The 57,671-nt window shown below is 44.9% G+C and carries 55 protein-coding genes, 1 tRNA gene, 1 pseudogene and 1 other annotated feature (1 of these 58 running past the window's edge); of the genes and pseudogenes, 27 read left to right on the top strand and 30 right to left on the bottom strand.

All coding sequences use genetic code 11. From position 1 onward, the window contains the following. From L4B77_RS03655 to L4B77_RS03630, 6 genes and pseudogenes are all read right to left on the bottom strand, one after another. On the bottom strand, window positions 1-240 hold the beginning of the coding sequence (locus tag L4B77_RS03655; protein ID WP_261837579.1) for an alpha-L-glutamate ligase-like protein. Its footprint begins 741 nt before the window's first position; the window shows 240 of its 981 coding nt (coding positions 1-240); it begins with the start codon at window positions 238-240; the stop codon falls past the left edge of the window. A 3-nt stretch (window positions 241-243) separates the two neighbouring features. Further along, entirely contained in the window at window positions 244-1,749 is a 1,506-nt protein-coding gene (locus L4B77_RS03650; RefSeq protein WP_372040084.1) for an inactive transglutaminase family protein, read from the bottom strand. 17 nt (window positions 1,750-1,766) lie between these two features. Next, window positions 1,767-2,507, bottom strand: a complete 741-nt coding sequence (locus tag L4B77_RS03645) for a putative ATP-dependent zinc protease (RefSeq protein WP_429748550.1) — start codon at window positions 2,505-2,507, stop codon at window positions 1,767-1,769. A 237-nt stretch (window positions 2,508-2,744) separates the two neighbouring features. Further along, a complete protein-coding gene (gene cmoB / locus L4B77_RS03640) occupies window positions 2,745-3,716 on the bottom strand; it encodes a tRNA 5-methoxyuridine(34)/uridine 5-oxyacetic acid(34) synthase CmoB (protein WP_429748548.1) in 972 nt (323 codons plus the stop codon). Between the two features lie 186 nt (window positions 3,717-3,902). Further along, window positions 3,903-4,631, bottom strand: coding sequence for a carboxy-S-adenosyl-L-methionine synthase CmoA (cmoA, locus tag L4B77_RS03635; protein ID WP_261837575.1), 729 nt, complete (start codon window positions 4,629-4,631; stop codon window positions 3,903-3,905). 143 nt (window positions 4,632-4,774) lie between these two features. After that, window positions 4,775-4,864 (bottom strand): annotated as a pseudogene (locus tag L4B77_RS03630) (DUF72 domain-containing protein); the annotation flags it as partial. Between the two features lie 340 nt (window positions 4,865-5,204). Between L4B77_RS03630 and aspS the strand changes: the two are divergent. The 17 genes from aspS to L4B77_RS03545 all read left to right on the top strand — a co-directional run bounded on the left by aspS (window position 5,205) and on the right by L4B77_RS03545 (window position 21,380). Next, window positions 5,205-6,983, top strand: a complete 1,779-nt coding sequence (aspS, locus tag L4B77_RS03625; RefSeq protein WP_017062081.1) for an aspartate--tRNA ligase — start codon at window positions 5,205-5,207, stop codon at window positions 6,981-6,983. Between the two features lie 171 nt (window positions 6,984-7,154). Beyond that, the gene (gene ruvC, locus L4B77_RS03620; RefSeq protein WP_008219936.1) at window positions 7,155-7,676 is read left to right on the top strand and encodes a crossover junction endodeoxyribonuclease RuvC; all 522 of its coding nucleotides are present in this window, start codon (window positions 7,155-7,157) and stop codon (window positions 7,674-7,676) included. 174 nt (window positions 7,677-7,850) lie between these two features. Further along, window positions 7,851-8,462 carry a Holliday junction branch migration protein RuvA gene (ruvA, locus tag L4B77_RS03615; protein WP_017062079.1) on the top strand — a complete coding sequence of 204 codons (612 nt, stop codon included), beginning with the start codon at window positions 7,851-7,853 and terminating at the stop codon, window positions 8,460-8,462. A 103-nt stretch (window positions 8,463-8,565) separates the two neighbouring features. Next, the gene (gene ruvB / locus L4B77_RS03610) at window positions 8,566-9,582 is read left to right on the top strand and encodes a Holliday junction branch migration DNA helicase RuvB (RefSeq protein WP_261837572.1); all 1,017 of its coding nucleotides are present in this window, start codon (window positions 8,566-8,568) and stop codon (window positions 9,580-9,582) included. A 548-nt stretch (window positions 9,583-10,130) separates the two neighbouring features. Further along, window positions 10,131-11,717 carry a cytochrome ubiquinol oxidase subunit I gene (gene cydA, locus L4B77_RS03605; RefSeq protein ID WP_429748540.1) on the top strand — a complete coding sequence of 529 codons (1,587 nt, stop codon included), beginning with the start codon at window positions 10,131-10,133 and terminating at the stop codon, window positions 11,715-11,717. A gap of 13 nt (window positions 11,718-11,730) precedes the next feature. After that, window positions 11,731-12,867: a cytochrome d ubiquinol oxidase subunit II gene (cydB, locus tag L4B77_RS03600; RefSeq protein ID WP_429748538.1), complete on the top strand. Its 1,137-nt coding sequence runs from the start codon at window positions 11,731-11,733 to the stop codon at window positions 12,865-12,867. A 31-nt stretch (window positions 12,868-12,898) separates the two neighbouring features. Then, window positions 12,899-13,006 (top strand): cytochrome bd-I oxidase subunit CydX, encoded by a 108-nt coding sequence (gene cydX / locus L4B77_RS03595; protein WP_000270284.1) that lies wholly within the window; start codon window positions 12,899-12,901, stop codon window positions 13,004-13,006. After that, window positions 12,999-13,301, top strand: coding sequence for a cyd operon protein YbgE (ybgE, locus tag L4B77_RS03590; RefSeq protein ID WP_372040075.1), 303 nt, complete (start codon window positions 12,999-13,001; stop codon window positions 13,299-13,301). Before cydX ends, ybgE begins: the two co-directional genes overlap by 8 nt. Window positions 13,302-13,471: 170 nt before the next feature. Then, the gene (ybgC, locus tag L4B77_RS03585; RefSeq protein WP_372040073.1) at window positions 13,472-13,909 is read left to right on the top strand and encodes a tol-pal system-associated acyl-CoA thioesterase; all 438 of its coding nucleotides are present in this window, start codon (window positions 13,472-13,474) and stop codon (window positions 13,907-13,909) included. Continuing rightward, a complete protein-coding gene (gene tolQ, locus L4B77_RS03580) occupies window positions 13,899-14,582 on the top strand; it encodes a protein TolQ (protein ID WP_429748535.1) in 684 nt (227 codons plus the stop codon). Before ybgC ends, tolQ begins: the two co-directional genes overlap by 11 nt. Window positions 14,583-14,585: 3 nt before the next feature. Then, window positions 14,586-15,029 carry a protein TolR gene (gene tolR / locus L4B77_RS03575; protein ID WP_261837566.1) on the top strand — a complete coding sequence of 148 codons (444 nt, stop codon included), beginning with the start codon at window positions 14,586-14,588 and terminating at the stop codon, window positions 15,027-15,029. Between the two features lie 13 nt (window positions 15,030-15,042). Next, window positions 15,043-16,113 (top strand): cell envelope integrity protein TolA, encoded by a 1,071-nt coding sequence (gene tolA / locus L4B77_RS03570; protein WP_429748533.1) that lies wholly within the window; start codon window positions 15,043-15,045, stop codon window positions 16,111-16,113. A gap of 12 nt (window positions 16,114-16,125) precedes the next feature. Further along, entirely contained in the window at window positions 16,126-17,478 is a 1,353-nt protein-coding gene (tolB, locus tag L4B77_RS03565; RefSeq protein ID WP_261837564.1) for a Tol-Pal system beta propeller repeat protein TolB, read from the top strand. A gap of 112 nt (window positions 17,479-17,590) precedes the next feature. After that, entirely contained in the window at window positions 17,591-18,133 is a 543-nt protein-coding gene (gene pal / locus L4B77_RS03560; RefSeq protein ID WP_429748530.1) for a peptidoglycan-associated lipoprotein Pal, read from the top strand. 33 nt (window positions 18,134-18,166) lie between these two features. Then, window positions 18,167-18,949 (top strand): tol-pal system protein YbgF, encoded by a 783-nt coding sequence (ybgF, locus tag L4B77_RS03555; protein WP_429748528.1) that lies wholly within the window; start codon window positions 18,167-18,169, stop codon window positions 18,947-18,949. A 143-nt stretch (window positions 18,950-19,092) separates the two neighbouring features. Further along, window positions 19,093-20,154 carry a quinolinate synthase NadA gene (nadA, locus tag L4B77_RS03550; RefSeq protein ID WP_261837561.1) on the top strand — a complete coding sequence of 354 codons (1,062 nt, stop codon included), beginning with the start codon at window positions 19,093-19,095 and terminating at the stop codon, window positions 20,152-20,154. A gap of 194 nt (window positions 20,155-20,348) precedes the next feature. Beyond that, on the top strand, window positions 20,349-21,380 hold the full coding sequence (locus L4B77_RS03545) for a potassium channel family protein (RefSeq protein WP_261837560.1): 1,032 nt from the start codon (window positions 20,349-20,351) through the stop codon (window positions 21,378-21,380). 72 nt (window positions 21,381-21,452) lie between these two features. On the opposite strand, the gene L4B77_RS03540 is transcribed toward L4B77_RS03545, so the two are convergent. Beyond that, window positions 21,453-22,022, bottom strand: coding sequence for a UPF0149 family protein (locus L4B77_RS03540; RefSeq protein ID WP_261837559.1), 570 nt, complete (start codon window positions 22,020-22,022; stop codon window positions 21,453-21,455). 136 nt (window positions 22,023-22,158) lie between these two features. Here L4B77_RS03540 and L4B77_RS03535 point away from each other — a divergent pair, with 136 nt between their 5' ends. The 3 genes from L4B77_RS03535 to L4B77_RS03525 all read left to right on the top strand — a co-directional run bounded on the left by L4B77_RS03535 (window position 22,159) and on the right by L4B77_RS03525 (window position 25,315). After that, window positions 22,159-24,363 (top strand): hybrid sensor histidine kinase/response regulator, encoded by a 2,205-nt coding sequence (locus L4B77_RS03535; protein ID WP_489686494.1) that lies wholly within the window; start codon window positions 22,159-22,161, stop codon window positions 24,361-24,363. A gap of 249 nt (window positions 24,364-24,612) precedes the next feature. Next, window positions 24,613-25,062 carry an L-alanine exporter AlaE gene (locus tag L4B77_RS03530; protein WP_429748525.1) on the top strand — a complete coding sequence of 150 codons (450 nt, stop codon included), beginning with the start codon at window positions 24,613-24,615 and terminating at the stop codon, window positions 25,060-25,062. Window positions 25,063-25,224: 162 nt separating this feature from the next. Further along, a tRNA-Ser gene (locus L4B77_RS03525) sits at window positions 25,225-25,315 on the top strand. A gap of 154 nt (window positions 25,316-25,469) precedes the next feature. On the opposite strand, the gene L4B77_RS03520 is transcribed toward L4B77_RS03525, so the two are convergent. From L4B77_RS03520 to L4B77_RS03510, 3 genes are all read right to left on the bottom strand, one after another. Then, window positions 25,470-26,207, bottom strand: coding sequence for a dienelactone hydrolase family protein (locus tag L4B77_RS03520; RefSeq protein WP_429748523.1), 738 nt, complete (start codon window positions 26,205-26,207; stop codon window positions 25,470-25,472). Window positions 26,208-26,425: 218 nt separating this feature from the next. Then, the gene (locus L4B77_RS03515; protein WP_429748521.1) at window positions 26,426-27,370 is read right to left on the bottom strand and encodes a 1-aminocyclopropane-1-carboxylate deaminase/D-cysteine desulfhydrase; all 945 of its coding nucleotides are present in this window, start codon (window positions 27,368-27,370) and stop codon (window positions 26,426-26,428) included. Between the two features lie 228 nt (window positions 27,371-27,598). Further along, complete coding sequence (locus L4B77_RS03510; protein ID WP_429748519.1) at window positions 27,599-29,995, bottom strand: YgiQ family radical SAM protein; 2,397 nt, start codon at window positions 29,993-29,995, stop codon at window positions 27,599-27,601. A gap of 237 nt (window positions 29,996-30,232) precedes the next feature. On the opposite strand from L4B77_RS03510, the gene L4B77_RS03505 reads away from it, so the two are divergent. Further along, a complete protein-coding gene (locus L4B77_RS03505; RefSeq protein ID WP_429748517.1) occupies window positions 30,233-30,913 on the top strand; it encodes a hypothetical protein in 681 nt (226 codons plus the stop codon). 98 nt (window positions 30,914-31,011) lie between these two features. Continuing rightward, window positions 31,012-31,212, top strand: coding sequence for a DUF4250 domain-containing protein (locus L4B77_RS03500; RefSeq protein WP_004736508.1), 201 nt, complete (start codon window positions 31,012-31,014; stop codon window positions 31,210-31,212). Between the two features lie 153 nt (window positions 31,213-31,365). Here L4B77_RS03500 and L4B77_RS03495 read toward each other — a convergent pair whose 3' ends face one another. Then, window positions 31,366-32,277, bottom strand: a complete 912-nt coding sequence (locus tag L4B77_RS03495) for a LysR substrate-binding domain-containing protein (RefSeq protein WP_261837553.1) — start codon at window positions 32,275-32,277, stop codon at window positions 31,366-31,368. Between the two features lie 279 nt (window positions 32,278-32,556). Here L4B77_RS03495 and metE point away from each other — a divergent pair, with 279 nt between their 5' ends. Beyond that, the gene (gene metE, locus L4B77_RS03490; RefSeq protein WP_429748514.1) at window positions 32,557-34,902 is read left to right on the top strand and encodes a 5-methyltetrahydropteroyltriglutamate--homocysteine S-methyltransferase; all 2,346 of its coding nucleotides are present in this window, start codon (window positions 32,557-32,559) and stop codon (window positions 34,900-34,902) included. A gap of 133 nt (window positions 34,903-35,035) precedes the next feature. Here metE and L4B77_RS03485 read toward each other — a convergent pair whose 3' ends face one another. The 13 genes from L4B77_RS03485 to trpL2 form a co-directional block, all read right to left on the bottom strand. After that, window positions 35,036-35,428 (bottom strand): GspS/AspS pilotin family protein, encoded by a 393-nt coding sequence (locus L4B77_RS03485; protein WP_429748512.1) that lies wholly within the window; start codon window positions 35,426-35,428, stop codon window positions 35,036-35,038. Between the two features lies 1 nt (window position 35,429). Beyond that, window positions 35,430-35,726 (bottom strand): YciI family protein, encoded by a 297-nt coding sequence (locus L4B77_RS03480; RefSeq protein WP_429748510.1) that lies wholly within the window; start codon window positions 35,724-35,726, stop codon window positions 35,430-35,432. A gap of 195 nt (window positions 35,727-35,921) precedes the next feature. Continuing rightward, window positions 35,922-36,320: an acyl-CoA thioester hydrolase YciA gene (gene yciA / locus L4B77_RS03475; protein ID WP_261837549.1), complete on the bottom strand. Its 399-nt coding sequence runs from the start codon at window positions 36,318-36,320 to the stop codon at window positions 35,922-35,924. A 167-nt stretch (window positions 36,321-36,487) separates the two neighbouring features. Beyond that, a complete protein-coding gene (locus L4B77_RS03470; protein WP_429748508.1) occupies window positions 36,488-37,090 on the bottom strand; it encodes a septation protein A in 603 nt (200 codons plus the stop codon). Window positions 37,091-37,215: 125 nt separating this feature from the next. Continuing rightward, complete coding sequence (locus tag L4B77_RS03465) at window positions 37,216-37,464, bottom strand: hypothetical protein (protein WP_429748506.1); 249 nt, start codon at window positions 37,462-37,464, stop codon at window positions 37,216-37,218. 439 nt (window positions 37,465-37,903) lie between these two features. Then, a complete protein-coding gene (locus L4B77_RS03460; protein ID WP_261837547.1) occupies window positions 37,904-39,163 on the bottom strand; it encodes a dicarboxylate/amino acid:cation symporter in 1,260 nt (419 codons plus the stop codon). Window positions 39,164-39,538: 375 nt separating this feature from the next. After that, window positions 39,539-40,345 carry a tryptophan synthase subunit alpha gene (trpA, locus tag L4B77_RS03455; RefSeq protein ID WP_429748504.1) on the bottom strand — a complete coding sequence of 269 codons (807 nt, stop codon included), beginning with the start codon at window positions 40,343-40,345 and terminating at the stop codon, window positions 39,539-39,541. Continuing rightward, entirely contained in the window at window positions 40,345-41,535 is a 1,191-nt protein-coding gene (trpB, locus tag L4B77_RS03450) for a tryptophan synthase subunit beta (protein WP_372040058.1), read from the bottom strand. Before trpB ends, trpA begins: the two co-directional genes overlap by 1 nt. Window positions 41,536-41,658: 123 nt before the next feature. Continuing rightward, complete coding sequence (trpCF, locus tag L4B77_RS03445; protein ID WP_372040057.1) at window positions 41,659-43,098, bottom strand: bifunctional indole-3-glycerol-phosphate synthase TrpC/phosphoribosylanthranilate isomerase TrpF; 1,440 nt, start codon at window positions 43,096-43,098, stop codon at window positions 41,659-41,661. A 20-nt stretch (window positions 43,099-43,118) separates the two neighbouring features. Continuing rightward, a complete protein-coding gene (gene trpD / locus L4B77_RS03440; RefSeq protein ID WP_261837543.1) occupies window positions 43,119-44,114 on the bottom strand; it encodes an anthranilate phosphoribosyltransferase in 996 nt (331 codons plus the stop codon). Window positions 44,115-44,123: 9 nt separating this feature from the next. Continuing rightward, on the bottom strand, window positions 44,124-44,714 hold the full coding sequence (locus L4B77_RS03435) for an aminodeoxychorismate/anthranilate synthase component II (RefSeq protein WP_429748500.1): 591 nt from the start codon (window positions 44,712-44,714) through the stop codon (window positions 44,124-44,126). A gap of 2 nt (window positions 44,715-44,716) precedes the next feature. After that, the gene (locus L4B77_RS03430; RefSeq protein WP_429748498.1) at window positions 44,717-46,324 is read right to left on the bottom strand and encodes an anthranilate synthase component 1; all 1,608 of its coding nucleotides are present in this window, start codon (window positions 46,322-46,324) and stop codon (window positions 44,717-44,719) included. A 126-nt stretch (window positions 46,325-46,450) separates the two neighbouring features. Continuing rightward, window positions 46,451-46,565: a sequence feature (Trp leader region), on the bottom strand. Then, a complete protein-coding gene (gene trpL2, locus L4B77_RS03425) occupies window positions 46,512-46,637 on the bottom strand; it encodes a tryptophan operon leader peptide (protein ID WP_009848753.1) in 126 nt (41 codons plus the stop codon). Its footprint overlaps the feature before it by 54 nt. 120 nt (window positions 46,638-46,757) lie before the next feature. Between trpL2 and rnm the strand changes: the two genes are divergently transcribed. From rnm to rluB, 3 genes are all read left to right on the top strand, one after another. Further along, window positions 46,758-47,627: an RNase RNM gene (gene rnm / locus L4B77_RS03420; RefSeq protein WP_429748493.1), complete on the top strand. Its 870-nt coding sequence runs from the start codon at window positions 46,758-46,760 to the stop codon at window positions 47,625-47,627. Window positions 47,628-47,682: 55 nt separating this feature from the next. After that, a complete protein-coding gene (locus L4B77_RS03415; RefSeq protein WP_429748491.1) occupies window positions 47,683-48,303 on the top strand; it encodes an L-threonylcarbamoyladenylate synthase in 621 nt (206 codons plus the stop codon). Window positions 48,304-48,462: 159 nt separating this feature from the next. Further along, a complete protein-coding gene (rluB, locus tag L4B77_RS03410; protein WP_017055112.1) occupies window positions 48,463-49,497 on the top strand; it encodes a 23S rRNA pseudouridine(2605) synthase RluB in 1,035 nt (344 codons plus the stop codon). A 145-nt stretch (window positions 49,498-49,642) separates the two neighbouring features. On the opposite strand, the gene L4B77_RS03405 is transcribed toward rluB, so the two are convergent. From L4B77_RS03405 to efpL, 3 genes are all read right to left on the bottom strand, one after another. After that, the gene (locus tag L4B77_RS03405) at window positions 49,643-50,134 is read right to left on the bottom strand and encodes an RNA methyltransferase (protein WP_261837538.1); all 492 of its coding nucleotides are present in this window, start codon (window positions 50,132-50,134) and stop codon (window positions 49,643-49,645) included. An 89-nt stretch (window positions 50,135-50,223) separates the two neighbouring features. Continuing rightward, window positions 50,224-50,553 carry an HI1450 family dsDNA-mimic protein gene (locus L4B77_RS03400; RefSeq protein ID WP_261837537.1) on the bottom strand — a complete coding sequence of 110 codons (330 nt, stop codon included), beginning with the start codon at window positions 50,551-50,553 and terminating at the stop codon, window positions 50,224-50,226. 10 nt (window positions 50,554-50,563) lie between these two features. Next, window positions 50,564-51,133 (bottom strand): elongation factor P-like protein EfpL, encoded by a 570-nt coding sequence (gene efpL / locus L4B77_RS03395; RefSeq protein ID WP_429748484.1) that lies wholly within the window; start codon window positions 51,131-51,133, stop codon window positions 50,564-50,566. 137 nt (window positions 51,134-51,270) lie between these two features. Here efpL and L4B77_RS03390 point away from each other — a divergent pair, with 137 nt between their 5' ends. Then, complete coding sequence (locus tag L4B77_RS03390) at window positions 51,271-52,038, top strand: nucleotidyltransferase domain-containing protein (RefSeq protein WP_261837535.1); 768 nt, start codon at window positions 51,271-51,273, stop codon at window positions 52,036-52,038. 92 nt (window positions 52,039-52,130) lie between these two features. On the opposite strand, the gene L4B77_RS03385 is transcribed toward L4B77_RS03390, so the two are convergent. From L4B77_RS03385 to L4B77_RS03375, 3 genes are all read right to left on the bottom strand, one after another. Continuing rightward, a complete protein-coding gene (locus tag L4B77_RS03385; RefSeq protein ID WP_429748481.1) occupies window positions 52,131-54,494 on the bottom strand; it encodes a DNA polymerase II in 2,364 nt (787 codons plus the stop codon). A 135-nt stretch (window positions 54,495-54,629) separates the two neighbouring features. Further along, window positions 54,630-55,622 (bottom strand): cytochrome d ubiquinol oxidase subunit II, encoded by a 993-nt coding sequence (locus L4B77_RS03380; RefSeq protein WP_429748479.1) that lies wholly within the window; start codon window positions 55,620-55,622, stop codon window positions 54,630-54,632. 2 nt (window positions 55,623-55,624) lie between these two features. Beyond that, window positions 55,625-56,956: a cytochrome ubiquinol oxidase subunit I gene (locus L4B77_RS03375; RefSeq protein WP_429748477.1), complete on the bottom strand. Its 1,332-nt coding sequence runs from the start codon at window positions 56,954-56,956 to the stop codon at window positions 55,625-55,627. Between the last annotated feature and the right edge of the window lie 715 nt (window positions 56,957-57,671).

The raw sequence follows: 57,671 nt of genomic DNA, 5'->3' as shown, positions 1-57,671 counted from the left end.
AGGCCACTCTCTAACCATCTTATGTATTGTTTTTACTTCAGCTTGGTGACTAATAACACCAATCAGTTTTGGAACCGTCGCGCCAGCCTGTTCAGCGATGATTTTAGTCTTAAGCTTGTCATCAACGAGTGGATATTTAGAACGATCATTATAGCGACCAATATAACTATGGTTACGCTTGTTCATTCCCATTATGCCTTTGTCTTTCAACTTAAACGGTGAAGTAAATTGCTCAAACATAATTTAGTCCTCCGTTAGCGGCTTAAATCGACGAAGCTCGGTCAGACGGTAGCCCGTGTAGTTACCCAGTAACAGTATGGTTGCTAAAATAACCAGTTGTAAACCAATGAAGTTAAACGTTAAATGTTGAATGAAGGGGTTCGTCATACCTAAGTAAACAAGCACTGCGGTAAATAGAGACCCGCCACCTTGCAGCACAACTTCTTTCGCTCCTTCCTCTTCCCAAAGGATAGACATACGTTCGATAGTCCAAGATAAAATAATCATTGGGAAGAACGTAATGGACAGACCCTCTGTTAGGCCAATCTTAAACGCCACCACCGTAAACACAGAAATAATCAATATCACCGTAATGATCACCGCCGATATTCGGGCAACCAGTAAGAGATTGAGCTTGGACAAGTAACTTCGTATGACAAGGCCGGTCCCCACGATCAATAGGAAGCCGACAATACCCGTTACCAATTGTGTTTGTACAAAGGCGACCGCAATCAAAACCGGCATGAATGTACCGGACGTTTTCAAACCAATGATGACACGCAAGAATACAACAATCAGTGCTCCGATGGGGATCAGCATGATGGTTTTAAACATCGCTTGTTCTTCTAGCGGTAAACTGTGGATGGATAAGTTCAATAGCTGGTCTGAAGAAATTTTGCTGTTGGTTGCTTCCGTTGGTGAAACTTCTTGAGCAATCATCGAAAAATGCACTTTACTGTTTTGACCACCCACCACATCCAATAAAGAGACGTTTGATTCATCCCAGATAAGTAGATTTGGTTGAATTTGTTGTTGGCTTGATTCAGGAGAAAATAGAATCCATTGTTCATTGTCCCAAATCTGGATCATGTTTTGAATTGATTGACGACGACGTCCATCCTCGAGTTCGATAACACCAACCACTTTGTTGTGGATTTTTGCGGCTGAAAGTAGCTTGTGTGTGGCTTCTACTTTGGTCATGTGGTTCAGAATGAGTGCTGAATTTTGGCTATCGGGATCGTTAAGCGTTTTGATTAGCTCACGAGTAAATGTGAGGTTATCTGCTGAGCGTTTGGTTGCTCGATCAATCAACGCAAGAGCCGCAGCTTCTTCTGGGCCGTCAAAGCTTGGCTGTACAATTTCACCTTTTGGAGGGATATTCTCCACTTTGGCTTGGTTGTCGACTAAAAATTGTGTTTTGTAGTAGATGGTTTGCGGGCCGTCGGCATAGCGAATCGACCATTCTGCACGGCGACCAGACTCCGTATTTAAATAAGAAATACCGTAACCCGGTGAGGAAGCTGACTCGCCAATAAGTGTGTAGTTAGATTGAGTGTGAGGAGCCGCTAACGAAACTTTTGCTTCTTTGCCTACAGCATTGAACTCGACTCGAGCTTCAACGTCCCAGATTTGTCTGGTTTCTCCTGGGGTCCACGGTACCCCGTAGGTCATATGTCTAAATATACTGAGTGTTATACCAGCTACAATGAGTAGCAAAATAGAGATATAAAATGGAATTCTGGATGTCATAGCTTACCCTACTATTGTTATTTAGCTTCCGTTTGTACGTACTTTTTGCTTACATCTACTAACGCGATATCTTTGATAAATTCACGTCCCAGTAATACAGGGTGAGTCATTTGAGAGCGATCCGCCAATGTAAATTGCGCTTTTTCATGGATATTTCCAACTTTTACCCACAATTCAATGACAGCTCGACGCTCTGTCTGGGCATTGGTTGACTGACGAATTTTCACATAACGAAGAATTGGCGCTTCAATCCACTTTTTGTCTTCTGCTGCTTGGGCTTTGTCGTCTAGGTGAAATTTAACCCAGTTCTTGCCATTACGTTCGAACTTTTTGATATCGACAGCGTTTAAAGATGAAGTGCTTGCGCCGGTATCAACTCGAGCATCAAAGCTTTGTGCTATTAAGTCGATAGACACCTTTTCGATTCCGCCTAGGATAGTGGGTTGTGAAGTGGGTGGAATAGGAGCGATAGCAACGGTCATGGGTTTCTTTTTCTCTAACTGTTGCGTGACTTTATTTTCGACTCTCGTGAGATGGACATCTAATTGGTTAGACAGAGCCGTAATTTCACCTTCTAAACTTTCAATATAGTCATTTTGGTTACTTATTTTCAGTTCAAGGTTTTGAACCCTATTTGCGATGTTTGTCTCTGAGCGAGAAAGAGCGTCGAGAGTTTCTTGGTGGTAGGTTGCACCATTTGTGAGGGTGCAGCCAGAGAGCAAACCCACCGCCACAATTGGCGATAATCGCTTAAACATAAAAAAACCTTAGAGAATTTGATAATAGTTCAGACTATTTAGGATTTTATCTCACAAAAAAGGATGCGTGAAGCATCCTATTGTAAGAGTCTGGTTATATTGAATCGCAATGTGAGCGTTACGCCAATTATTGCGCATTCAAATTGTTCACTTATTAAATACCAGCCGTTTTTTAAACAATTAACGTGTATTTAGACTCAAAGTTAATACAAAAAATGGTCGTTGAGTGGATCAATCTTATGGCTTTGTTGCGACCAAAATCGCACGTCTTGGTGCAGGGTGACCTTCAACGGTTTTACTTGGATCGTTCGGATCGAGGTAATCTGGAAGAGAGTTGTGTGTCATCCATTCTGTTGTGCGTTGTTCACCACTCGTCGTGACATTTTCGTCAACGATTCGTACGTCGTCAAAACCCACTTGCTCTAGCCAGCGTTTCAGGGCGCGAGCAGAAGGGAAGAAGTAGACGTTTCTCATTTGCGCATAGCGATCAACCGGTACCAGTACCGCATTTTCGTCGCCTTCGATAACCAAAGTTTCAAGCACCAGTTCACCGCCTGAGACCAATTGGTCTTTCAGTTGAATCAAATGGTCCAGTGGTGAACGACGGTGGTAAAGCACCCCCATACTGAATACCGTATCGTAGGCTTCAAGCTTTGGCAGTTGCTCAATGCCAAGCGGTAATAGGTGAGCTCGTTGGTCATCGCCCATCAACTTACGAATCGCTTCAAACTGAACCAAGAATAGGTGGGAAGGATCAATACCAACCGTTAAGCGAGCACCTTCACCCAGCATGCGCCACATGTGGTAGCCATTGCCACAACCGACATCGAGAACCGAACGGTTTTTCAAAGGAGAGATATGTGGCAGCACACGATCCCATTTCCAGTCACTGCGCCACTCAGTATCAATATGAATATCGTGAACCGTGTAAGGTCCTTTTCTCCATGGGTGGAAGGTCTTTAGTAGGCTTTCTAGCTTTTTAAGCTCGCCGGTGTGAAACGGTGTTGAGCTGCCAACCGTCACTGAATTTTTCAGGTCAACTTGATCTGGCATACCTTGTGGAATCTTGTTTAGTGCACGTAACCAACGATCGAAATCGCCGTGCTCTGCATTTTGCCAATCGGTCAGTTGTTGTGGCAGAACATTGAGCCACGGCTGAAGGCGAGTATTTTGGGCAATAAGTTGATAAAAATTGGCAAAATTAAACATAGGTTTTCACTGAGTTGGTGGTGTAGAAATTAAATTTGTCACTCGATTAAGAGTGTAGACAAACAGGCTAGGGAGTCTCGTTTATCGTGTTTGATAAGAGATCCCCAACTCGCTCGTTCCTCGCTCTTGAGGATGACATTTTAGTACGTGCTAACGGTGTCGCGACTATGACGTAATCGAAAATGTTTATTTTATCGCGAACATTGAACCAAAGTTGAAACATTGGAACCAGACTTCGTTGCTTGAGAAGCCAATCTTATCAAATCGCTCTCTGTGAACCGGGATCGAGTCTGGACGCATCACGTTTTCAATTGCGCTGCGCTTCTGACTGACTTCTAACTCGCTGTATCCGTTGGCGCGCTTAAAGTCGTGATGCAGGTCGATAAGCAGTTCATTGGCGCTTTCATCTTCGAAGACGTATTTTTCTGACAAGATTAAGATCCCGCCTGGGCGTAAACCGGCATGAATCTTCTCAAGCAGAGCGTATCGATCGTCTGGAGAAAGAAATTGCAGCGTAAAGTTAAGCACCACGACAGAAGCGTCTTTGATTTCCACTTCACGGATGTCGGCTTCAATCACGTCTACCGGTGTGTCACTGCGGTAAGCATTAACGTGCAATTTGCAGCGCTCAACCATGGCTTCTGAATTATCTATCGCGAAAATCGTGCAGCCTTCTTGCTGAATGTGACGACGCATAGACAGTGTCGCAGCACCAAGCGAGCAGCCAAGGTCGTAAACATTGGAATGTGGTTTTACAAAGCGTTCAGCCAGCATGCCGATTGCAGAGATTATATTGCTATAGCCAGGCACCGAACGTTGAATCATATCCGGAAATACTTCAGCAACCCTTGCATCAAAGGTGAAGTCTCCAATTTTATCGATAGGAGCGGAAAAGATATTGTCTGTGTTGCTCATGGCATTTTCTCTCGACAGTCAGCGTAATCGGCACAAAATTCGTACCAAATAAAAGGGGACATATTTTACGTAAAAAAAGCGTCACTGTCACGAAAACTGAGATTAGGCTAAGGATTAGAGCGAGTGGAGTGATAACAGAAGGATCAAAACATCGAGATTTGATGATTGCTTTTTTGAGCCGGAAACTGAGCCAGATTGGGTAATAATAATGACGTATTTTCAGATATTTGCTTAGAATGACTAGGCTACTTCCCCCTCGCCGCGATTAAAACGCTTTTATCTCGAACAAAATTTAACGACGAAAGGTCAACGCGCCCTAAAATCTACTGTACGAGAGTTTTGCTGATTAAGGTACTTTCGAGATATAATTATCGCAATTTTTTCGGTTTTGATGAATCTTTGTGCACTTGATGAGCTAAAAAGCAGCAAAGCCAGATAAAACACAATAAATTCGAATGTGGAAGGTCGATTTTAAGCGAGTTTCCGCGTATAAATGTTCCTTTGCTCTGTTGTGTGGAATGACCACTGACAGCTTGGAAACTAGTAAATAATTAAGAGATTGGGAAATTCATTATGCGTACCCATTACTGTGGTAACCTGAACAAGTCCCTGGCGGGACAAACTGTAGAATTGTGCGGCTGGGTAAACCGTCGCCGTGATTTAGGCGGTCTTATCTTTATTGATATGCGTGATCGTGAAGGCATCGTTCAGGTTGTTGTCGATCCAGATATGAAAGATATCTTCCCGATCGCTAACCAACTGCGTAATGAATTCTGTATCAAGTTTACTGGTGAAGTACGTGTTCGTCCGGACAGCCAAGTAAATAAAGACATGGCTACTGGTGAAGTAGAACTTTACGCGACGGGTCTAGAGATCATCAACCGTTCAGAAGCGCTTCCACTAGACTTCAACCAAACGAACTCTGAAGAGCAGCGTCTTAAGTACCGTTACATCGATCTTCGTCGTCCAGAAATGAGCGACCGTATCAAGCTTCGTGCACGTGCTTCTAGCTTCGTTCGTCGTTTCCTAGATGAGAACCTATTCCTAGACATCGAAACGCCAGTACTCACGAAAGCGACACCAGAAGGTGCTCGTGACTACCTAGTACCAAGCCGTGTTCACAAAGGTAGCTTCTACGCACTTCCTCAATCTCCTCAGCTGTTCAAGCAACTGCTGATGATGTCTGGTTTCGACCGTTACTACCAAATCGTTAAATGTTTCCGTGATGAAGATTTACGTGCTGACCGTCAGCCTGAATTTACTCAAATCGATATCGAAACATCTTTCATGACTTCTCAAGAAGTACGTAACGTGACTGAGAAGCTTGTTCACGATATGTGGAAAGAACTTCTCGATGTTGAACTCGGTCAATTCCCAGTAATGCCGTTCTCTGAAGCGATTCGTCGTTTCGGTTCTGATAAGCCAGATCTACGTAACCCATTAGAGCTCGTTGATGTTGCTGACTTGGTTAAAGACGTTGAGTTCAAAGTATTCTCTGGCCCAGCTAACGACGAAAAAGGTCGCGTAGCGGTTATCCGTGTTCCAGGTGGTGCTAAGCTAACTCGTAAGCAAATCGACGGTTACGCTGAACACGTAAACATCTACGGCGCGAAAGGCCTAGCTTGGATGAAGGTTAACGACCGTGCTGCAGGTATGGAAGGTATTCAATCTCCAGTGGCTAAGTTTCTAAGCGAAGACGTAATCAACGGTATTCTCGATCGCACTCAAGCTGAATCTGGCGATATCATTCTGTTCGGCGCAGACAAAGCGGGCATCGTTGCTGAAGCAATGGGCGCACTTCGTCTTAAACTAGGTACGGATCTAGAGCTAACAGACACATCTGCATGGGCTCCACTGTGGGTTGTTGACTTCCCAATGTTCGAAGAAGACGGCGAAGGTAACCTACACGCGATGCACCACCCATTCACATCACCACTCGGGGTGAACGCGGAAGAGCTTAAAGCGAACCCAGCAGCAGCAAATTCTGATGCATACGACATGGTCATCAACGGCTACGAAGTAGGCGGCGGTTCTGTACGTATTCACAACGCAGAAATGCAAACGGCGGTATTCGGTATCCTAGGTATCGAAGCACAAGAGCAACAAGAGAAGTTCGGCTTCCTACTTGAAGCGCTTAAGTACGGTACGCCACCACACGCTGGTCTAGCATTCGGTCTTGACCGTCTAGCAATGCTACTTTGTGGTACTGAGAACATCCGTGACGTTATCGCATTCCCGAAAACAACCGCTGCAGCATGTCTACTAACAGACGCGCCAAGCCTAGCGAACCCAGCATCACTGGAAGAGCTAGCCATCGCAGTTAAATTGGCAGAGAAAAAAGAGCAAGCGTAAGCCTGTTATCTTTTGTTGTTGATAAAGAGATCCTAGTTGATAGAGAGCTCTTTAATTTATGAGCCAGACTTGCCAGTAAATTAGAATATGCCCGTTAATTTGACGGGCATTTTTTTTTGCGTTCGATATACTAAGCTCATAAAGCATGTATAAATAATCAGTATTGAAGTTATGTCTATTATCTTAGGGATTGACCCTGGCTCGCGTATTACCGGCTATGGCGTGATTCGTCAAAATGGTCGCCATCTATATTACTTAGGTAGCGGTTGTATCCGCACCTCTGAAAAAGAATTGCCGGGCCGACTCAAACAAATCTACGCCGGTGTGAGCGAAATCATCACTCAGTTTCAGCCAGATGTGTTTGCGATTGAGCAGGTCTTCATGGCGAAGAATGCGGATTCTGCACTTAAGCTGGGACAAGCTCGTGGCAGCGCGATAGTGGCAGCGGTAAATGCGGATTTGCCAGTACATGAATACGCAGCAAGGTTAATCAAGCAAGCGGTGACCGGCAATGGTGGTGCGGACAAGTCAATGGTTCAAAACATGGTGATGAGTATGCTTAAGTTACCTGCCAAACCACAGGCCGATGCTGCCGATGCTCTTGGTGTCGCGATCACGCACGCTAACACCAATAAAACTTTGATAGCGCTTGCAGGTAAAGCGACAGGTGCGAGAAAAGGGCGCTACCGTTAGTTAAAAATCACACCATCGCTACGCTGCTTTGAATTTAATTGAGGCACTTTAAATCTTTTGATGTCAGGCTGAATAAGTCTAAATTAATCACGAGAACAAACACAAAGAACTGGATAAGTATCCAGTTCTTTTATATTCTGTCCCACAAAATATATTCCATCAAGAGAGCAAGTTGTGATCGGACGTTTACGCGGTACATTAATAGAAAAGCAACCCCCTGAGTTACTAATCGAAGTGAGTGGTGTTGGCTATGAAGTTCAAATGCCAATGAGCTGTTTTTATGAATTACCTAACGTGGGCGAAGAGGCAATCATCTACACGCACTTTGTGGTACGTGAAGATGCCCAGTTACTTTATGGTTTTAATACAGTTAAAGAGCGTGCGCTGTTCCGCGAAGTCATCAAAGCTAACGGAGTAGGCCCTAAGCTTGGCCTTGGCATTCTTTCGGGTATGACGGCTAGTCAGTTTGTTCAGAGTGTTGAACGTGAAGATATTTCTACGCTGGTTAAACTTCCAGGAGTGGGTAAGAAAACCGCTGAACGTTTGGTTGTTGAAATGAAAGACCGCCTGAAAGGGTGGGGCGCGGGTGACCTGTTTACTCCAGCAACGGACGCAGCTCCGATTGATTCAATGCCAACGGTTCACGACGCGGAAGAAGAAGCGGTCAGTGCACTGCTTGCATTAGGCTACAAGCCGACTCAAGCTTCTAAGGTGGTTTCTCAAGTGGCTAAAGATGGCATGACCAGCGAACAGTTGATTCGCGAAGCTCTGAAATCGATGGTTTAATACTCAATATACTTGTTCTACAAAATAGACTCATTTACTTTGCCTTTACACAGAGTCAAGAAGCGCAGAGTTAAGAAACGCATAGTTAGGAATAGCAGAATTTATGATTGAAGCCGATCGCCTTATTGCACCGGACAACCCAGTATTCAAAGATGAAGATGTCATTGATCGTGCAATACGCCCTAAAGCTCTTGCCGACTATCAAGGTCAGGATCACGTTCGTGGCCAGATGGAAATTTTCATCAAAGCGGCACAACTGCGTAGTGAGGCGCTCGATCATCTTTTGATATTTGGTCCGCCCGGTTTGGGTAAAACCACGTTGGCGAATATTGTAGCCAATGAGATGGATGTCAACATTCGTACGACTTCAGGGCCTGTATTAGAAAAAGCGGGTGACTTAGCGGCGTTGCTGACCAATCTTGAAGAAAATGATGTCCTATTTATTGATGAGATCCACCGTTTAAGCCCTGTGGTTGAAGAAGTCTTGTACCCTGCGATGGAAGACTACCAACTGGATATCATGATTGGTGAAGGACCAGCAGCACGTTCTATTAAGATCGATCTGCCTCCTTTTACTTTGATTGGCGCAACTACTCGTGCTGGTTCGCTCACCTCTCCTTTACGTGACCGATTTGGGATCACCCAACGCCTTGAGTACTACAAGGTTGAAGATTTACAAAACATCGTTCAGCGCAGTGCTGATTGCCTTGGTCTTTCTATGGATCCGGAAGGAGCGTTAGAAGTGGCTCGTCGCGCTCGAGGTACACCACGTATCGCCAACCGTTTACTTCGTCGTGTTCGTGACTACGCGGAAGTGAAAGGCGATGGACACATCTCTCCTGACGTGGCTGACAAAGCGCTCAACATGCTGGATGTCGACGCCAAAGGTTTTGACTATATGGATAGAAAGCTATTGCTTGCGATCATGGAGAAGTTTGGTGGTGGCCCTGTTGGTATCGACAATATGGCGGCGGCAATTGGTGAAGAGAGAGACACCATTGAAGATGTGTTAGAGCCTTACTTGATTCAACAAGGTTATCTACAAAGAACGCCAAGAGGTCGAATCGCGACCGACAGAGCCTATCTACATTTCGGAATCGATAAACCGTCGCATCGTTAAATTATTCATTCTATCGATCTCACCTATATTAGCGTTGGACTTAGCTATTTAATGAATAACAACTCTTTGAGCTAATCGGTAAAAAGGTCGGATATAACCCCCTCGAAAATGAAAACTGTGATTCCATTTTTAATTTCACGAGCAGTAAATGAAATGGAATATGGTGCGCTTTGTTAAAATCTTTCGTTTATTTGTGATTCGCATGTTGAGTTAGTGCGAGCCTTTTGTCGCAGATATCGAGTGTGATGAATAACAGAAGCCATCTTGGTGTGATTTTCGCCATTTTGTACAAAAGCAGCTCAAATTTACCCGAGTAAATTTGATATAAATCAACACAGAATTCGCCTATAAATCTTTTGAAACATATTGAATTTACCAGTAATATTAGCGCTAGCTATATTAGCTAGCTCTTAACAATAATCTAACTAAAACGGTACTTTTTCGCTACAAATATTGATTTTTAATAACAATTCGGCGAGTTGTTATTAAATGGATTTTTGCGGTGAATAATCACACAAGTGTCATTCAGCCGACACAAAGGAGTTACCATGATTGATGTTGTTGATCTGTCGCGATTGCAGTTTGCATTTACAGCGATGTATCACTTCTTATTTGTTCCACTGACTTTAGGTATGGCATTTCTACTTGCCATTATGGAGTCAGTTTATGTAATGACTGGCAAGCAAATTTATAAGGACATGACCAAGTTCTGGGGTAAATTGTTTGGTATTAACTTTGCTCTTGGTGTAGCGACAGGCTTAACTATGGAGTTCCAGTTTGGTACTAACTGGTCTTACTATTCTCATTATGTTGGCGACATCTTTGGTGCTCCGCTGGCTATCGAAGCGCTTGTTGCATTCTTCCTAGAGTCTACTTTTGTTGGTCTTTTCTTCTTCGGTTGGGACAGACTGTCAAAGCGTCAGCACTTAGCGGTAACCTGGCTAGTGGCACTTGGCTCTAACTTCTCTGCACTTTGGATTCTTATAGCGAATGGCTGGATGCAAAACCCAGTAGGCGCAGAATTCAACTTCGAAACCATGCGTATGGAAATGGTAAGTTTTGCAGAAGTCGTGTTTAACCCAGTTGCACAAGTTAAGTTTGTACACACAGTAGCTTCTGGCTACACGTGTGGTGCCATGTTTATACTGGGGATTAGTTCATACTACATCATGAAAGGACGTGATCTTGCGTTCGCTCGTCGTTCTTTTGCGATCGCAGCATCTTTTGGTATGGCGGCAATCCTGTCAGTAATCATTCTAGGTGACGAATCTGGCTACGAGCTTGGTGATGTTCAAAAATCGAAGCTTGCTGCTGTAGAAGCGGAGTGGAACACCGAAGAAGCACCAGCTGCATTTACTGTTTTTGGTATTCCAAACCAAGAAACTATGCAGACGGATTACGCGATTAAGATTCCTTATGTCATGGGTATCATCGCAACACGTTCCCTTGATACAGAGGTTACGGGTCTACGCGACTTACGTGAACAACACATTGAACGCATTCGTACGGGCATGTATGCATACGAGCTACTTGAAAAGCTTCGCGCTGGTGATAAGTCTGAAGCAAATATGAGTGCGTTTGACGAAGTCAAAGGTGACTTAGGTTATGGACTACTTCTAAAACGTTACACAGACAATGTTGTTGACGCAACGGAAGACCAAATCCAAATGGCAGCGGACGATTCAATCCCAACAGTGTGGCCATTGTTTAGTGCGTTCCGTATTATGGTTGGTTGCGGGTTTATTATGTTGTTCGTTTTCGGTGCGGCGTTTATCCAAACATGCCGCCAGAAAATCGAACAGAAACCTTGGATTCTCAAAGCTGCTTTATTCAGCATCCCACTACCATGGATTGCGATTGAAGCAGGTTGGTTTGTTGCTGAATTTGGTCGTCAACCATGGGCGGTTGGTGAAATCCTACCGGTTAACGTTGCAGCATCAGCACTAACTATTGAACAGCTATGGACTTCTCTCTTCGCTATCCTGGCACTGTACACGGTGTTCTTGATTGCTGAAGTTTACCTAATGCTGAAATTCGCACGTAAAGGTCCAAGTAGCTTAAAGACAGGCCGTTACCACTTTGAACAAAACGATAACTCTGTTGAAGACAAAGTTAGCCGTTCAGTCGAAGTATAAGTGAGGGAATATTATGTTTGATTACGAAAGCTTACGACTTATTTGGTGGGTATTGATCGGTGTTCTACTGGTTGGTTTCGCCGTAACTGATGGCTTCGATATGGGTGTTGCTGCTCTTTCACCGGTTATCGGTAAGAGCGACACTGAACGCCGTATTATGCTAAACACGATTGCCCCTCACTGGGATGGTAACCAAGTTTGGCTTATCACTGCGGGTGGCGCATTGTTTGCTGCATGGCCGCTGGTTTACGCAACGTCGTTTTCTGGTTTCTACTTCGCAATGTACGCGACGTTAGCAGCGCTTTGGTTACGACCACTCGCTCTTGATTACCGCTCTAAGATTGAAGATCCAAAATGGCGTAAAACTTGGGACTACGCACTTTGCTTTAGTGGCACAGTACCACCAATCATTTTCGGTGTGGCATTTGGTAACCTACTACAAGGTGTTCCATTTGACCTGAACGAGTTTATGATGTCTAAGTACCATGGCACGTTCTTCGCTCTGCTAAACCCGTTTGCATTGCTTTGTGGTGTATTAGCTCTGATGTTGTTCGTGATGCAAGGTGCAACATGGCTTCAAATGAAGACTACAGAAGAGCTGCACAGCCGCGCTCGTAATGTTGCTCAGATCACTGGCCTAATTGCTATTGCTCTGTTCATTATTGGTGGCTTCTGGGTTCAGTCTATTGAAGGCTACGTAATCACTAGCACGATGGACACGTTTGCTGATTCAAACCCACTAAACAAAGAAGTATCACTTCAAGTTGGTGCTTGGATGACAAACTTCGAAACGTATCCAGCAATGTGGGCTGCACCAATTCTAGGTGTAGTAATGCCACTGCTTGCTGTGATTGCATCTCGCTTTGAGCGTGGTGGTTTTGCTTTCTTATTCTCAAGTTTGTCTAATGCTGGTGTGATTCTAACCGCAGGTTTTGCGATGTTCCCATTCGTAATGCCATCAAGCCTAAACCCAAATCATAGTTTGACTATGTGGGATTCAACAGCAAGCGAACTTACGCTTGGCCTGATGACGGCAGTTGCGGCGGTAATGGTTCCTGTGATTCTTGGCTACACAACTTGGACATACTACAAAATGTTCGGTCGTATAGATAAGAAACATATCGAAGATAACGACGTTTCAGCTTACTAAGCTAGAAGTTAAATAACTTAGGAGAAATTTTATGTGGTATTTCGCATGGATTTTGGGTGTACTTCTAGCATGTGCATTCGGCATCATCAATGCTCTATGGCTTGAGCATTCAGAAATGATGGACAAAGACAGTGAATAACCTCGCAGAGCAAGTGGCTAAGCTGCATCAACCCATGGATAAGACTCTATTGAGAGTTTTATCCCTAATATTGGGTTTTGTGCACGTAAGTTTAGTTATGTGGGATCCTGATGCGTATGCGACAAGCATTGGTGGCTTTAACTCGATTATTGGACCTATGTTTATTTGGGCAGTATGCTCGAGCATGGTTTATGGTATTGGGTTTAAGCCCAGAGCTTGGGTATGGCAATTGCTGTTTAGCCCATACGTGTCACTCACGATTTTGCTCTACTTAACGGCGTTGCGCTTTATCTAAAAGGTAAGGTTTTGGGTTTATTACAAAGTAAACCGTTATCGTCGTAGGGTTTTTAGTCAAAAAGAGGTCATCTTATACAGATGGCCTTTTTTTTGTCTCTAAATTCAAAAAATTAACCGCGATATACGACTTAAGATAAGGAGTTAGGTTATAGTAAGACCTTTATCATTTTGGGATGTGGTATCAATTTGCAGGGATTATCTAAAACGTTTACGTGGCCAGTAACTGTCTATTACGAAGATACCGATGCTGGTGGGCTTGTGTATCATTCCAATTACCTCAAGTTTTTTGAACGTGCTCGAACGGAGATGTTACGCTCGGTAGGTGTTTCTCAACACTTGTTACTCGAAAAGAACATCGGTTTTGTCGTTCGACATATTGATATTGATTTTATTCAAGGCGCACGTCTTGATGATCGTTTACAAGTTATTACAAACATTTACGAGTTGAAGCGAGCGACCTTGGTCTTCTGTCAAGAGATCGTAAATCCTGATGGCAAAGCATTGTGTAAAGCAATGGTTAAGGTAGCATGTATCGATAATCAAAAAATGAAGCCAACGGCAATGCCAACATTTATTATTACGGAGCTAACGCATAGTGACTGCTGAAATCTCAATTTTAGGCCTAATTTTAGAAGCTAGTTTGCTAGTTAAAATGGTCATGCTAATTCTTATGGGCATGTCTGTCGTTTCTTGGGCAATGATCATTAAAAGAAGCAAAGTGCTTTCACAAGCTTCTAAACAAACGGATGTGTTTGAAGATAAGTTTTGGTCAGGTATTGACCTTGCAAAACTGTATCAAGAGAGCAATAAGCGAAAAGAGGAGCTTTCTGGTACCGAAGAGATTTTCTACGCAGGCTTTACTGAGTTCGCTCGTCTTAGAAAATCAAATGCAACCTCTCCGGACTTTATTATGGAAGGTACTGGCCGTGCAATGCGTGTAGCCGTTGCTCGTGAAGTTGATGAACTCGAAACCAGTTTGCCTTTTTTAGCGACAGTGGGTTCTATAAGCCCATACATCGGCCTGTTTGGTACGGTTTGGGGCATCATGCACTCATTCATAGCCCTAGGGCAAGTTAAGCAAGCGACATTAGCCATGGTTGCTCCTGGTATTGCAGAAGCACTGATTGCAACTGCAATGGGTTTGTTTGCTGCTATCCCAGCGGTAATGGCGTACAACCGCTTTAGTAGTCGAGTCGGTAAGCTCGAACACAACTATGCGACTTTCTCAGAAGAGTTCCACAGTATTCTTCACCGTCAAGCGATGGCTGGCAGGGAATAATAGATGGCAGGATACCAACCTAAAAAACGCAAAATGACCGCAGAGATTAACGTTGTACCTTACATCGACGTTATGTTGGTTTTACTGATCATATTTATGGTGACGTCACCGTTTGTGACTCAAGGTGTTGATGTTGAATTGCCAAAAGCCTCAACCGCGAAATCAGCACAAGAGTTATTGGGCGATGATAACGCGAGCTTTATTATTGTTGAAGTGAATAAAGATGGTGAACTTGGCTTGAGTGTTAATAATGAAGAAGTTCAACATGGCCTGTCACTTGAAGAGATTATCGTTCGGGTGAAAGCTGAATTGTCTTTAAAACCAAACTCGCCAGTCGCCGTTGGTGGTGATGCCGCAACGCCTTATGCCAAAGTGGTTTTATTACTTGATGAATTAAGCCGTGCAGGCGTGCCTAAGGTTGGCCTTTTAACGGATATAAGGGAATAGCTCCGTAGCATTCATGAAAGCGAATAATACAAAATCAAAGAGTTTGAAAACGCCGCTTCTAATTTCAATCGGGCTGCATGTCATTCTATTCGTCGCTCTTATTTGGGGAGCGGATTTCACGATGTCAGAACCTAAAAAGCCAACCGGTCAAATGGTTCAGGCTGTTGTGATTGACCCTCAGTTAGTTCGTCAGCAAGCTCAGCAGATCCGTCAGCAAAGAGAAGCGGCGAGTAAGAAAGAGCAAGAACGGTTAGATAAGTTACGTCGTGAAAGTGAACGGCTTGAAAAGAACCGTAAAGCGGAAGAAGAAAACATCCGCAAATTGAAAGAGAAACAAGCCAAAGAAGCCAAAGCGGCGCGTGAAGCTGAACAACGTCGAATTCAAAAAGAGCAACAACGTAAAGCTGAAGAGGCGCGTGTACAGCAAGAGAAAAACAAAGCCGCGAAAGCAGAAGCTGCTCGTAAACAGAAAGAAGCTGAGTTAGCCAAAGCCGAGAGTGCGCGTAAAGCTAAAGTTGCGGCAATCGCTAAAGCGGAACAAGAGCGCGTAGCAAAGGAAAAGGCTGCGAAAGAGGCTGCCGATAAAGCGCGCAAGCAAAAAGAGGCCGCTGAACGCGCAGAAAAGCAGCGTATAGCAAAAGAGAAAGAAGCGGCCGCCGCAGCCGAGAAAGCTCGTAAGGCGAAAGAGGCAGCAGCAAGGGCCGAAAAAGAGCGTAAACAGCAAGAGGCAGCGTTGAACGACATCTTTGCTGGGCTTGAAACGGAAGCGACTCAAAACTCTTCAGCAAGGCAAAAATTTATTGGTGATGAAGTGCAGCGTTATGGTGCTATTTATACCCAACTTATTCAGCAAAATTTATTGTTAGAGGACAGCTTTCGAGGGCGCTCATGCCGAGTGAACCTGAAACTGATTCCAACGGGCTCTAACGCAATTTTGGGCAGTTTGAGTATTTTGGATGGCGATAGTCGTTTATGCGCAGCAACGAAGCGTGCCGTGGCACAGGTACAGTCTTACCCCTTACCTAAAGACCCCGACATTGTGACATCACTAAAAAACATTAACTTAACGGTATCACCAGAGTAAAAGGACGAACTTGTGTTAAAGAAACTATTACTGAGTTTTGTTTTCTTAATAGCGACAAGCAGCCAGTTTGCACATGCAGCACTGGAGCTGGTTATTACAGACGGTATTAACTCGGCACGACCTATCGCGATTGTGCCTTTCCGTTGGGAAGGTGCAGAGCCATTGCCACACGATGTATCCGCAGTGATTGCTTCTGATTTACAACGCAGTGGTAAATTCAGTCCAGTTGCGATAAGCAAAATGCCTCAGACGCCTTACAGCGAAGCTGAGGTGGATTTTGATGCTTGGACGAACCTAGGCGTTGATTCATTGCTAACCGGAACCATCACTAAGAACGCCGAAGGGCAGTATGTGGTCAATTACCAATTGATCGACATTGTTCGTGGTCAACTGACTAAAGGACAAAGCCGTGCACTAAGCGATGAAGGCCAATTGGTACTCTCTAAAGACCACGTCTTGTTCAATAAGAAAGCGACGGTTCCAGGTAAACGCTTGAGAGAGTATGCGCACCGTATTTCTGACTTAGTCTATGAACAGCTCACGGGGGAGAAAGGTGCGTTTCTTACTCGTATTTCTTACGTGGTAGTGAACGATAAAGATAAGTACCCATACCAACTTCGTGTTGCGGACTATGATGGCTTCAACGAGCGCCTGGTTCTTCGTTCTAAGCAGCCTCTTATGTCACCCGCATGGTCGCCTGATGGTAAAAAAATCGCTTATGTAAGCTTTCAAAATGGCCAAGCTGAAATATTCATCATGAATATCTACACGGGCAAACGTGAAAAGGTGACGTCATACCCTCGTCATAATGGTGCGCCAAGATTCTCGCCAGATGGTAAAACATTGGCATTGGTATTATCGAAAACAGGCAGTCTTCAGGTATACACGCTTGATTTAGCAAGCCGTAAGCTGACTCAAATTACCCACGGTCGTTCGAATAATACCGAACCGTTTTGGCATCCAGATGGCAAGTCTCTTATTTTTACATCGGATCGTGGTGGTAAACCTCAGATTTATAATGTAAATTTGTCCAATAAAGCGACGTCTCGTATTACTTGGCAAGGCAGTCAAAATTTAGGTGGTCAAATCACTCCTGACGGTCGATTCCTGATCATGGTGAATCGCAGTAATTCAGGCTTTAACTTAGCTAAGCAAGATTTGGAAACCGGTGCGGTTCAGGTGCTCACTAAAACACTGTTAGATGAATCTCCTAGCATCGCACCTAATGGAGGTATGGTTATCTATAGCTCCATTTACAATAAAACAAACGTATTATCGATGGTTTCCATTGATGGTCGTTTTAAAGCTAGATTACCGGCGACCAACGGACGTGTAAGAGCGCCATCATGGTCACCGTTTTTATAGCGAGCGCTTCACATTTTATTAGTCATTGATAGTGTTTACTATTGTGGCAATTAACTATCTATAGCACTTAGCGGGCTATAGAAACTAAGTTTGATAACGTAAGGAAAAAAAGATGCAACTTAACAAAGTTCTTAAAGGCTTGATGATTGCACTACCAGTGATGGCAGTAACGGCATGTAGCTCAACTGATGAAGCAACATTTGCAACACCTGGTACTGAAAGCAACCAAACAACGTCAGGTACAGAAGGTAATGTAGATACAACGGTTGTAACGCCAATTGACGCAAATGGTCAACTGTCGGAGCAAGAGCTTAAAGAGCAAGCGCTACGCGAAACTCAAACCATCTACTTTGCATTCGATAACTCAACTATCGCTAGCGATTATGAAGAAGTTCTAGCTGCTCACGCTGCTTACCTAAGCAATAATGCTGACATGAAAGTGACAATTGAAGGTCACGCTGATGAGCGCGGTACACCTGAGTACAACATCGCACTTGGCGAGCGTCGTGCACAAGCTGTAGCGAAATACCTAGAAGCTTTAGGTGTTCAAGCCGACCAAATTTCTATCGTAAGCTACGGTGAAGAGAAGCCACTTCTTTTAGGTCAATCTGAAGATGTGTACGCTAAAAACCGTCGTGCAGTACTTGTTTACTAATTTTAGTAGACTATATAGTTGAGGAATTACCTCATGTTCAGTAACACAAAGCGAGTGATTTTGCTTTCGTTACTGGCGAGTGCAGCGAACGTCTCGTTCGCTGCACCAGCTCCAGTATCCGATCTCAATAGCACCGCAACTCATTCGTCATCTTCCACTCGATCAGCATCTAGCGAATCAGATATTGAGCGTCTAGAGCGGCTGCTTCAAAATCGAAACCTTGTTCAGCTTAAAATGCAGCAGCAAATCGACGATATGACACAAGAAATCAGTGAACTTCGTGGTGAGCTAGAACGAAATAGCTACGATATGAAGCAAACGCTAGAGCGCCAACGTGAATTGTTCATTGAACTGGATCGTATCAGAGGTGAGGTGAAAGCCGCAGAAACGGCAACAGTCGCAGTGGCCGCGAGTGAGGACTCTAAAAGTGCTTCTGGTACGTTCAGTACTGATGTCGATGAGCAAACGGCTTATCAAAACGCTGTGGATATGATTCTAAAGCAGCGAGACTATAAAGGTGCTATCGAAGCATTCAAAAAGTTTCAAAAAGACTTTCCAGACTCTACCTTTACCCCTAATTCACATTATTGGTTAGGACAGCTTTATTTCGCTAAGAAACAAGACAAAGAAGCTGTGAAGAGTTTTGCCGCTGTTGTGTCGTATAAAGACTCGAACAAACGAGCAGATGCCCTGGTTAAGCTTGGTGATATTGCTATGCGTAACAATAACGCAGCGCAAGCTAAGAAATATTACCAACAAGTTGTCACCGAACATCCAAACAGCGCTTCGGCAAAAGTGGCTAAAACCCACTTGTAATAACAATAGGGGTGCTCAGGCGCCTCTTTTTTATCTGCTTTACAGCTGAGTCTTACCTACTTAAAACCGATCGTCTTTGATCCCAATCGCTGTCCTGTGTAGAATACTCTAATCCTCGGAAGAAGTTGCGTAGAGTAAAAGCAATGAGCCATATACTAGATAAAATCGATACAGTTTATCCGTTTCCGCCTAAGCCAGTTCCATTGAGCGATGCTCAGAAACAGGCTCACATCGCAAACATTAAAAAACTGCTTCAAGAGAAAGATGCAGTTCTAATTGCACATTACTACACAGACCCTGAAATTCAGGCTCTGGCTGAAGACACCGGTGGTTTCGTTGGCGATTCATTAGAAATGGCTAAATTCGGTAACCGTCACTCAGCAAGTACTTTAATCATCGCTGGCGTTCGTTTTATGGGCGAATCTGCAAAGATTCTTACTCCGGAAAAGCGCATCCTAATGCCAACGTTGGAAGCTGAATGTTCTCTCGACTTAGGCTGCCCTGCTGATAAATTTACAGAGTTTTGTGACGCTCATCCTGATCATACAGTGGTTGTATACGCCAACACATCAGCGGCTGTTAAAGCTCGTGCAGACTGGGTTGTGACGTCGAGCATCGCGTTAGAAATCGTTGAGAGCTTAGACGCGGAAGGAAAATCTATTATTTGGGGCCCAGATCGTCACCTCGGTTCTTACATTGCGAACCAAACCGGTGCCGATATGTTGCTTTGGCAAGGCGAGTGTATTGTACATGATGAGTTTTCAGCTGATGCTTTGAAGAAAATGAAATCGGTATACCCAGAAGCGGCTATTTTGGTGCACCCAGAATCCCCAGCAAGTGTGGTTGAACTGGCTGACGCTGTCGGCTCAACAAGCCAACTGATCAAGAAAGCGAAAGAGTTGCCACATCCTCAGATGATTGTTGCGACAGATAAGGGCATATTCTTCAAAATGCAGCAATTGGTTCCTGAAAAAGAATTGATTGAAGCACCTACCGCGGGTGCTGGTGCAACGTGCCGTAGCTGTGCACACTGCCCTTGGATGGCGATGAATGGTCTACAAGCGATTGAAAAAGCACTTGAACATGGTGGTGATGAGCACGAGATATTCGTTTCTGATGAGTTACGTGTAAAGTCTCTTATCCCATTGAACCGTATGCTCGATTTTGCAGAACAGCTTAATTTGCAAGTGAAAGGCAATGCTTAATCAAGTGGTTGTGCTTTTTTTGCTAGCCGTGCTTTGAACACTAATAGAGAAACCAGCCTGTCGCTGGTTTTTTTATATCTAAACATAGGTCGTGATATCTATGTTGTGATTATATGTCCTTATGGAAGATATACCTTGTTGACATCTTGGATTTTTTCTAGCATTTGTCTAAGAGACAATAATTAGAGGCTTGAATGATAATCTGGTTACAACTCAAACGTTGGGTCAAAGCGAATGTCTTTGTTCTGAATGGCAAAAACTTACTGTTTACTCTCCTAGGCTATGTGTTTATTTCATGGTCGACATTGTATTTGGCGGGTGAAACGCACTTAACGAGTTCGTTCACCACGTTCGCTTACTATTTAGTTGTGACGGCTTCTACGGTTGGTTATGGTGATTTAGCACCTACGAGCGAAGCCGGTCGATGGATTGTTATTCTGTTTGTTATCCCCGGTGGACTCAGTCTTTTTGCTGCGTTGCTTGGTAAAGTTGCCACAGAAGGCGTTGAATATTGGCGAGCTGGCTTGCTAGGGAAAAGGAGAATAAGAGTGGATAACCATATTTTGATGCTTGGTTGGAATGAGCAAAGAACCATTCATCTCATTCGTATGTTGCAACATGAAGAAACGGGCAGACGACCGATCGTTTTGTGCTGTCGCGCTGATATTGAGAATCCGTTACCTGGCGAAATTAATTTCGTCAAAGTAAACAGCTACACTGACGGTCAAGAGATGGAAAAGGCGGGCATTGAGTCCGCAAGTTGCATCCTGATTGATACTCCTGAAGATGACATCACATTATCTGCAGCTCTTTATTGCGCGAGCCGAAATCCCCAGGCGCATCTTTTGGTGTATTTTAAAGATGAAGCATTGAGTGATTTACTGAATAAGCATTGTCCTAACTCCGAATGCATTCCAGCTGTTGGCGCTGAAATGCTGGCGAAAGCGGCAGTTGATCCGGGGTCAAGTGCCCTTCATCAAGAGTTGCTGAGTTCGACAAGGGGGATGACCCAATATTCGACGTATTACCCCAAAGATGCAGAGAGTGTCACCGTTGCACCAATCTTTTCCGCGTTTAAAGAGAAGTATCAAGCTACGTTGATCGCAATCGATTCAGGTCGTGGTATTGAACTGAATCCAGAACTGGATCAAGTGGTCACTAGCGGTACTAAGTTGTTTTATATTGCCGATGAGAGGATTGATGACTTCGATTGGAAAGACTTGTAGAAAGGTGATTGGATTCGTGTGAATCAATAAGGCCTCTGAGAGGCCTTATTATTCTAAACATTTGGACGGTGTTTATTGCGCTTCGGCCAATGCGATACCGCGCTGAGTTAAGCCACATAGCATCACAGGAACCGCGTTAAAGATTTCTTCAAATTGCTCAAGTCCTTCAATGCCTTGCTCTGCCAATGTCGCAATTGAGGTCTCAGGGTCAAAAAGCATGCTCAATGAAAGGAGTACGCCTCCAATAAGAGCGTTATCTTCAGTCTCTTCAGGCATTAAGGTTTCCCAGTCGTCACGGGTAACCTGCCAACCTTGAAGTAAGCCTTCGCAAAAATCGCGAGCGGCCGAGTTGACGACTTCTTCATCGTCTAATTGGCAAGCTTCAGGCCAAGCCCAAGTACCTTCAATCAGTTCGGGACGAGTTTTATTCCAAAGTGTGATGATAACTTCAATGTAGTTTTCAAGTTGCTCACCATCAGTAAACGGAGCAACGTGTTCTCCCCCCCAAAGGAAGGGTAACCACTCATGAGGGGTTAACACATTAGGGGCTGCTGCCATTGCAGTGACAAATCCCATGGTTTTGTGTTCTGTAATTAGTTTTCCTTCCAACTCTGGAAGCGCAAGAATATCTTGTAAAGTCAAAGTGAGGTACCGTAAAGGGAATATATTTGCGCTTATAGTACCAATGAACTTGCACCAATCAAGCTTCAATCTAAAAAGGCTTGATATCATTAATGATAAAAATTCAGTTCAATAGAAAAGAAAACAACAATAAATTATGCAGATACGATCGTCTTTAAAGAAAAAAAGCATGGTAGCGCTTGGTTTATACCTCGCGACGTTTATTGCCATCATCGGCAGTGTGACTTATTACGTTGTCGAGTCCCCTGTACGCGACAAACTGCAACAGAATATAGACTTACGTACACAACTGTTGTCTGCATTGATTACCGAGCCGTTCAACAGTTCGAAAGGTTTTGTTGATGGTTTAGTGGGTCTTGCTCAGGCGCATAGTCATGGCGATGACGTTACTCCGCTATGCAAGTCTATGTTGGCGGCAAGTGATGATATGATCGTCAGTGTTGGTATTTGGCCGGAACCTTATTCACTGGACTCCAATAAGCTTCTCAACAGCTATTTTTTCAATAAAGCTGACGATGGCAAAATTGATCAGATTTTTTCTTACAACAACCCCAAAAATGTACCTTATCACCAAGAAAGTTGGTACATCGCTGCCGCGAACCAAGCTCGAGGCGACGTCGAGTGGAGTGGGGTGTATATCGATCCCTACACGCACGTTAGAATGATCACCGCCTCTTCGCCTTATTATGACGACGGAACTTTCGCGGGTGTGGTGACCGTGGACCTTTCTCTTGAAGAGTTATTGGGCTTTATTAAGAATCATGCTGAAGAGTATGATCTAGGTATCGTACTGCGAGATAAGTTCAATCAAGTGTTGATTTCATATAACTTCAATCTCGTTGAAGGGATATACATCAGCAATAATCAATTTGGCGATTTTGGTTGGCAAGTTGATGTCGTCAACTCAAAGTCACTGGTATCCGATGAGGTATTTCGCCAGGTAATGAGTATTGAAGGCGGTATTGTCCCACTTTTATTGTTATGCGTGATGGCGGGTTACTACTTACTTAATCGTTATTTGATCAGTCCGATTACAACCATCGCGGCAAAAATTGATGGTTCTCGAGCTGGGGATATTATTGATGTCGATTATTCGAGTGATGATGAAATTGGCCATCTGATCAAAACGTTTAATGAAAAGACGATCTATTTGGAAGCGGAAAAAGTCAAAGCTCAAGCGTCAACTAATGCGAAAACAGCGTTTTTAGCGACTTTATCACATGAAATTCGTACCCCAATGAATGGGGTTCTGGGTACCGCTCAAATCCTACTAAAAACCCCTTTAAACATTGAGCAAGAGAAGCATCTCAAGAGTTTGTATGAATCTGGCGATCATATGATGACATTGCTCAATGAAATCTTGGACTATTCAAAAATCGAGCAGGGCAGACTTGATCTCGATGAAACTCGATTTCCGCTTGATTCGATTATTGGCAGTATTAATAGTATTTACTACACACTGTCTTCTGAGAAAGGGCTTCAATTCAAAGTCTACTCCGAGGTCCCCTCTGGCCGTTGGTACTTCTCAGACAAAGCACGCTTGCGTCAAATCTTGTTCAATTTGTTGAACAACGCAGTGAAGTTTACCGCTAGAGGTTTTGTCGAGGTTTACTTTAAGGAGGTGGTAGAAGATGACAATACTTACCTTCGCATTAAGGTTCGTGACACCGGAATTGGTATCTCTAGAGAAGCCCAAAAACGCATTTTTAAACCTTTTGAACAAGCGGAATCTTCGACGACAAGACGGTTTGGCGGTACAGGGTTAGGTTTAGCCATCGTTAAAAAGATCGCTCAGCTCATGAATGGGAGCATTACCGTGAGCAGTGAAGAAGGGATAGGTACCAGCTTCATTGTTCAATTAAAGATACTGCCATGTCAGCCGGGTAAGATAGAGACCTTACCGCATAAAAAGCAGGATTATTCTGGCCTAAAAGTGTTGATTGCTGAGGATAACCGAACCAACACTGTCATCATGGAAACTTTCATGAGCAGTAAAGGGTTTGTGTGTAAAAGCGTCGAAAATGGTGAGCGAGCGATACAAGCTATCGTCGCTGAGCACTTTGATTTAGTGTTGATGGACAACCATATGCCGGTGATGGATGGCGTTGAATCAACCACCGCGATTCGCGCTTTACTTGGCGATGTTTCATCAATATTGATATTTGGTTGTACTGCTGATGTTTTTAAAGAGACTCGTGAGCGTTTGCTCGGTGCCGGCGTTGATTACATTATTGCTAAACCAATTGATGAGCGTGAGCTCGATGATGCATTATTTCGCTATTCGAATAAACTCTATCAGTATCATGAAACGAAGATCTCGAAAGAGGATAAACACGACTAAGATGTTGTTTAATTACTAAATAAAAAGGGTGAATTGTTTAATGTTTGACCTCTATGTGTTTTTTTGGTGATAGTGACTGTTTTTAATTGGGTTTTTGGTTGTAAACTTACCACTTGAATTTTAATTTGGAATGTATGACTACTTATGTTGTGGTTTAATGGTGACATTATCTGGTGAGGCGTGAGAATGCCTCAGTTATATGTTACCGAGTCGCTAATTGGTTAGTGATATATTTTGGGTTAGGCATCAATGAAAACTCGTGGTCCATTTTGTATTCGAAACGCATTGGCGGATACCGTAGCTATGGTCGTTTTTTGTTTTATTTCGGGCATGATCGTAGAAGTGTTTATTTCGGGTATGACGTTTGAGCAATCTCTTGCTTCTCGAACATTATCTATTCCGGTCAACATTGCTATTGCTTGGTCTTATGGTGTCTTTCGTGATTGGTTCTTGCGCAACGGTGCAAAGCTTTCGCAAAGTTCATTGATGAAAAATTTGTCCGATCTTATGGCTTACGTGTTGTTTCAGTCACCTGTCTATATCGGTATTCTGTGGGCGGTTGGTGCTTCAGGCGACCAGATCGTTACGGCTGTAACCAGTAATGCGGTTATCTCTTGTGGTATGGGCGTACTGTACGGTTACTTTCTCGACATGTGTCGTAAATGGTTTCGAGTGCCCGGCTATTATCAGCAAGCTTAAGTATAGCGATAGAATAAAATTTGGTTTGTTTTTGATCTAATGAGTTAATTTGTAATCGAACAAACTGAAAAAGGCACTTTTTTTGATAATGCCTCTTGACCAAAGCAAGCATAATCAATAAAGTAGCGCCTCGTTGAGTGACAAGCTCAACACACAATTTGTGGAAGGATGGCTGAGTGGCTTAAGGCGCTCGCCTGGAAAGCGAGTATACGTTTATAGCGTATCTGGGGTTCAAATCCCCATCCTTCCACCACTATTCAGAACCCTAGCAGAAATGCTGGGGTTTTCTCGTTTTAGCCAAACTCCTAGCATTGTTCAATGCCCCGCTTTTATATCGGTGTACTGGGATAGCTTAATGCGTTATCAAAATATGGCCCGTGCGCATAACATCGAAGATAAAGAATCTTTTATCTGGTGGTGGTTTTTAACAACTGAGTAAAGCGTTCCCAAGACTTTTGGTCAGCTTGTTGTTGATAATTGTTTGAGCCAAATACGGTAAAGGCATGTGGCGCACCACTATAAGTGATCATTTCATGCGGAACTTTGGTCGCTTCAAGTTGAGCTGCGAGGTTGCCAAAGTCTTGCATAGAGATCATGGCGTCAGCCGTTCCGTGGAATACAACAACGGGCGCTTTGGTTTGAGAATAGTTTTGCCCTTTGGGTGTTGATAAACCACCATGAAAGGTCACATAAGCTTTCGATGGAATACCGGCGCGAGCGGCTTCCAGTACGGCGGCTCCGCCAAAGCAGTAACCCATCATCACGTTGTTATCTAAGTTACCCCCAAGTCGTTTAGCTTCCATTGCTCCTGCGTTAAGCAGCGCACGCATTTTCTCTCTGTCTTTATACAGCTCACCGGTGTGTTGCTTTTTGTCTTTCACCTCCGTCGGGCGAATGCCTTTACCGAATAGATCGATGGCGAATACGTTGTAACCGAGTTCGTTGAGCATCTCAGAGCGTTTCTTTTCGTAATCGGTTAAGCCATCCCAATCGTGTATTAGCAGCACCAAAGGCGCTTGATCACTGGCTTCACTCCAATAACCTTCGTAATCCATCCCATCAACTTGGTAAGTGACGTTTTCCCCTGAAATCGCAGAGAAGGGCAGTAAAACTGAAAACAGGCCGAGCGTTGTGAGTTTTCGCATGCGTTCTTCCTTTCGGTGACTATTGACGTTCCAATATGAAAGTATAGATAACGTGATGATCCTCGCCAGGTTTCTGTTGTTTACTTGAAATGTGTGATAGCAAGAGGGGGAATCGCTGATAAACAGCCATCGAGATAAGGGCGATGGCTATTCATTATGCGCTAAGAAATTCTCAGTTCTCAGAGATGCGGGGTTTTAGAGTAGAAAAGAACGGATTACTACCAAGTTGTGTTAGCAGCGTTATTACTGGCGTGGCTATTTCGAAGTTCTGGGTACTTACGTTGATAGCGTGGCAACATCGACTCATTACCTAAGATGCCACCTTGATGGATGTAGATGATGGTTTTATCTGGGTTGTCTTGTTGCCACTGTTCTAAGCATTGCCACATCAATGGATCATAAAGTAGGTCAAATTCAATGTCGGTTTGCTCTTGCAGATCCAACCAAGTTTGATAGTCCTGTTGATACAGTTTACCAAAGTGGTGCTTGGCGTTAAGCGGTAAGATATGTGGGTGATCGGTTTCACCCAGTTCATTAAATTGTTGCGTTAGGTAGTCACTGCCACCCACACACGCACAGGTCAATACCGGGATGTCGTGAACTTTTAAATGTTTGTGCAGATACAGAGCGGTACTGCCGGTGCCTGCTGGTAGAGCCACCACGAAATCGTTCTTGTTTTGGAAACGTGTCCAGCCGAGTATTTCCATCGCCAGTTGTTTCACACCATATTCAGAAAGCTGAGAACGTCCACCTTCAGGTAATACAATGCATTGAGAGTTGGGCTGTCTTACTTGTTCAATATACGCTTGTGGATGAAGCTCAGAGCCGATTTCTTTGACTGAAATGACCTTAGCCCCAAGATCGATGGCACCACGGTAGTTGCCTATTGGGCGTTCTTGTAACCATTGGGGTAGGTGGTCGACGTAAAATTCAAGCGTCCAGCCTTTAATTTTTGCCAGTGCAGCGAGCGAGAACAATGAGTTAGCTTGAGCGGAACCATAGCTGATTAGAGTGGTGGTGTTTGGGTACTCGTCTTCCAGTAGCTTCATAAACTTTCTGGCTTTGTTGCCACAAAAATGAGAGTGAAGCTGGTCGTCACGCTTTAAGAAAAAGGTGTGGTCGTTATATTGATGCTGAGTTACAGGGCTATTATTTAGTTTCATCGCACTTATATAAAATGCTGACTTAAGAGCCAGCATTTTCATATCAAATAGGACGCACAAGTATCCAGTAGCCTGCAAGCGCTGTAAACCAACTAAATCAAGTTTTCGTTGAATATTGAACTTGGTACTACGAGTCTATTGGCTTTTTCGTGAGAGAGATAAAGGTGCAGAATAGGAAAAAGCGCAGCGAGATGCTGCGCTTTGTGTTTTTACTGGAACGAACACAGATTAACGCTGTGCTGCACGCTGGCGGTTTTTACCGTTACTCGCAGGTTTGCCACCTTGGCCGTTGCCCGCTTTGTTACGGTTTGGTTTACCGTTTCCGCCGCCATTACCTTGCGATTGCTGACTACCTTTCTTAATGAAGCCAGTCGTTGGTTTATCCGCGTTACCATTACCGTGCTGCTTTCCGTTGCCCTGATTGCCGTTACCTTGGCTACCCGTTGGCTTCTTACCGCCCGGTTTAGGCTTGTTGCCACCGGGTTTATGGTTACGTGGGCTTTCGCCACCCAGACCTGGCTGCGACTTACTGTGTTTCGTCGCAAAGCGCTGTGAGCCGTGACGACCAGATTTACGACGTTGTGCTGGAGTTTGTGCATCAAAGTCTTCTGCGGGTACTAGGCAGTTTGCTTTGTCGCCAATCAAGTGCTGTTTGCCCATGTTGATCAGCGCTTCACGGATGAGTTTCCAGTTTTCAGGATCGTGATAACGAAGCAGTGCTTTATGCAGACGACGTTGACGATCACCTTTTGGTACAGGAACATCTTCACGCTTCTTATATTTCACGCGTTTCAGAGGGTTAGTCTCTGAGTAGTACATCGACGTGGCATTACACATTGGCGATGGGTAGAAGTTTTGTACTTGGTCACACTCGTAGTTGTGCTTTTTTAGCCACATTGCAAGGTTAAGCATGTCTTCATCTTCTGTGCCCGGGTGAGCAGAGATGAAGTAAGGAATTAGGTACTGCTTTTTACCGGCTTCAGCGCTGTACTTCTCGAACATCTCTTTGAAACGATCGTAAGTGCCCATGCCCGGTTTCATCATCAGATCCAGTGGGCCTTTTTCAGTATGCTCTGGAGCAATCTTCAAGTAACCACCCACGTGGTGAGTCACAAGCTCACGAACGTATTCTGGAGATTCAATCGCTAAGTCGTAACGTACACCAGAAGCGATCATGATCTTCTTAACGCCCGGCACTTTTCTCGCAGAGCGGTACAGGTCGATGGTGTGTTGATGGTCTGTGTTTAGCTTTTCACAGATTTTCGGGAACACACACGATGGACGACGACAGTTAATTTCAGCTTTTGGATCAGAACAACCTAACCGGTACATGTTCGCCGTTGGGCCGCCCAAGTCAGAAATGGTGCCTGTGAAGCCCGGTACTTTATCTTTAATCTCTTCGATTTCATCCAAGATGGATTCTTTCGAACGGTTCTGAATGATACGACCTTCGTGCTCTGTGATTGAGCAGAAAGAGCAACCACCAAAACAACCACGCATGATGTTCACCGAGGTTTTGATCATGTCGTATGCCGGGATTTTCGCTTTGCCGTACATTGGGTGCGGAACACGCTTGTAAGCAAGGCCAAACACGTAATCCATCTCTTCTGTAGTCAATGGAATGGGCGCTTGGTTAACCCAAAGCTCGCGATCACCGTGACGTTGAATCAGAGCACGACCTGAGTACGGGTTTGTCTCAAGGTGCAGAATACGGCTAGCGTGAGCGTAAAGAATACGGTCATTGTTTAGCTTTTCGTAACCTGGAATACGCACCGCTGTTGTTTTTGCATCGTGACGAGAAGGGCGAATAGTAATAGGTTGCGCTTTTACTTCTTCTTTTTCGTCTTTCTTGGTATCACACTGGGTTTCAACTTCGTATGGGTTTACCGGAACGTACGCTTTATTCGGCTTTTCGATACGAGAAGAGTCAATGATCTTGAAGCCTTCAGGGGCCGCAGGGAGATTGATAGCAGTACCACGAATATCGGTCAGCGTAGACATGTCTTCGCCATCGGCAATGCGGTGTGCCACTTCAACCAGTGCACGCTCAGCGTTACCAAAAAGAAGAATGTCCGCTTTTGCATCAAACAATACAGAGCGACGAACTTTATCCGACCAGTAGTCGTAGTGAGCCACACGACGCAAACTCGCCTCAATACCACCAAGTACGATTGGCGTGCCTTTGTAAGCTTCACGACAACGTTGAGAATAAACCAGAGTTGCACGGTCAGGACGCTTGCCACCTTCATTGTTCGGTGTGTAAGCATCATCGTGACGTAATTTTCGATCAGAGGTGTAGCGGTTGATCATGGAGTCCATGTTACCCGCTGTGATGCCGAAGAATAGGTTAGGTTTACCTAGCTTCATGAAGGCATCTTTATTGTCCCACTTTGGTTGAGCAATAATGCCCACGCGGAAACCTTGAGCTTCAAGCAGACGGCCGATGATCGCCATACCAAAGCTCGGGTGATCGACATAGGCATCGCCCGTTACAATAATAATGTCACAGCTATCCCATCCAAGCGCATCCATCTCCTTTCTACTGGTCGGCAGAAAGGGTGCTGTTCCGTAACACTCGGCCCAGTATTTTTTGTGTTCGTGAATAGGAGTGATATCGCTGTACATATTTCAACCTCTGATTTTTGAGGCGGGAATTATAGCGGCATGAAGCTAGACTAGCCAGTAGAACATGCCCCTGCTCGTACTGATGTCTTTCGACGTTTGGGTGATCTTACGGATAAAATCGCTATACAAAAGCCGAGTTGAAGCCATGAATGACGCCGCTAATTTGCGATTTTGATTAGTGTTCAGGGCAGATTTTGATATTATTCGCGAAAATATCTCTGAATAAGTAGATCCATAATGGTCGAAACGTTACTAATGCAATTTGCTCCGATGTTATTGGGAGCTCAACTGATGTTAACTTTAATCTTAGTGAAGGGGGACATTTGCCCAGGTCAACGTGGCCGCATTCACAAAATGTTACCCGCGATTGGCGTACTGTGGCTCGCCGTATCTTCTCTTAAGATCGAAGCTTTTCTGATCGTATTTGCAATCTTCTATTTCTATTCTCAAGTTCAAACTAACAAAACACGCGACGCTGGCCCCATTTGGGTGATGTATCTAGCTTGTGGTTTAGCGCTGTCATACGTAGCTATCCAAGCAACAGAACAAGCAACCACGGTTGGTATGATCACGACCTTGTTACTCGTGGTATTGTTGGGCTCAGTGTTCAGCCATCTTCTGCTGACAATTGCAAGAACGCGCTTACAAGCCTTTCATCGTGTTCTCCCTGTTGTGGGTATACTCAGTGGCATGCTGGTGGTGCTAGCCACCGTGATCAATGTTTATTCACTGCCTGAGGCACAACTGGAACCGGTGATTTCAACATTGTTATTTAGTTTTGCTTTGTTGATCTCGTCTATCGTGGTGTGGTGTTGGCATTTATTGTTCGTTAAAACGCCTGAAAAATTACAGTTGACGATTTCGTTGCTGATGTTATTGGCGGCAGTCGTTGGTTTAACGCCAGTTTGGGCACTTTAATCACTCACTTTCGTCAAGAAGTGTGATCGGTTTTTTAGCGTGGCGCGGGTAAGCGTTCTAAACTTAACTCTAGTCGGTGTGTTCGTAAGGAGTTCGAGATGGATTTAAGCAACGTTAAAGGTTTCGATAGCATTATTTTGCTGGGCATCGTGAATGAAAAACTTCGTTTAGAATGCGATAGCTTTGAAGAACTGATCAGTATGTATGAAATGGATATAGAGAGTGTCGTGGGTAAGCTTGATATGCTTGGCTACCAGTACGATCCATTGACGAATCAGTTTAAGTCTTACCCAAGATAAATAGCGGACGAGTGCATCAGCTATCGTGAATGAAAAAGTGTCGCTATTGTCTGTATTGATAATAAAAAAGTCACAGATGGTCTGTGACTTTCTTGTTTCTGACGGTTGCCTAGTGAAGCTAACACTGCTCAAACTCGCCCAACACGGAATCTGTTAAACAACCTTAATCCCATCTAAGTGACTCTTACTTTGCTGCCTTGCGGTGCTAAAAAAAGCTTGTAGGTAACGTTTGTCTTTTTCTGAATTTCTGACTGCTGCAAATAGGCGTCTTGATAGCCCTTTGCCCAATGGTTTGCTGGCGATCAACCCTTGCCTTGAAAACTCACTGATCGCCCAGTTGGGTAGTGCAGCGACCCCTAAGCCTGCCGATACCATTTGTACCAACATTAACGTGTTGTCTGCCTGTTTCCATTTTTTAGGGTCGACGCCTGCGGGTTGTAAAAAGTGCTTCACAACATCGAGACGCTGCTTTTGAACAGGGTAGGAGAGCATGGTGATATCACTCAGGTCTTGCGGCTCAATGATCTGCTTTTCCGCTAAAGGTGAGTTAATAGCAGTAATCAAGCGCATTTCAAAATCGAACAGCGGTTCGTAGTGCACCTCAGAACGCGGCTGGATATCAGAGGTAATCACCAAATCTAATTCGCCAGCCATTAACGCAGGTAGGGGCTCAAAGCCAAAGCCTGATGAAAAGTCAAGGGTGACGGTTGGCCATGCCACTTGGTACTCTTTCAGGGCAGGCATCAACCATTGAAAACACGAGTGACACTCGATCGCCATGTGCAACCGACCATTCACATCCTCCTTTAGGCTCGCGAGCTCGTTTTCTGCTTTCGCGACTTTGGGTTGTATCTCATCTGCCAGCTTAAGCAATATCTCCCCTTCAGAGGTGAATTTTACGGGCCTAGTTTTACGGAGGAAAAGCTGGCCGCCAATACGTGCTTCAAGATCTTTCAATTGATGAGAAAGTGCCGACTGAGTCAGATGGAGAGAAGTTGCCGTCGCTGTTAGCGAGCCGCTGTCTCTCAAGGTGGTTAATGTTCGAAGGTGTTTAAGCTCTATCATGAGTATTCCTCATATTCCCTAAGCCAATTCAATATTTCTTAATAATCACCCTACGGGGTTTTTGAGCTTTTGTAAACGTCTAGATGTCCAGATGGATTTTTATTTTTTATCTTAAGATTATTCAAAATGAAAATTATTAATAAACAAGATGAATATTTGGACGTTGTTGATCGTTCAGATTAGGTAGATAGTTTAGCCATCCAGACGCCTTCTTTGAAAAGATTTAATCGGATAGGCCGTCTGACTGGATATTAAAATTATTGAATAAGGAACAGGTTTATGACGACAACAACGCATATTTTAGGTTACCCACGTATCGGCGAAAAACGTGAACTTAAATTCACACTAGAGAAGTACTGGCGCGGCGAAATTGGTCAATCGGCGTTAAAGCAACTCGGCAGTGAACTGAGAAATCGTAACTGGAAGGTACAAGCTGACGCAAATCTAAGCTTTGCAACAGCGGGTGACTTCGCATGGTACGACCATGTTCTAACAACGACTCTGCTTCTCGGTCATGTGCCGAAACGTCATGCTGGTGGATCAGAAGATGAAAAAGCCTTCCCAGATTTAGATACTTTATTTCGAGTTGGGCGTGGACAATCTCAAACACAATCCACCTGTTGTGGTGGTAAACACGGCGCTGAAAGCGCTAAAGATGGTGCAGCGGCTTCCGACATGACTAAGTGGTTCAACACTAACTACCACTACATTGTTCCTGAGTTCAGTAAAGACGACACCTTTGAAGTGAGTTGGCCACAACTGTTTGACGAAGTGAGTGAAGCGATTGCAGCGGGGCATAACGTAAAACCTGTCCTTCTTGGTCCACTGTCTTACTTATACCTAGGTAAAGAAGTGGAAGCGGGCTTTGATCGTTTATCTTTGCTTCCGCGTCTTCTCACCGCTTATCAAGCGATTTTAGCAAAACTTACTAAGTTGGGTGTTGAGTGGGTGCAAATCGATGAACCTATCCTTTCTCTTGAGCTTGAAAGCCAGTGGGTCGATTCATTCAAACTGGCGTATCAAGTGATTCAAGGCGATGTAAAACTATTGCTTACCACTTACTTTGATTCGGTGACCGATACGTTAGACCAGATCATAAAGCTGCCAGTGAATGGCGTACACATTGATTTGGCTGCGGCACCACAACAACTTGATGAAGTGGTGAATAAACTACCTGAAGGTTGGGTGCTATCGGCGGGGGTAATCAATGGACGCAATGTTTGGCGAGCTGATTTAGCGGCGTTACTCGAGAAACTGCAGCCAGTCAAAGAGAAGCTGGGAGACAAATTGTGGATCGCGAGTTCATGTTCGTTGCTGCATAGCCCGGTTGACCTTGAACTCGAAGATACACTCAGCGAAGAAGTGAAGAGTTGGTTTGCTTTTGCCAAACAGAAAGTCACTGAGGTGAGCTTATTGGGGGCCGCGTTGGATGGCGATCAAAATGCCATTTTGGCGTGTGAGACTTACAGCCAACCGATTGTTGCACGCAAGAGCGCCACACATGTGAACAAGCCACAAGTGCAAGCTCGAATCAATACCATAACTAAAGCATTAGCTGAGCGCAGTGCTCCATACGCAGAACGTGCCGCGCATCAGTCTGAAGTACTCGGCTTACCGTTGTTACCAACCACAACCATTGGTTCGTTTCCACAAACAGGGGAGATCCGTGTTCAACGCAGTGCTTACCGTACTGGCAAACTGAGTGAAGCGGAATACAACACGGCATTGAAAGGCCACATAGCCGATGCGGTTAAGCGCCAAGAAGCGTTAGATTTGGATGTACTTGTACACGGCGAAGCGGAACGCAATGACATGGTGGAGTACTTTGCAGAAAACTTAGCCGGCTTCCAAACCACTCAATTTGGTTGGGTGCAGAGTTATGGTTCACGCTGCGTAAAACCGGCGATTGTGGTCGCAGATATCGAACGTGAAAAACCGATCACGGTGGAGTGGTCGACGTATGCTCAGTCATTAACAGCTAAGCAGATGAAAGGGATGCTGACTGGGCCTGTGACTATCTTGTGCTGGACATTCCCACGTGAAGATATCTCTCGCAAAGAGATCACCAACCAACTGGCGTTTGCGCTGCGTGATGAGGTGTCTGATCTACAAGATGCAGGGATCAACATTATTCAAATTGATGAACCTGCCATTCGTGAAGGCTTGCCGCTGAAAAAGCGTGACCATGCAGAATACTTAGAGTGGGCGGTCGATGCCTTTAAAATTTCAGCCGCGAGCGCTAAGCCAGAAACGCAAATTCATACCCATATGTGTTACAGCGAGTTTAATGAGATCATTGATTCTGTGGCTGCGTTAGATGCCGATGTGATTACCATTGAAACTTCTCGCTCGAATATGGAATTGCTCAAAGCGTTTGAAGCGTTTAATTATCCGAATGCGATTGGACCTGGTGTTTATGATATTCACTCACCAAACATTCCATCAGAAGAGTGGATCATCGACTTGCTTAAGAAAGCGGCTGAGAAAATTCCGGTGGAACGCTTATGGGCAAACCCTGATTGCGGCCTTAAAACCCGGAATTGGGCAGAAACAGAAGCCGCACTTGCTAATTTAGTTGCAGCCACTAAAGCGCTACGTAAAGAGTGGACCGTCGCAGAAGCTTGATACTAATCGTAGTCAATAACGGGTCATCCTAGCTTGTTAAAAACCTCGATAACTTCGTTAGAATGTAACGCCCTAAAAACAAAGGCCTCGCGATGCGGGGCCTTTGGGATTGATGCTTGTTCGAATCTCGAATCTAGCTGCTCTGACACGTCTCTTTAGTGATCAGCTTGTCAACCATCAACTGTCCTCGAGTGTTACGAATCTTGATGTTGTAAGCCAGTCCCATGTCTAGGTGTGATCTTACTTCAGAGTTAGTGCAATAGCTGTTCACACTCATCTCTACAACTTGGTTTAAAGGTTTCGCCCCTTTGGCATCTTGGTTGTAGATCATCATAAGTTCGATAACGGTGCTTTTGGCTAGCACGCGCATGATCGACAATGGACCATACTCGATCGGCAAGCCGGCAGAGAGAACCCCCGCTCGGTTTTGTGCCATCATTTCCAGCTGTCTTTGCTGCTCACGCTCCGCTGAAGCACAGCCAGAGAGTAGCGCAACAGCGACTGAGACAATAATCCATTTTTTCACGTTAAAACACTTTCTTGAATGGTTTGACGATGACGTTTTGGTAGACACCCGCATCAACGTATGGGTCTGCATCAGCCCATGTTTGCGCGTCTTCTATCGAATTGAACTCAGCAATCACAGTCGAGCCAGTGAACCCCATTTCACCTGGATTATCGGAATCGATAGCAGGCATAGGGCCGGCTGTGAGAAGTCGGCCTTCATCGTGAAGTGTTTGCAGGCGTTCTAAATGTTGTGGGCGAACACTTTGGCGCTTTGCTAATGAGTTTTCGACGTCTTGAGAAAAAATTACGTACCACATGTTGAGATATCCTTATTTTACTTCACTGAATGACAGCGATTAAATTTGCTATCTGGTTAATTTACGCGAACTAATGGCTATTGGAAGAGGGAATAAGAAGAAATTGTGAAATGAGGTGGGAGAGGAGCAAGGTCTTCAGCTTTTTTTAATGAAAATGACTAAAGACCTTAGAATGCGCTAGCGCGATGAGACACACTATTTTTTGATTGGACGAGGCTTACCACTTTCATCGACAGCGACATAGTTGAATGTCGCACCGCACACCTTGTAACGATCGCCGATGCCGTGGTCAAGTACAGGTTTAACCCATACTTCTAAGTCAATATTCATCGAACTACGACCAATCTTAGTACAGTCACCATAAACACACACAACGTCACCCACTAACACTGGCTGCTTGAACTCGATACTCGATACTGAAACCGTGACAATCTTGCCGTTAGAGATCTCTTTCGCCAGTATACCACCCGCCAGATCCAGTTGAGACATTATCCAACCGCCGAATATTTGGCCTGCTGCATTGGTATCAGAGGGCATCGCTAAAGTGCGAAGAAGTAAAGAACCAATCGGGTTTAAAGTTGATTGAATAGTCATTGTTGTACTCTTAATGGTATTGATTGTTTTCAATTAAAAATAGAGGTGTTTATCAGACTTGCAGCGGTCTTGCCTTTCATGTCTTCTGCGAACAAAAATAAATCACGGGCCAATGAACATGAGCATCATTGGCCAAATAGCCGGTTGATAATGTTGCTAGCAATCGGCTATTTTTCTTTAGTATTTTGATCTGAGAGCGCTTGTTGCTCGTTTTGGTGCTGATCTTGATCTTTGGGCTGAAACTGATCTTTAGGTACATGCTTATAGATATAAGCTCCCGTCAGCAAAGTGAAAACAAAGGTCGCGATCAGCAAGCCGAAGACTTTGAAATTCACCCAAACATCGAGAGGAAGGTTGAAAGCAACGTAAATATTGAGGAGTGCACAAACAGCAAAAAATAGGGTCCATGCCCAGTTAATTTTGCTCCACACGACGTCGGGCAGTGTAATCTCTTTGCCCAACATCCTTTTAATCGCTGATTTACCCATAAGATGGCTGACTGTCAGGCCGATAGAAAACAGTGCGTAAACGATGGTGACTTTCCATTTTATGAAGTTATCGTCATGCAGGGAAATGGTCATGCCGCCAAACACCGCGACCACTAGGAAAGTGATCACCTGAATTTTTTCTACTTTTCTATAAATTAAGTACATCAAAACAATTTGTACTGCGGATGCGATGATCAAAGCACCGGTTGCGGTATAGATGTCGTACATCTTATAAAGCGCAAAGAAAATAATGAGAGGTATGAAATCAAGAATTTGTTTCATGTGGCACTGAATATCCAGTTAGTTGAGTTGCAGACAGTCTAACCAAATTTGTCTCGATGCAAAATAGCCCGAGACAATTGGGTGCCAATTAATTACATCTAACCGCTTTATCGTGTCGGAACGTGTTATCGCATTGATGTGGTTTGATAACGAGGTATCAGCTTCTTGATATCTTCAAGGTAACCTTCGCTCTTCAAATTGTCTAAGGTGTTTTCAGGCTCTTGCTCACTCATCGCGAAACACGTCGATTTGCCGGTTGTAAGGTCAAGATACTCGTGATATTCACGCTCAGTGAAGTGGCCAATTCTGTCCATTAACAGGGTTTTGATTCCATGGTGAATTAAGCCGTAATACGTATGTCTTTGTAAGGTCATAGCCTATCCTCCGTGACAAGCTGCAGTGATATCGGTGCAACCTGCTTAAGATTGGTTGGGTTACCTATGACAAAGCAATTCGAATGCCATTTTCTCCAACGGAACAGAACAAATTCCCGACCAAATAAAATTGAATTTCTTTTCATATAGTTAAAGGAAGGTAGGTTCTATTCTCTGACAATCAATACGTAACAGAGATAAAATAGTTTCATTTTGAGAATAGTGAATTTCTCATTCTGACGATCGACTGTACATTGATGATAAGACAATCTCTAATTACGTCACGTTTGATATCTTTGGCGCGGATTGGTCTATAGATGAATGCCTAACCAGTGGCAATACCAAAAATAAAAAATCCGCGAGGGCGGTCAAGCTCTCGGATTTTTCATTCATGGTTGGTGGTGCCAATTTAAGCCACCACCCACTTAGCGTTTAATTATTACGCTTGCTGTTTTTGCAGTTCAGCTTCTTTCACATCGTCTTTGATTAGAGAATCAACGATCACTGCACACGCTGCATCACCCGTGATATTCAGAGCCGTACGGATCATATCGAAAATACGGTCTAGAGCGAATAGAAGAGGTAGACCTTCGATTGGAATACCGGCTGCAAGTAGTACCGCAACAACTAAGAATGAAGGACCAGGAACACCGGCTTGGCCAACCGCACCCAATGTAGAGGTTATGATGATAGCAACGTAAGCACCCAACGATAGGTCGATGTTGAACAGTTGTGCGAAGAAGACAGCAACCAGACCGTAGTAAATTGCGTTACCACTCATGTTGATTGTTGCACCAAGTGGTAGAACAAATGAAGCCGTAGATTTTCTTACACCAAGCTCGTTTTCAACGGTGTCCATTGTTACTGGCAGCGTCGCCATTGAAGAAGCTGTTGATAGGGCAACCGCTTGAGGTTTCTTCATTGCAACAAGGAACTTTTTCGCAGAAGTCTTAGTGAAGATTTGAATCATCAGTGGGTAAGCCACAAAGCCGAAGATCGCAATCGCAGCGATGTAGACAACGAACAGTTTGAACACAACCATAAGCGCGCCAAAACCGAATGTACCCACAGCTTCTGCCATTAGGCCGAACACGCCAAGTGGAGCGATGATCATAACTTTGTTAATCATCCAAACCATAGCGTCAACAATCGTGTTTACACCATTGATGATTGGATCACGTTTTTCTTTCGCTTGTTTAGAAATTGCGATACCAAAGAATAAGCAGAAAACGAGAATTTGTAGAATGTTTGCTTCATTCAATGATTGAAAAACGTTGGTAGGGATCATGCCTGTGATGGTTGCCCAGAACGTTGGAAGTTCACCTTTCGCAGCGTATTCAGAAGAGAACATGCCTTGAACACCCGTTACATCGATACCATGACCCGGTTCGAACACTTCACCCATGACTAGCGCTAGTGCGACAGCAAGCGCAGACGTCAGTGCAAAGTAACCCAGTGTTGCGATCCCCACTTTACCGGCTGATGAGCTATTGCCTAGACCTGCGGCACCTGAAATTAGCGCAACCGCCACAAGCGGAATGACCAGCATCTTGATCAAGTTGATAAAGATAGCCCCCAGAGGAGCGAACATTGTTGCGTTGTGGCCCATCATCGCACCAACTGCGGTACCGATGATCATAGCAATCACGACTTGAATGCCGATGTTGCTTAGTAAATTCTTTTCTTTTAACACTTCCATAACCTCCGTGCTACTAAATATAAAAATCCCAGAATTACTCACCAACGTATGATTTCGCATTGGATAAATATTTCGCGAAGAGTTTTACACGTATCCTTTACATTTATCAATATCAGCGAATGTGAAATATCATTAAAAGTCGATAATCCGAAATGAGCCGGTGTTTTATTGCTCAGAGCAAACGTTTGCTTGTGGGTTTGCCATTATGATTTATAAATTGAAACTATGTTTTGATGAGGTGTTATTGGCGTGCCGTGGGTTTGTGTGAAGTGCTGTTTAGATCAAGTCTGTAACAATTGATAGGGGGAGCGTATGTTTAAAGAAAAACTCCCACAGTGTAAATCGTCGCACGAGTGGGAGCTTATTGCTTATTGCTTATTTCTGCGTTGCGGCTTTCATTGGCGTCACAAATTCAGCCAATGCTTTAAGCATCGCGCCTGGTTGTTCAACGTGGTTTTCAATGATTTTCACAACTGCTGAGCCAGAGATAGCCCCGGCAGCGCCAGCTTCGATTGCTTCTTTTACTTGCTCTGGAGCAGAGATACCGAATCCAAGCAGTGCTGGTGGCGCATCGAACTGGTTTAAGCGGTCAAGCAGCGCCGTTACGGGCATGTTTGCCTTGGTTTCGGCACCCGTTACGCCAGCACGAGAAAGTAGGTAGGTGTAGCCACCACCGAGCTCAGACACCGATTGAAGCGTCTCATCACTTGCTGTTGGTGGAGCAATAAATATTGGGTGAACGCCAAACTTGTTAGCTGCAGCAACAAACTCGCCGCTCTCGTTGGTGGGTACATCCGCAATCAATACTGAATCGATACCTGCATTAGCACAACGCTGGTAGAAATTCTCGATACCACGCGCATAGACCAAGTTTGCGTACATCAGTAAGCCGATTGGCAGTTCTGGGTATTTAGCGCGAATTTGACCAATAAGATCGAAGCACACATCGGGTGTGACTTTTGACTCTAACGCACGAATGTTTGCGCCTTGGATTGTTGGGCCATCAGCCAGTGGATCAGAGAATGGAATACCAAGCTCTAGCGCATCAGCACCAGCTTCAACTAAGGTTTCCATAATCTTAAGTGATTGCTCTGGGTTAGGATCGCCAACCGTTACGAATGGTACGAATGCGCCTTGATTCTTTTCCGCTAAGCGAGTGAAGAGTGATTGATAGCGATCCATTATAATTCTCCTTTCTCTTTAAGAATGTCATGTACTGAGAAAATGTCTTTGTCACCACGGCCAGATAGGTTAACCACCAATAGCTGCTCTTTCTCTGGATCAGCGTGGGCCATTTTAACGGCATGAGCCACTGCATGGGACGACTCTAGCGCAGCAATAATACCTTCTTTACGTGCAATCAATTGGAACGCTTCCAGTGCTTCGTCATCGGTTACGTTGTCGTATTCAGCGCGGCCAATGGCATTTAGGTGAGCGTGTTGCGGACCAACGGATGGGAAATCAAGCCCTGCGGAGACCGAGTAAGATTCTTCTACTTGGCCATTTTCATCTTGCATCAGTGGTGCTTTCATACCAAAGAAAATGCCTGTTTTACCATGCTTAAGTGGCGCACCGTGTTGGTCGGTATCGATACCTTTACCAGCAGGCTCTACGCCGATTAGACGAACGGACTCTTCTTCAATGAAATCAGCGAACATACCGATAGCATTTGAACCACCACCGACACAAGCGATAACCGCATCTGGAAGGCGACCTTCACGCGCTAGGATCTGGTTTTTGGTTTCTTCACCAATCATGCGCTGGAAATCTCGAACGATCGTTGGGAATGGGTGAGGGCCAGCCGCAGTACCCAGTAGGTAGTGCGCTTTTTCGTAAGTTGCAGACCAGTCACGTAGCGCTTCGTTACATGCGTCTTTTAGCGTTGAAGAGCCAGAATGAACAGGGATAACCTCTGCGCCCATGAGTTTCATGCGGAACACGTTCGGGCTTTGACGTTCAACGTCTTTTGCACCCATGTAAACACGACACTTAAGGCCGAGTAGAGCACAAGCTAGAGCGGTTGCAACGCCGTGCTGACCCGCGCCAGTCTCAGCAATGATTTCATTTTTGCCCATACGTTTAGCAAGCAGCGCTTGACCGAGTACTTGGTTTGTCTTGTGAGCACCGCCGTGAAGGAGATCTTCACGTTTTAGGTACAGTTTCGTTTTTGTACCTTTAGTCAGATTGCGAGTGAGCGTTAGTGCCGTTGGTCGCCCCGCGTACTCTTGCAGGAGAGTCATGAATTCGCTGCGGAACTCAGGATCGGCTTGTGCATCAATAAACGCTTGTTCTAGTTGGTCTAGTGCTGGTACTAGGATCTGCGGTACGTATTGACCACCGTATTCACCAAAGTAGGCATCAAGTTTAGCCATTGTGTTATTCCTTCAATTTTATTGATGTGCATTTACACCAAGTCATTTAATCTGGTTTGAGCTTCGCAAAAGGCAAAGCCCACAAATCGTTTTCTAGTCATTAGGCTCGTAATGTATAAAAGCTTAGTAATTACGAATCGCGGCAAAAGCGCGTTGCAGCTTGTCTGCATCTTTTTTACCTGGCGCAGATTCAACGCCAGAGTTGAGGTCTAACCCTAAGCAGCCCAATTTAGCCGCTTGGTTCGCATTGTCTGGGTTTAGACCACCCGCCAACATGATTGCACTTTGATTGTTGATGAGGCTCCAGTCGAATGCTTGGCCTGTACCACCCGTTTGAGCTCCCACTTTAGTATCTAACAGGTGGCGAGTCACGTTGCTTTCCAGTAATTCTGGCAGCGAGCCTTCAGCATCAGCATCAACACCGTAAGCTTTCCAAATCTCAACACATTCAGGTAGTGACTGTTTTAGTTCATCGACAAACGCTTGAGACTCGTCACCGTGCAGTTGCACAGCAAACAGACCGAGCTCAGATACCGTTTTCGTCACGTCTGCTACGCTGTGATTTTGGAACACGCCGACGTAATTTAAGGGTGCGCCGCTCATGGTTAAACGAGCCGCTTCGATATCCACATAACGCTTAGATGCTTCAACGAAAATCAGACCACCGAATACCGCACCAGCTTGATACGCTTTTGCTGCATCGTCTGGGTGGGTTAGGCCACACACCTTGTTCTCGCCCAGCGTGACTTTACGCACCGCAAGTTCAAGGTTCTTCTCCGCCATTAGAGAGCTACCGATTAGGAAGCCATCTGCAAACGTTGAAAGGTCACGAACTTGTTGATGTGTGTAGATGCCAGACTCTGAAATCAGCACTGCGTTTGGAGCCAGTTCACGAATCAGCGGTGCCAGCGCTTTAGTGCGATTTAAATCCGTCGAAAGGTCACGAAGGTTTCGGTTATTAATGCCGATTACTTTTGCATTTAAAGCGACAGCACGGTGAAGTTCTTGCTCGTTGCTGACCTCGGTGAGTATCCCCATGTTGAGTGAGTGAGCAACGTCAGCCAGCGCTTGGTACTCTTCGTCATTCAATACCGATAGCATCAGCAAGATGGCGTCAGCAGAATAGTGACGGGCTAAGTACACTTGGTAGGTATCGACCATGAAGTCTTTACACAGGATAGGCTGCTTAGCAACGCTGCGAACTTTAGGTAAAAACTCAAAGTCACCTTGGAAGTACTTTTCGTCGGTCAGCACTGAAATCGCATTGGCGTGGTTGTTGTACACCGATGCGATGTAGTCCAAATCAAACTCGTCACGGATTAACCCTTTCGACGGAGAGGCCTTTTTACATTCAGTGATGAAAACCGTTTGTTCGCTGCTCAGAGCATCATAAAAGCTGCGGTCTGTCGTGGTTAATGATGCTTTAAACTCGCCCAATGGTTGAGCCTGCTTACGCGCTTCAACCCATTGGTATTTATCTCGAACGATTTTGGCTAATACTTCCGCCATTTCAGTATCTTTGACTGAAACGTGGGTCGACAGTTTATCGGTAGTCTGTGTCATGTTCTTTGTCTCGTCGTTCGTTAGGCGTGTGCAGCAAGCTTTTGTACCAGCTCGTATGCTTTGCCTGAGTTCATTGCATCAATCGCTTGTTGTGCATTGGCTTTTAGATCTTCGTGACCAAATAGGCGCATCAGTAGCGCAACGTTGACCGCGACGGCGCCAACTTGAGCATCACTGCCTTTACCCGTCAGGATATCGGTTGTGATGGCTTTGTTCTCTGCTGGCTCGCCGCCCTTAATCGCTTCAAGAGGGTGGGTGTTTAAACCAAAGTCAGCCGGTGTCACTGTGTATTCGTGAATCTCGCCATCTTTAATTTCAGCAACGATAGTCTCGCCGTGAATCGCCACTTCATCTAGGCCGCTACCGTGAACAACCGCAGCACGCTTGATGCCCATTTGCAGCATGGTTTCTGCGATAGGGCGAACGAGTTCTTTGCTGTAAACCCCCATTAGTTCGATGTTAGGGCGAGCTGGGTTAATCAGTGGGCCAAGAATATTGAAGATAGTGCGCGTTTTCATTGTTTGACGCACCGGCATCGCGTGACGTACACCAACGTGATACTGCGGAGCAAATAGGAAAGCGACGCCAAGCTCATCAACAGCCGCACGTGTATCTTCAGCTGTCATCGCTAGATTGATACCAAACGAATCCAGTAGGTCAGAAGAGCCTGATTTGCTTGATACACTGCGGTTACCGTGCTTGGCGACTTTTAAGCCACACGCTGCGGCAACAAAAGCAGACGTCGTCGAGATATTAATGGTGTTGTGACCGTCGCCGCCGGTACCGACGATGTCTGCGAAATCGTAATCAGGGCGTGGGAACGGGTTTGCATTGGCCAGCAGAGCTTTCGCTGCACCTGCGATCTCATCGGGCGTTTCGCCTTTGATTTTCAGTGCCGTCAGCGCAGAAGCCATCAAGATAGGGTCAAGTTCGCCCTTGATGATCACATCAAACAACTGTTGGCTTTCTTCTTGAGTAAGAGACTGCTGTTCGTAAAGTTTATTAATCTGTTCCATGATCGTTTCCTATATCGTCTTTTTCTCAAGAGCCCATTCGATAGCATTCGCTAGAAGCGTTGCACCGTAGGTCGTCATAATTGATTCAGGGTGGAATTGGAATCCACAAACCTTGTCTTGTTCTTGAACCACAGACATCACCAAACCATCGACTTCAGCGGTCACCGTCAGACTATCGGATACATGCGTGGCAACCAATGAGTGGTAACGAGCAATAGCCAGTGGTGAAGGTAAGCCTTGGTAAGTCGCATGATTTTGGTGTTCCATCATCGACACCTTACCATGAATGATTTCGCCAGCGCCTGCAACGGTGCCGCCGTAGGCTTCAACGATCGCTTGGTGGCCTAAGCAGATACCAATCATTGGTACTTTGCCTTTGAGCCGTTGAATCAGCTCTGGCATGCAGCCCGCATCCGCTGGAGCTCCTGGGCCAGGTGAAAGCAGGGCTACCGGGTTGTCGAGTTCGTTGATCGCGGCTTCCACTACCTTGGCAGAGATGTTGTTACGGTAAATCTTTACACTGTGACCCAATGAGCGGAATTGGTCTACAAGGTTGTAAGTGAACGAGTCGAAGTTATCGATGAATACAATATCAGCCATGATTACGACTCCTTCTTATTTGATGAGTGTTGATTTGTAGCAGAGCTCTTAGTGTGAGCGGCTTGAATCGCAGAGATGACCGCTTGTGCCTTGCCGCGAGTTTCATCGGCTTCTGCTTGTGGGTCGGAGTCGAATACCACACCAGCGCCGGCTTGAACTTGGGCCACACCATTTTCAACGTAAGCTGAGCGAATCACGATACACGTATCCAGAGTCCCTTCACCGGTTAGATAACCGACGGCACCACCGTAGCTACCACGACGTGTTTTTTCTACATCACGAATAAGCTGCATTGCACGGATTTTTGGTGCGCCCGTTAGCGTGCCCATGTTCATACAAGCTTGATAAGCGTGCAGGGCGTCCAAATCTTCACGCAGCTGACCAACAACACGAGAAACTAAGTGCATTACATGGCTGTAGCGGTCAACTTTCAGTAAGTCAGCAACGTGGCGAGTACCTGCTTCGGCAATACGTGCCACATCGTTACGCGCGAGGTCGACGAGCATCATATGTTCCGCGTTTTCTTTCTTATCGGTACGCAGTTCAAGCTCGATGCGGCTATCTAGGTCAAAATCGATTTGGCCATTTGGGCGCTTACCACGAGGGCGAGTACCCGCAATTGGGTAGATCTCAATTTGGTTGGTTTCAGTTTCGTATTTCAGTGCACTTTCTGGCGAAGCTCCGAACAGAGTAAACAGCTCATCTTGCATGTAGAACATGTAAGGGCTTGGGTTACTTTGTTTGAGTTCTTTATAAGCCGCCAGTGGCGCAGGGCAAGGTAGAGTGAAGCGGCGTGAAGGTACCACTTGGAATACATCACCTTTAACGACATACTCTTTTAAGTCACGAACCGTTTGGCAGAAGTCTTCGTCTGAAACGCTGGGTACCGCTTCAACGTTGTCGAGCGGCGTAACTTCTGTGATAACTTTCAGTGATTGACACTGTGTTTGAATGTCCGCTAGACGCTCCGTTAATTGCACTTTGATACTGTCATCGGGAGTGAACACGCTCGCATGAAGCAGGCCTTCGTTCGCTTGGTGATCGAAACGCAAGAGTGTTTCAGCGACGTAGAAAACAAAATCAGGACAATTATTGGTTGCTTGGGCATCTCCTAGCGGTTCAAAATTCGCCACGATGTCGTAAGCGAATAAGCCTGCCATGAATAACGCGTGCTTATTATTAGCATCTTGTTCAAAACTGTGTTGAACCAAACGCAGCGCATCGAAAGAAGAGGCTTCTTTTAAACGTGAGTCTTCATCTAATTCGTTGCTTGGTTCGACAAAAGTCAGCGTCAAAACGTTATCAGTAAGATCAGATGGAATTTCTGCTTTCACGTTTTGAGTGAGATGTTCGATAAGCGCTTGGCCGTTTTCAGTCAATGCTTGAAAGGTGACTTCATGTCCGCGACATACGATGCGAACAGCAGAGTCGATAAGGAGTAGGCTTGTCAGGTTCTGCTTGGATTCAATCTCAGCGGACTCCAACAGCAAGCTATCCGTTTTGTTTTCACACAAACTATGAAAAACACGGGTCGGATCTTGCGAGTAAGGAACGGAAGTATTGATAACCTCAATAGTTCCCAGCTTTTTGATTTCAATGGCCTTGTTCACAAGACCTCCTTTATGATTCTTTAAATTTCCTGTCGCACATAGTCGCATAAAGAGACTGTTCACCCAATCTAGAATGTGGTCAATTCGTTGATTTGTTCGCCAGTTGAATGTGAGATGTTCGACAAATTAAAAAAGCCCGCTTTGAAAGCGGGCTTAGTAATGACTTTTTTATAAACAAACTGTTTAACTAGAAGTACACGTTAGCCCACCAAGAACTTGTCCAAGTGCGCCACCAATTAAGCTCTGAACTTGCTTCTACTGAAGAAAGTTCTAAAACTTTATCTTTATGGTTTTGGTTAAATTCTTGTAACATGGTGAACCTATCAAATGTGATACTTCGTATTTGTGTACTAGTTAACTAGTTTTCCGCTTGCGGGTCAAGTGTGTTGACACAAATATAACGATAAAAATTGAAAACAATGAAAAAGAATATATGAGAATTGATCTACATAGTCATACAACAGCCTCAGATGGCCGACTTACTCCACCTGAGCTAATTGACCGAGCGCTTGGCTTTAACATCGAAGCGCTAGCGATTACAGATCATGACACGACGGATGGGCTTGCTGAAGCACGCACCTATATTGCTGATAACCATCTTCCCATCCAGCTGATCAACGGCATTGAGATTTCGACTGTTTGGCAAAACAAAGATATCCATATTGTTGGGTTAAACGTTGATCCTGAGTCACCCGAGCTTAAAGCGCTCATTGAGCAACAGAAGCAACACCGTATTGGACGTGCTGAGATGATTGCTCAACGTCTTGAGAAAGTGACGCGTGAAGGGGTGCTAGAAGAAGTTAAATTGATTGCGGGTGATGCGCCTATTACTCGTGCTCACTTTGCTAAGTGGTTAGTCGATAACGGCTACGCGAAAACCTTGCAGCAAGTGTTTAAAAAGTTTCTTACTCGCAATAATCCAGGCTATGTGCCGCCAACGTGGTGTTCGATGAGTGATGCTGTCACCGCCATTCATGCCGCTGGTGGTCAAGCCGTACTCGCTCATCCTGGGCGATACGGCCTAACTGCCAAGTGGATTAAGCGCCTACTAGCCGCATTTGTTGAAGCGAAAGGGGATGCGATGGAAGTCGCTCAACCTCAACAAGCGCAACAAGAAAGACGCACACTCGCGGATTATGCTATACAATACAAACTATTAGCCTCCCAAGGCAGTGATTTCCATTACCCATCTCCGTGGATGGAACTTGGACGTAATCTCTGGCTACCTTCTGGGGTCGAAGAAGTATGGAAAGATTGGGAGTTTCAAACGGTTTTACCAACTGATACCGATGACAGTATTTAGGTGAACCAACTCCTTCTGATGATAGAGTCGAGAGATTCGATAACGAGGATCAACAATGAGCCAGTTTTTTTATGTACACCCAGATAACCCACAAGCACGCTTAATTACTCAAGCGGTTGCAATTATTCGTAACGGCGGCGTTGTGGTTTATCCAACAGATTCCGGTTATGCGCTGGGCTGTCAACTTGAAAATAAACAAGCACTTGAACGCATCTGTAAAATCCGTCGCATCGATGACAAGCACAACTTCACGTTATTATGTCGTGATCTTTCTGAATTATCACTGTATGCACGCGTTGATAACGTCGCTTTCCGTCTGCTGAAGGCACACACACCCGGTGCTTACACGTTTATCTTTAAAGCAACCAAAGAAGTGCCAAAGCGTTTAATGAACGCCAAGCGTAAAACGATTGGTATTCGTGTCCCAGACAACAAAATTGCACTTGACCTGTTGGAAGCGATGGGTGAGCCATTGATGTCGACATCACTGATTCTTCCGGGTAACGAGACGACTGAGTCGGATCCAGAAGAAATTCGTGACAGCCTAGAGCATGCGGTTGACGTCATTTTTAATGGTGGCTATTTAGGTGAACAACCGACAACGGTTATTGATTTCAGTGATGATGATGCCGTGGTTTTACGTCATGGTGCGGGCGATCCAACACCGTTTGAATAATCGCTTTATTGATTAACAGTCTGTAACGATACAGCAAACCTGCCACGGTAAATAACAAGTGCTTTTGGGTGGTTTTTTTGCCATAATACGCGACCGCGATTTGGTCGCGAAAAATTCATTCGACGTCTGTGAAGACGACAATTAGGTAGAAAAGAGTAAATGAGCGAAAAATTACAGAAGGTTCTAGCGCGAGCTGGTCACGGTTCTCGCCGTGAACTAGAAGGTTTGATCAAATCTGGTCGTGTAAGTGTTAACGGTCAAGTTGCGAAACTGGGCGAGCGTCTTGAAGACGAGAACTCAGTGATCCGTATCGATGGCCACACTGTTTCAGGCAAGGCTTCTGAAGAAGTGGTTTGTCGTGTGCTTGCTTACTACAAACCTGAAGGTGAGCTGTGTACTCGCCACGATCCTGAAGGTCGCCGTACTGTTTTCGATCGTCTACCTAAGATCCGTGGTTCTCGTTGGATTTCAGTGGGTCGTCTTGATGCAAACACATCAGGCCTTTTGCTGTTCACGACTGATGGTGAGCTTGCAAACCGTCTAATGCACCCAAGCCGTCAGGTTGAGCGTGAGTACTTGGTACGTGTATTCGGCGAAGTGACTGAGCAGAAAGTTAAAAACGTTACTCGCGGTGTGCAACTGGAAGACGGCATGGCGCGCTTCGAAGATGTGGTTTACGCTGGTGGCGAAGGTATGAACCATACTTTCTACGTAGCGATTAACGAAGGTCGTAACCGTGAGGTTCGTCGTCTTTGGGAATCTCAAGAAACGACAGTAAGTCGCCTGAAACGTGTCCGTTACGGTGATATCTACCTTGATAAGAAACTGCCTCGTGGCGGTTGGAAAGAGCTCGATCTACAAGAAGTTAACTACCTGCGTGAGCTTGTTGAGCTTAAGCCTGAGAAAGAGACACTGTTGGATCTTGATCCTTCAAACACTTCTCGTAAGCGTGAGCGTTCTCGTAGCCAAAAAATTCGTCGTGCTGTTAAGCGTCACGAAGAGCGCGCAAACGCACCAAAAGGCCGTAGCAACCAAACTAAACGCAAGAAGCCTGCAACTCGCGGTACGACAACACCGGATTCAGGTCGTAGCGCTCCAGCTGCAAACAAAGGCAAACCTCAGGCTAACAAAAGCAAGCCTAAACTGAACAACGGTCGTCCAGCTAAACCGGCTAAGCCAAGAACACGTCAGTAATTATGCCAGTAGTTGCTACAGTTCTTAAGCTTAAAGCTTGATTAGCTAAAAGCACTGAATACTAAAAAACCTGCTGATTGAGCAGGTTTTTTTCTATCTAGAGTATGGTGTTATTCACATCATATGGAAGTGCCTAACGAGTAGGTTAGGTCACTTTCAAATGATTAGAGAAGTTATCACCTTTTGCCATTCGGTCGTACAGAATAACATTGACCGCCGCTGCAAGGTTCATGCAACCATTGGTTGGGACGTAGATGGTTTCACGACAGAAATCTGTGATCTCTTTTTTCAACGTCCCATCTTCTGGGCCAAAGATATAAAAAGCACGTGGTGGGTGCTTATAATCAGGCAGTGGTTTCGCACCTTCTATCAAGTCAACGGCAATAGGTACACAGCCAACCGGAATAATATCTTTCAAGTCTTCCACACCGATTAATGGTAATTCAAGGTGCTTTTCTTTGGTGTCGGTATGGAACTGTCGAGCGTGATCATAACGGGTACCCGTATAAAATACAGAGTTTACTCCGTAGCAACCAGCCGCGCGCATTACTGAGCCAACATTTTCAGGCGTTTTGGGATTGACTAATCCAACACAGGCATAGCCCTTGGATAAGGTATCGGTTTTTGCTTTGGTCATAATTTTGTAGAGTTACTGTTTGGTAAAGTGATGAGGCTATCAAGTCGTAAAAAAACCAGCTCAGTAGTCTGAGCTGGTTTGAGAAGAGCCTAGTCGCGTTTCCACAACATGTGACAGAACTTATGTTCAGGGTCTCGGCTGATCAGCAGACGAGCGAATACGTCATCTAAGACATCGTCAGCTTCATTGACAAGACCAATGCGTACTTCAGCGTAGATCGTTTTGTCGACGTCAAAGCCAACATGTTCAACCCAATCGTCACCAGTTTCAACAAGTTCTGCTGCGCCACGATCTTCAAACTGAGCCGTAAATAAGATTACGTCTGCAGGTTCAAGGTTATCAGGCGCCATCTCTAGAAAGATGTCGTATGCAGTATCAATAGCATCGTCGTAAGAGATTAGGTTGTTAGCTTCGGTCATAATCAATATCTTAGCTTGCGCGGTTCATGTATTTACGTTCAGCTGTGTTCACAACAACTTTGTCGCCAGTTGCGATGTACTCAGGAACTTGAACAGTAAGGCCTGTAGACAGACGAGCTGGCTTAGTACGAGCAGACGCTGATGCACCTTTGATTGAAGGGTCAGTTTCTTCGATAACAAGTTCAACAGAAGAAGGAAGCTCAAGAGTTGCCGCGTTACCATCGATAAGAATTGCGTACACACCTTGGGTCTCTTCGTTGATGAACAGCAGTTCGTCTTCGATCGTTTCACCGTTGAAGATAAACTGTGTGTAGTCTTCGTTGTCCATAAAGATGTACTCGTTGCCATCGACGTAAGAGAACATGACAGCGCGCTTAGTGACTTCAATCGTTTCAACGATCTCGTCAGCCTTGTGGCGAACTTCTGTTTTAACGCCAGTGGCGACATCGCTACCACGGAAACGGTAAATCTTTTGACCGCCACGGCCACCTGGTGTTGTTACTTCGATATCTTTAACGAGTATTGTTTTACCATCAACGTCGATCGCAAAACCTTTTTTAATTTCACTTGCTCTAGGCATTTTGTGTTTGTCCTTAGTGGGTCTATCCGCTGATTATATCTCGGAGATGCTATAAATAGGAATAGCTTGAATCATAAAGTCACCTAGGCGATCATAGCGTTATAGTTAAATCATTATTTTATTTACCGAAACGACCTATGCAGTTACCTATTATTGACCCAACGCAGCCTTTTCAATCTGAATTTCAACCTGTAGTTAACGATCTGATCACCTTTTTGAAGGGGGGGTTAGGCTCTAATTTGCACAGTGTCTATATCTATGGCAGCGTGGCACGTAAGCAAGCTGTGGTCGCTCGTTCTAATCTTGATGTGATTGTGGTGACTCATCGTCCTTTCCCCGACCAACGCACCACATTATTGAACACCATTAAGTGGCGCTTTCAAAAGAGCTTTCCGCAGGTAACTCAGGTTGCAATAAAAACGACATTGGTGAGTGAGATAGTCGATTTTGACAACATCTTTACTTGGGGGTTTATGCTCAAGCATTTAGCCGTGTGTGTATATGGTGAAGACTTATCGGATTGCTATGGTGATTTTGAAACTAGTTGGGAAATCGCTAAGCATTGGAATATGGATGTGGAAAACTGGTTAGCCGTGTATCGCAACAAAATTGCACGAGCCACAACGCCAGAACAGCAGGTCGCTGCACAGGTGATTATCGCTAAGAAGCTTTTGCGAGCGAGCTACTCGTTGGTGATGTACCGTGATAAATATTGGTTTGATGATCCGGTCGAATGTGGTCAGCAGTTCTTGAAATATCACCCGGACAGAGAAGTCGAAATCCAAAGGCTGGGCATTTTACTTTCAGGTCGTCCCATTCCTAAACGTTCAGTGATTGGCATTCTGGATGGATTTGGCGAATGGTTGGTTAAGCAGTACCAGAAAACCGAGTTCAGAATCGGATAGAGATTGATAACCGATCAATTGATACTAAAAAGCAGAGCGTGCGGAGGAGCATGTCTCTGCTTTTTTGTTTAATGAGTATATTGAGTAAAGTGTTAGAACAGCCCCAACTGCTGCCCACTGACTCTTTCAAAATCTAAACCGATGAAGGGTAGGATTGCCTCTGCGACCGGTTTGATCTGCTTGTCGATATAGTGCTGATAATCGATACCACTCTTTAAATACTCCTTGGGCTCAGGACCACTCAGAGTAATCAAATACTCAATACGTCCTTTGTTTTGGTATTGAAGAGGGCGTCCTAACTGAGTATTTATCTCGTCGGCCATACGAGCTGCGCGAACCTGCGGCGGAATGTTCTTTTGGTATTCGTGTAATTTGCGGCGTAAGCGCTTTTGGTACACCAATAAATCATCATGTTTGCCTGCAGAGGTTTCATCAACAAACCGTCTAACGTAATCACTAGGATCTTGGTCGTGAAAAACCATCTCATACAAGGTTTGTTGGAATTGCTGGGCGAGAGGGGTCCAATCGGTGCGTGCACTCTCAAGCCCTTTAAAGATGATCTTCTCTTGGTCACCTTGATTGATTAATCCCGCATAACGTTTCTTTGAACCTGTTTCTGAACCTCTAATCGTCGGCATGAGAAATTTGCGATAGTGAGTCTCATATTCCAATTCGAGGATAGAAGTTAAGTTGTGGGCCTCTTTTAAGTGATTCGTCCACCAATCGTTGATGTAAGCGACCAGTTCATTCCCGATCTTATCAGCTTTTTGCTGGTCATAACGGCCGTTCAGAGACACAAAGGTTGAATCGGTGTCGCCGTAAATCACTTGATAACCTTTATCTTCTATCAGAACCTTGGTTTGCTTCATGATCTCATGCCCGCGCATGGTAATCGAAGACGCCAATCGGGTATCAAAGAAACGACAGCCAGACGAACCTAACACACCATAGAATGAGTTCATGATGATCTTAATCGCCTGAGAGAACGCCTTCTCGTTGTTCTTCTTCGCCACATCTCGTGCAGCCCATAGATTTTCAATCATCTCTGGTAAGAAGTGTTTAGTGCGGTGAAACTGCCCCCCTCGAAATCCTTCAACGGCTTGGTTGTCTGCTGGCCCCAGTTCCAACTTTAAGCCTTCAATGAGTCCCATAGGGTCTATGAGAAACGAGCGAATGATTGATGGGTACAGGCTCTTAAAGTCGAGTACCAACACCGAGTCGTATAAGTTGGGAATCGAATCCATCACATAACCGCCGGGGCTCGCCATCCAATTCTCCGGCTCTAAGTTCGGTGCGACATAACCCGCTCTGTGGATTTGGGGCAGATATAAGTTCGTAAAGGCTGCAACAGAGCCACCAACCCGATCCAGCTCGACACCGGTTAATCGAGAGCGCTCAATCGCGAAGTCGAGTAGATGAGTGTGCTCGAAGATGCGGTTGACTAGCACACAATCTTGAAGGTTGTACTTAGCGAGTGAAGGTTTGTCGAACTTAAACATTCGGTTTATCTCATCCATACGGTCGTGCACGTTATGGATGTCTTTGCCTTCACCAAGCAGTTCTTGCGATACCGATTCAAGTGACCAAGAACGGAAGTGGTAGGTCGCAGTCTTGAGCATATCGATACCATCCAAGACAACGCGCCCTGGAATGGTGATAAAGCCTTGCTGATTTTGCGCGGAACTGCGGAAAAAGCTCGGTTGGTTGTCTCTGCCGATGTTGAGCTTTACTTCGTTCCAGTCTGAACGTTTGTGCAGCAGCCTAAAATCGAAGTCGATAACGTTCCAACCAATGATGATGTCAGGATCAAATTCAGAGAACCAAGCTATCATAGCTTCGAGTAGCGCTTTCTCGTTGGCAACCCATTGGATATTCGTTTCAGCGGGTTGTGCTTCGCCGACCATGATCACTCGGCTATCCATCGGGCTGTCTAGGCCAATTGAATAAAGCACGCCTTTTTCTGAACACTCAATATCAAGCGAGACCACTGATAGATAGGGTAGGTAGTCACCCGCTCGGCATTTTACCTTTGAGACTCGACGATGCTGATTTTTTTGTACAGCAGAACCAGTGAACTCAATACTGCCCTTGATAAAACGTTCCATTAAAAATCGATCGGCGAGTCGAATATCGCTTTCAAAGGTTTGGATTTCTTGATTGTGAAAGGCTTGCGCTAAACCAAAGCTACTTCTCGACAGAGAAGTGTAGCACGCGGCCAGAGGCGTCTGCTCAAAAGTGACAAGTTCTAAAGATTTAAATTGACAGTCAATCGCTTCCTTTTCTGCAATGGCTTGACAGGCTTGTACATCAGATTGAGCGATAAAAAATACCGGTTTCTCATCTTGGATACTCAGTAGAGTGGGACCTTGAGGGGTACTGAGCCATAAATCGATTTGTGTACGCCCTGAAAAATCTCTCGATTGTCTTGTGAGCACAAAGCCTTGCTGAATATCCAATGTGGTAACCTATTGATCAGGGGAGCCGAATTCTACCACTTGGTGTGCTTTTTCGCACACTCGGTTGCGCGTTGTGTTTGAATTCGCCATTGAATGGTTAACGCACCACCCATGGAGCGGTGCGTTGGATTCGGTTTACTTATAGCTTAATTCAGTCGCTTTGCCTTTAAAGATACGATACACGACAAAGGTATACAGCAAAATCATCGGCATCACTATCATCACGCCATAACCCACAATGATAAGTGTTGCAGGCGAAGAGGCGGCGGCTTGTGCTGTCATGATCCCCGGAACGACTTCTGGAAAAAAGCTGTAAGCAAGGCCTAAAAAGCTCAGTGCAAAAATCACTGTTACGCCAAAAAATGGCCAACGTGCGCCAAGGTCATCCACCACAGGAACCTGACGTAAATAACGATCAACTAAAAAGATCGTTGCCAGTACTACTAACGGAATCGGAGTGAGCAGTAAGATCTCTGGAAAGCTAAACCAACGCTGTGCCACTTGTTGATTTACGATGGGGTTGACAATGCTGACAGCTAAAATCCCCAATGCGGCCAACCAGCCGGCTCTCCGTGACCAGCGCGCAGATCGGGCTTGTAATTCACCTTCGGTTTTTAACACCAGCCAAGCACCACCAATGTAAACGTACGCTGCGGTGACACAGAGAGCGCTTAACCAGGCGAAGCCAAACGCTTGATTGCTCTGTTCAAAGCCCATAATGTAGCGGCCGATCATGTAACCTTGTGTCAAAGCCGTTACTAAAGATCCTATTTTAAAGCACCAGTCCCAACGAGGCTTGTGATCGGTGTTCGCTTTAGCGCGAAAATCGAACGCAACACCTCGCATAATCAAAGCGATAAGCATGATTGCTGTCGGCATATAGAGTTCAGTCAGAATCAAGCTGTGAGCGGTAGGAAAGGCGATCAACAAAATACCGACCGCCAGTACTAACCAAGTCTCATTGGCGTCCCAAAAAGGGCCAATCGAGGCAATCATCCTATCGCGTTGAGCTTCATTATCTCTCGGCAGCAGTACGCCAACACCCAGGTCGTAGCCGTCTAAAATGGCATACATAAAGACAGTAAACCCAAGTAACAGGAGATATATTTCGGGTAGATAATCAAGCATGGTTAAACCTCGTGTTTTGTCTGTGTTACTTGATGCGCGCCAATATCTTTGCGTGCTAAATAGAACAGGGTGTGAATGTAGGCCACTAACAAGGTGGCGTAGATAGCTAAATACATGGTCAGGGATATCATTACACTGCTACTGGCGACAGTAGTAACGGCTTCCGACGTTCTTAACACACCACTTACGAGCCAAGGCTGTCTGCCAATTTCAGTCACATACCAGCCCGCTAATGTCGCGACCCAACCGGAAAAGGTCATCGCGAATACGACATATAGAAAAGGTTTCGGTAGTGATTGTTTACGAGCTAACCTTGCCGTTCCAAACCAACTGACCACTAGCATGACAACACCAACGCCAACCATCACTCTGAAACCAAAAAACAAGGGTTTTACGGGAGGATGGTCTGGGGCAAATTCATTAAGGCCAACAATTTCGCCATCCAGTTCATGCGTTAAGATCAGGCTCGCGAGTTTAGGGATCCCTAATTCCAAATCATTGCTGCGTGTTTTTTCGTTTGGGACTGCGAATAGCAGTAGTGGAGCGCCTTTTTGAGTGTCCCAAACTCCTTCCATCGCGGCCACTTTAGCCGGCTGATGTTTTAAGGTATTCAAACCATGTAAATCACCGATAAAAATTTGTATAGGGATGAAGCCAGCGGCAGTCAGGAGAGCGACCTTTAAACCGAGTTTAGCTGAACGATGAGTGGGCCGTTTGATTACCTGGTAAGCCGATATTCCCGCAATCAGAAAGCTTGCCGTTAATGCTGATGCCAATAATGTATGGGCGAGCCGGTAAGGCAGTGAAGGGTTCAAAATGACCTCTTTCCAACTGGTCACGTGAACAATGCCTCCGATTAACTCATAGCCACTTGGGGTATGCATCCAGCTATTAAGCACCAAAATCCAAAATGCGGACATACTGGTTCCGAAGGCGACTAAAACCGTGGCTAATGTATGGAACCATTCCGGTACGCGTCCTCGTCCAAATAGCATGACGCCAAGAAAGGTCGCTTCCATAAAGAACGCCGTCATCACTTCATAACCTAAAAGAGGCCCTGCCACGTTACCGACTTTTTCCATAAAGCCTGGCCAGTTCGTTCCAAACTGAAAGCTCATGGTGATACCCGATACAACGCCTAAAGCAAAAGTTAATGCGAAGATCTTGACCCAGAAATAATAAAGGTCTAACCATACCGTCTCTTGTGTGCGGTTATAGCGCCATTTGAAGAACACCAAAATCCAAGCTAGGGCTATCGTGATGGTAGGAAAAAGAATGTGAAAGCTGATATTGGCCGCGAACTGAATTCGAGACAGCATGAGGGTGTCTAACATCGTGGTTCCTCAATAGTTGGCTATGTTGTAAATAGAGTTTATGTAAACTTATTACGAAATATTCCGTGGTTTGGATTGGTTTGCTAAAAAGAAAGGTCATTCAAGTCCACAGTGGCCATGATTTATATCAATTTAAGTGAAAAAATGAGCGCGATAAATTGTCTCGATATGTCTTACCGTGTTTTTAAGTGTTAGATTTTGAAAGTAAATATTACCTGTATTAGTTTGAGATGAGACGGTTCGGAATATTCTTGTTATGGATTCGTTATTTGTGAAATAAAATTACAAAATCAGATTGAATTACTCTGTGTTAAGAGTCATATCAGGGTAATGAACTTCATTAACAAAGGAAGCTCAAAAGTTCAGCTAAATAGCAGCGTCTTAAAGCGATGGGAGGTGTTTGCTCTGTGCAACCTTGGGCCTCGAATGTGAAAAATGGCGGTATAAAGCCAACCTACGGCCGTCAAAGGTGACCCATAACGGGACGGTATAAGCAAAAAAGCGAAATTGTCATGAATGGCTATTCAATAGTATTGAAAATATCTTTATCTTGTGTAATTTTATTGTGCGCTGTTTTAACTCTTTGATTTTTACGAAAAGCTTGTTGTTTTAGTTGACTTGTTTATAAATAAGTACTTGCTAAAGTTCTTGTTTCAGCACATATTCAACAAAGCTTTTTTATACTAATTAAGTTAAGATGTACTCAATGCTGTGA

It is taken from the genome of Vibrio minamisatsumaniensis (assembly GCF_050337445.1).
Lineage (GTDB): Bacteria > Pseudomonadota > Gammaproteobacteria > Enterobacterales > Vibrionaceae > Vibrio > Vibrio artabrorum.
Note: the sequence above shows the minus strand (reverse complement) of the source record. Positions and strands in the feature narration are given on the sequence as shown.

Coding starts and splice junctions, on each gene's coding strand:
- cmoB (WP_429748548.1), bottom strand. CDS start 3,716: ATGTTTAATTTTGCCAATTTTTATCAACTTATTGCCCAAAATACTCGC.
- L4B77_RS03400 (WP_261837537.1), bottom strand. CDS start 50,553: ATGACCGAAGCTAACAACCTAATCTCTTACGACGATGCTATTGATACT.
- L4B77_RS03645 (WP_429748550.1), bottom strand. CDS start 2,507: ATGTTTAAGCGATTATCGCCAATTGTGGCGGTGGGTTTGCTCTCTGGC.
- trpB (WP_372040058.1), bottom strand. CDS start 41,535: ATGGCTAAACTTGATGCCTACTTTGGTGAATACGGTGGTCAATACGTA.
- L4B77_RS03520 (WP_429748523.1), bottom strand. CDS start 26,207: ATGCGAAAACTCACAACGCTCGGCCTGTTTTCAGTTTTACTGCCCTTC.
- L4B77_RS03390 (WP_261837535.1), top strand. CDS start 51,271: ATGCAGTTACCTATTATTGACCCAACGCAGCCTTTTCAATCTGAATTT.
- aspS (WP_017062081.1), top strand. CDS start 5,205: ATGCGTACCCATTACTGTGGTAACCTGAACAAGTCCCTGGCGGGACAA.
- L4B77_RS03405 (WP_261837538.1), bottom strand. CDS start 50,134: ATGACCAAAGCAAAAACCGATACCTTATCCAAGGGCTATGCCTGTGTT.
- L4B77_RS03375 (WP_429748477.1), bottom strand. CDS start 56,956: ATGTTAGACACCCTCATGCTGTCTCGAATTCAGTTCGCGGCCAATATC.
- trpA (WP_429748504.1), bottom strand. CDS start 40,345: ATGGATCGCTATCAATCACTCTTCACTCGCTTAGCGGAAAAGAATCAA.
- L4B77_RS03505 (WP_429748517.1), top strand. CDS start 30,233: ATGGTCGAAACGTTACTAATGCAATTTGCTCCGATGTTATTGGGAGCT.
- L4B77_RS03495 (WP_261837553.1), bottom strand. CDS start 32,277: ATGATAGAGCTTAAACACCTTCGAACATTAACCACCTTGAGAGACAGC.
- cydX (WP_000270284.1), top strand. CDS start 12,899: ATGTGGTATTTCGCATGGATTTTGGGTGTACTTCTAGCATGTGCATTC.
- metE (WP_429748514.1), top strand. CDS start 32,557: ATGACGACAACAACGCATATTTTAGGTTACCCACGTATCGGCGAAAAA.
- L4B77_RS03460 (WP_261837547.1), bottom strand. CDS start 39,163: ATGGAAGTGTTAAAAGAAAAGAATTTACTAAGCAACATCGGCATTCAA.
- trpL2 (WP_009848753.1), bottom strand. CDS start 46,637: ATGTTACAAGAATTTAACCAAAACCATAAAGATAAAGTTTTAGAACTT.
- L4B77_RS03510 (WP_429748519.1), bottom strand. CDS start 29,995: ATGTACAGCGATATCACTCCTATTCACGAACACAAAAAATACTGGGCC.
- ruvC (WP_008219936.1), top strand. CDS start 7,155: ATGTCTATTATCTTAGGGATTGACCCTGGCTCGCGTATTACCGGCTAT.
- L4B77_RS03380 (WP_429748479.1), bottom strand. CDS start 55,622: ATGCTTGATTATCTACCCGAAATATATCTCCTGTTACTTGGGTTTACT.
- yciA (WP_261837549.1), bottom strand. CDS start 36,320: ATGACTATTCAATCAACTTTAAACCCGATTGGTTCTTTACTTCTTCGC.
- L4B77_RS03545 (WP_261837560.1), top strand. CDS start 20,349: ATGATAATCTGGTTACAACTCAAACGTTGGGTCAAAGCGAATGTCTTT.
- L4B77_RS03470 (WP_429748508.1), bottom strand. CDS start 37,090: ATGAAACAAATTCTTGATTTCATACCTCTCATTATTTTCTTTGCGCTT.
- cydA (WP_429748540.1), top strand. CDS start 10,131: ATGATTGATGTTGTTGATCTGTCGCGATTGCAGTTTGCATTTACAGCG.
- trpD (WP_261837543.1), bottom strand. CDS start 44,114: ATGGAACAGATTAATAAACTTTACGAACAGCAGTCTCTTACTCAAGAA.
- L4B77_RS03500 (WP_004736508.1), top strand. CDS start 31,012: ATGGATTTAAGCAACGTTAAAGGTTTCGATAGCATTATTTTGCTGGGC.
- nadA (WP_261837561.1), top strand. CDS start 19,093: ATGAGCCATATACTAGATAAAATCGATACAGTTTATCCGTTTCCGCCT.
- cmoA (WP_261837575.1), bottom strand. CDS start 4,631: ATGAGCAACACAGACAATATCTTTTCCGCTCCTATCGATAAAATTGGA.
- rluB (WP_017055112.1), top strand. CDS start 48,463: ATGAGCGAAAAATTACAGAAGGTTCTAGCGCGAGCTGGTCACGGTTCT.
- L4B77_RS03535 (WP_489686494.1), top strand. CDS start 22,159: ATGCAGATACGATCGTCTTTAAAGAAAAAAAGCATGGTAGCGCTTGGT.
- cydB (WP_429748538.1), top strand. CDS start 11,731: ATGTTTGATTACGAAAGCTTACGACTTATTTGGTGGGTATTGATCGGT.
- L4B77_RS03530 (WP_429748525.1), top strand. CDS start 24,613: ATGAAAACTCGTGGTCCATTTTGTATTCGAAACGCATTGGCGGATACC.
- ybgF (WP_429748528.1), top strand. CDS start 18,167: ATGTTCAGTAACACAAAGCGAGTGATTTTGCTTTCGTTACTGGCGAGT.
- ruvB (WP_261837572.1), top strand. CDS start 8,566: ATGATTGAAGCCGATCGCCTTATTGCACCGGACAACCCAGTATTCAAA.
- L4B77_RS03480 (WP_429748510.1), bottom strand. CDS start 35,726: ATGTGGTACGTAATTTTTTCTCAAGACGTCGAAAACTCATTAGCAAAG.
- L4B77_RS03415 (WP_429748491.1), top strand. CDS start 47,683: ATGAGCCAGTTTTTTTATGTACACCCAGATAACCCACAAGCACGCTTA.
- efpL (WP_429748484.1), bottom strand. CDS start 51,133: ATGCCTAGAGCAAGTGAAATTAAAAAAGGTTTTGCGATCGACGTTGAT.
- L4B77_RS03515 (WP_429748521.1), bottom strand. CDS start 27,370: ATGAAACTAAATAATAGCCCTGTAACTCAGCATCAATATAACGACCAC.
- pal (WP_429748530.1), top strand. CDS start 17,591: ATGCAACTTAACAAAGTTCTTAAAGGCTTGATGATTGCACTACCAGTG.
- rnm (WP_429748493.1), top strand. CDS start 46,758: ATGAGAATTGATCTACATAGTCATACAACAGCCTCAGATGGCCGACTT.
- L4B77_RS03465 (WP_429748506.1), bottom strand. CDS start 37,464: ATGACCTTACAAAGACATACGTATTACGGCTTAATTCACCATGGAATC.
- tolA (WP_429748533.1), top strand. CDS start 15,043: ATGAAAGCGAATAATACAAAATCAAAGAGTTTGAAAACGCCGCTTCTA.
- tolR (WP_261837566.1), top strand. CDS start 14,586: ATGGCAGGATACCAACCTAAAAAACGCAAAATGACCGCAGAGATTAAC.
- trpCF (WP_372040057.1), bottom strand. CDS start 43,098: ATGACACAGACTACCGATAAACTGTCGACCCACGTTTCAGTCAAAGAT.
- L4B77_RS03435 (WP_429748500.1), bottom strand. CDS start 44,714: ATGGCTGATATTGTATTCATCGATAACTTCGACTCGTTCACTTACAAC.
- L4B77_RS03650 (WP_372040084.1), bottom strand. CDS start 1,749: ATGACATCCAGAATTCCATTTTATATCTCTATTTTGCTACTCATTGTA.